Genomic DNA, 56174 nt, shown 5'->3' on the forward strand with positions numbered 1-56174 from the left:
AACGCCTGCGTGGACGAGTTCAAGGAGAACGAGGACCTGCCGAACACCACCAACCCGGACGACTGGGCCCGGATCTCCGGCAAGAAGGGCGAGCGTATCGTCTTCATCCGGACCCTGGTCACCGGGAAGCAGGGTGCCGAGTCCGGCCGCTCGATCGACACTGTCGCCAACACCGGGCAGTACCTGTAACCGATCCGGTCCGGACCGTCGGCGGTCCCGGAACCCGCGCCCCGTCCGGCTGTGGTGCCTCGTGGCCCCGCAGCCGGACGGCGCGTCTCGGGGCCCGCCGGTCGGTGCCGCGTTCTAGGCTCGACCCACCGTTCGCAGGCAGACGGCCGGCGCCGGTGTTGCACAGCGGTACGTCAGCGTGTTCCGCCCGTCGGGGGCGGTACACCGGGCAAGGAGGGCCGCATGACCGTACGGCGCGTGATGGGCATCGAGACCGAGTACGGGATCTCCGTGCCGGGGCACCCCAACGCCAACGCCATGCTCACCTCGTCCCAGATCGTCAACGCGTACGCGGCGGCGATGCACCGGGCACGGCGGGCCCGCTGGGACTTCGAGGAGGAGAATCCGCTGCGCGACGCCAGGGGCTTCGACCTCGCACGGGACGTCGCGGACGCCAGCCAGCTGACCGACGAGGACATCGGCCTCGCCAACATCATCCTCACCAACGGCGCGCGGTTCTACGTGGACCACGCGCACCCCGAGTTCAGCTCGCCCGAGGTGACCAACCCGCGCGACGCCGTGCTCTGGGACAAGGCCGGCGAGCGGATCATGGCAGCCGCCGCACAGCGCGCCCTGGAACTGCCCAACGGGCAGAACATCCACCTGTACAAGAACAACACCGACAACAAGGGCGCCTCCTACGGCACCCACGAGAACTACCTGATGAAGCGGGCGACGCCGTTCGCCGACATCGTCCGCCACCTCACCCCGTTCTTCGTCTCCCGCCAGGTGGTCACCGGCGCCGGCCGGGTGGGGATCGGGCAGGACGGCTCGGCCAACGGCTTCCAGATCAGTCAGCGGGCCGACTACTTCGAGGTCGAGGTCGGCCTGGAGACCACCCTCAAGCGCCCGATCATCAACACCCGCGACGAGCCGCACGCCGATGCCGAGAAGTACCGCCGGCTGCACGTGATCATCGGGGACGCCAACCTCTCCGAGATCTCCACCTACCTCAAGCTCGGCACCACCTCCCTGGTCCTGGCGATGATCGAGGACGCCTTCATCGCCTCCGACCTGGCCGTCGACCAGCCGGTCCGCACCCTGCACCGGGTCTCCCACGACCCCACGCTCAAACACCTGATCACGCTGCGCAGCGGGCGCCGGCTCACCGCCGTCCAGCTCCAGCTGGAGTACTTCGAGCTGGCCCGCAAGTACGTCGAGGACCGTTTCGGCACCGACGCCGACGAGCAGACCGTGGACGTGCTGGCGCGCTGGGAGGACGTGCTGGGGAGGCTGGAGCGCGATCCGATGTCGCTCTCCCGCCAGCTGGACTGGATCGCCAAGCGGGAGATCCTGGAGGGCTACCGCAGCCGGGACGCCCTGGAGTGGGACAGTCCGCGGCTCCAGCTGGTCGACCTCCAGTACAGCGACGTGCGCCCCGAGAAGGGCCTCTACAACCGTCTGGTGGCCCGCGGGCGGTTCGACCGGCTGGTCACCGAGGACGAGGTCACGCGGGCCGTCACCAAGCCGCCGGAGGACACCCGGGCGTACTTCCGCGGGCGGTGCCTCGACCAGTACGCGGAGCACGTCGCGGCCGCCTCCTGGGACTCGGTGATCTTCGACCTGCCGGGGCGGGACTCGCTCCAGCGGGTTCCCACCCTGGAGCCGCTGCGCGGCACCCGGAACCACGTCAAGGAGCTGCTGGACCGCTGCCGCACCGCGGAGGACCTGCTCCGGGTGCTCTCCGGCGGGTAGTTTTCCGATCACCACGGGTGAACTCCCGGCGAATGGGAATCATCCGGGGTGGCAGCGGGTGTTGGACAGGATGCGCCCCGGCAAACCGGAAGCGGGTAGTCGCACCTTGTGTATAGGGTCGGTGCAGCAAGCAACGACCAAACCGTGCCAGACGATCGAGCGGGGTGAGGGAAATGGCGAGCAAGGACACCGACGGCGGCCAGCAGCGGGCGAACCGCTCCTCCGAGGAGGTCGAGGAGCAGGCCGCGGAAACGCAGAATTCCGACGAGCTCAAGGAACGCCAGGAAAAGCTGAGCGACGACGTCGACGCCGTTCTGGACGAAATCGACGAGGTCCTGGAGTCGAACGCCGAGGATTTCGTGCGGCAGTTCGTGCAAAAGGGCGGGCAGTAAGCCCGGCACCCCTCCGCGGGTATTCCGGAATTTCGCGGTTGCGACCGAGAACGGCGGGCGGGCGGCGTGAGCCGTCCGTCCGCCCCGGTCCGGCCCTCCGCCGCACTGGACAGTGATCGTCCGGCGGGTAGGGTGCGGGCAGCGCGCGCTTCAAGCTACCTGGAAGGAATCGTGTGGAAGCCAACACTCGTGGCACCGGGCGTCTACCGGCTGCCTTCCTGACCCCGGGGTCCTCGTCGTTCCTCGACTTCCTCGCCGACCACCAGCCGGAGCTGATCCCGGGCCGGCGCGGCCTGCCCGAAGGCATCGTCCAGGCCCCGCACGGGACGACCATCGTCGCGGCGGTGTTCGACGGCGGCGTGGTCCTCGCGGGTGACCGCCGGGCCACCATGGGCAACGTGATCGCCCAGCGGGACATCGAGAAGGTCTTCCCGGCCGACGAGTACAGCGCGGTCGGCATCGCCGGCACCGCCGGCCTCGCGGTGGAGATGGTCCGGCTGTTCCAGCTGGAGCTGGAGCACTACGAGAAGATCGAGGGCACCGTGCTCTCGCTGGAGGGCAAGGCCAACCGGCTCACCACCATGATCCGGGGCAACCTGGGCATGGCGATGCAGGGTCTGGCCGTCGTCCCGCTCTTCGCCGGCTACGACCTCGACCTCGGCCGCGGCCGGATCTTCAACTACGACGTCACCGGCGGCCGCTCCGAGGAGCGCGGCTTCGCCGCCACCGGTTCCGGCTCGGTCTTCGCCCGCGGTTCGCTGAAGAAGCTCTACCGCGACGACCTCACGGCCGAGCAGGCCTCCACCGCCGTCGTCCAGGCCCTGTACGACGCGGCCGACGACGACTCCGCCACCGGCGGCCCGGACCTCGCCCGCAGGATCTTCCCGATCGTGTCGCTGATCACCGAGGACGGCTTCCGCCGGCTCACCGACGCCGAGGTCTCCGACATCGTCGTCTCCATCACCGACCACCGCCTGGGCCGCCCCAACGGCCCGCAGGCCCCGCTGCTCTAGCCGCGCCACACCTACCAAGGAAGGGACGACCGCCGGTGTCGACACCGTTCTACGTCTCGCCCCAGCAGGCCATGGCGGACCGCGCCGAGTACGCCCGCAAGGGCATCGCGCGCGGTCGCAGCGTGGTCGTGCTCACCTACGCCGACGGCATCGTCTTCGTCGCCGAGAACACCTCCCGGGCGCTCCACAAGGTCTCCGAGATCTACGACAAGATCGCCTTCGCCGCGGTCGGCCGCTACAACGAGTTCGAGAACCTGCGCATCGGCGGCGTCCGCTACGCCGACCTGCGCGGTTACTCCTACGACCGGGCCGACGTCACCGCGCGGGGTCTGGCCAACGTCTACGCCCAGACGCTCGGCACCATCTTCTCCTCGGTCGGCGAGAAGCCCTACGAGGTGGAGCTCATCGTGGCCGAGGTCGGCCGCACCACCGACGAGGACCAGATCTACCGGCTCACCCCGGACGGCTCGGTCGTCGACGAGCAGAACTACGTGGTGGTCGGCGGCAACGCCGACTCCATCGGCAACTACCTGGGCCAGCGCCACCGCACCGGGCTCTCGCTCACCGACGCGGTGAAGGTGGCCGTGGACTCGCTCGCCCGCGACCCCAACGGCGGCAGCCCGCGCACCCTCACCCCCGAGCAGCTGGAGGTGGCGGTGCTGGACCGCCAGCGCTTCCAGCAGCGCAAGTTCAAGCGGATCCTGGGCGGCCAGCTCGCCCGGCTCCTCGACGGCGACGAGTCCGCCGAGACCGACGACGAGGAGAAGCCGGCGGCCACCCCGCCGGCCGCCTCCGACCAGTAGTGCCTGCGGGGTCCCCGCGGCGGCCGGCGAACGACCGGCGCAGGGACCCCGGTGCCCCTGCGGCGGCCCGGACGGCGCCGCGGAGGCGGTTTCGGACAGCTCCCATCAGAGAATGGATGGCCCATGGACCGCCGAATTTTCGGGCTGGAGAACGAGTACGGCGTCACCTGTACGTTCCGCGGGCAGCGCAGGCTGTCCCCGGACGAGGTGGCCCGGTACCTCTTCCGCCGCGTAGTCTCCTGGGGCCGCAGCAGCAACGTGTTCCTGCGCAACGGTGCCCGCCTCTACCTCGACGTCGGATCCCACCCCGAGTACGCCACCCCCGAGTGCGACGACGTCGTCGAGCTGGTGACGCACGACAAGGCGGGCGAGCGCATCCTCGAAGGACTCCTGGTCGACGCCGAGCGGCGGCTGCACGAGGAGGGCATCGCGGGGGACGTCTACCTCTTCAAGAACAACACCGACTCGGCGGGCAACTCCTACGGCTGCCACGAGAACTACCTGGTGGCCCGGCACGGCGAGTTCTCCCGGCTGGCCGACGTGCTGATCCCGTTCCTGGTGACCCGGCAGCTGATCTGCGGCGCCGGCAAGGTGCTGCAGACCCCGCGCGGCGCGGTCTACTGCGTCAGCCAGCGGGCCGAGCACATCTGGGAGGGCGTCAGCTCGGCGACCACCCGCTCCCGTCCGATCATCAACACCCGCGACGAGCCGCACGCCGACGCCGAGCGGTACCGGCGCCTGCACGTCATCGTGGGCGACTCCAACATGTCCGAGACCACCACCCTGCTCAAGGTCGGCTCCACCGACCTGGTGCTCCGGCTGATCGAGGCCGGCGTGGTGATGCGCGACCTCACCCTGGAGAACCCGATCCGGGCGATCCGCGAGGTCAGCCACGACCTCACCGGGACCCACCAGGTCCGGCTGGCCAACGGCCGGGAGGCCAGCGCGCTGGACATCCAGGAGGAGTACTACACGAAGGCGCTGGAGTTCGCCGACCGCAAGGGCATCAACACCGGCACCATCGCGCGCGTCCTGGAGCTGTGGGGCCGCACCCTGGAGGCCGTGAAGACCGAGCGGCTGGACGACGTGGCCACCGAGATCGACTGGATCATGAAGTACAAGCTCATCGAGCGCTACCGCGAGAAGCACCAGATGAGCATGAGCAACCCGCGGGTCGCCCAGATCGACCTCGCCTACCACGACATCCACCGCCGGCGGGGCCTGTTCTACCTGCTCCAGGCCAAGAACCAGGCGCTCCGGGTGACCACCGACCTCAAGACCTTCGAGGCCAAGTCGATCCCGCCGCAGACCACCCGGGCCCGGCTGCGCGGGGACTTCATCCGCCGGGCGCAGGAGCAGCGCCGCGACTTCACCGTCGACTGGGTGCACCTGAAGCTGAACGACCAGGCGCAGCGGACGGTGCTGTGCAAGGACCCGTTCCGGTCGGTCGACGAGCGGGTGGAGAAGCTCATCGCGGGGATGTGAGCGCGGGGCGGTGAGGTGAACGGGGGCGCCGCCGGGGTGCGGCGTCCCCCGCCGGTGTGATCTTTGCGGCGCCCGGGCCCGGTGGTGTCTACCGGGGCCGGGCACCGTCGGGGAATACGCTGTCCGTCGAGTCCGGAGAGCCGACTTTGACCGACAGTTAGGAACACCGTGCGCCGCACCGCCGGGTTGCTTCTCACCCTGCCCCTGCTGCTGGCGGTGGCCTGCAGCAGCTCCACCCGACCCGCCAGCCCGGCCACGCCCACGGCGTCGCCCAGTGTCGCCCCCACCGTGCCGACCCCGGTGAACGAGGCTTCGCCGATGCCGACGCTGTCCGGCGGCGGGTTCGGGAGCAAGGCCACCATCACCCTCCCCGAGGGCCAGCCGAGCGGCCAGTTCGTGGTGAACACCGTCAGCGAGGGCGACCGGTCGACGGTCAACAAGGGCGACTGGGTCACGGTCAACTACACCGCGAAGGACTGGTCGTCCGGCAAGGACCTGCCCAGCTCGTACGACGCGGGCGGCAAGCCGCAGCTCTACCAGGCCGGCAGCGGGCAGCTGGTGCCCGCCTTCGACCAGAGCGTGATCGGCAAGAAGGTCGGCAGCCGGCTGCTCGTGGTGGCCCCGCCGGCCGCCGCCTTCGGCACCCAGGGCAGCACCCAGCTCGGGGTGGGACCGGGGGACACTGTGGTCTTCGTACTGGACATCATGGAGAGCCTGCCGCCGGACGCCACGCTCTCCGGCACCATGACGCCGCCGCCGGCGACCATGCCGCAGGTCAAGGACAACGGCAAGGCCGCGGTGACGATCACCGTGCCGCCGGGGCAGGCCCCGCCGACCGAGCTCCAGCAGGCGGTGCTGATCAAGGGCGAGGGCAAGCAGGTGAAGGAGGGACAGACCCTGGTGGTGCAGTACACCGGGGTGCTGTGGAGCAACGGCCAGCAGTTCGACTCCTCCTGGAGCCACGGGGGTGCCCAGGCGCTGCAGATCGGCACCGGCAGTGTGATCGAGGGCTGGGACAAGGGCCTGGTGGGCCAGACCGTCGGCAGCCGGGTCGAACTGGTGGTGCCGCCGGCCCTGGGCTACAAGGACCAGGCGCAGGGCGCGGTGCCGCCGAACTCGACGCTGGTCTTCGTGATCGACATCCTGGAGGCCGTGTAGCCTCCGCCGCGGCCTGGGAAAGGCCGCGGCGATTCCGTACGCTTGGGCGGGCGCTCGCACAGGGAAGCGCCCGCCCTCATCCTGACCTGTCATACTGCCCTCGCACTGTGGTAGGCGCCGCCGGCGTCCGGGGTCCGGGCGTGCAGTGCGACAGCACTCCGGCGCCCACCACGCCGGCCGTAGACCTCGAAGACCTCGTGGCGAGATGGATGGGGAGTCATGTCTGAGAAAGCGTCGAGCCCGGGCGGAGCCGGCACCGCGAACGGAAACTCCGCCGGTGACCCGGCAGACTCGCGGCCCGGCGGCCCGCTTCCGGGCGACGGCGAGTCGATCGTCGTACCGCCGTCGATCCTGAAGCAGCAGGCCGGCTGGGCCCAGCCCGGCGATGCCCCGCGGCCGACGGGCGCGACGAAGACCGACGAGACCCCGCAGATCTTCGCGTCGACCGTGCGCCGCCAGGACACCTCCGAGGCCGGGTACGACGAGAACCCGGGGAACGTCGGCAAGCTGGGCGTGATCCTCGGCACCGTGCTGTCCGTGCTGCTGATCGGCAGCGCCGTGACGCTGTACCTGGTGAACAAGGACGACGACTCGTCGGACAGCGCCGCCGCCAAGCCGGACGCCGCCAAGAGCGCCCCGGCCACGCCGACCGCCGACCCGGTCCCGCCGATCAAGGACACCGCCAAGGTGCTGCCGACGGTCACCGGCGATTTCGGCAAGAAGGCCACCATCGAGGTGCCCGCCGACCAGTCGGACGGCAACTTCGTGGTCAAGGTCCTCACCGAGGGCACCGGCCCCAAGGTCGAGAAGAACTCCTGGACCTCGGTCGACTACACCGGCAAGGACTGGAACACCGGCAAGGACATCCCCTCCTCGTACGACGAGAAGGGCAAGCCGCAGATCTTCCAGGCCGGCACCGACGCGCTGATCCCGGCGCTCGACCAGGCCGTGGTCGGCAAGAAGGCCGGCAGCCGGCTGCTGGTGGTGGCCCCGCCGGCCGCCGCCTTCGGGGCGCAGGGCAACCCGAGCATGTCGATCGGGGCGAAGGACAACCTGATCTTCGTCATCGACATCCGCAACAGCAACGCCCCGGACGCCGTGGTCAGCGGCACCGTGACCCCGCCGCCCGCGGACTTCCCGCAGGTCAAGGACAACGGCAAGAAGCCGGCCGACATCACGCCGGTGGCCGGCGCGGCCGACCCGACCGAGCTGAAGTCCCACGTCCTGATCAAGGGCGAGGGCCGCAAGGTCGAGAAGGGCGAGAAGATCCTCGTCCAGTACACCGGCGCGCTGTTCAAGGACGGCAAGGTCTTCGACTCCTCGCTCAGCAAGGGCCAGGCGTTCTCCTTCCCGCTCGGCGGCGGCCAGGTCATCGCCGGTTGGGACCAGGGCCTGGAGGGCCAGACCATCGGCAGCCGCGTCGAGCTGGTCATCCCGGCGTCGCTCGGCTACAAGGACCAGGCCCAGGGCGACATCCCGGCCAACTCCACGCTGGTCTTCGTCGTCGACATTCTCGACGCCGGTCAGGGCTGATCCACTTTCGGGTGACAATGGTGTGCGTGTGACCTTCGGGCCGGGCCGCGTGGCCCGTGCCCGGACGGGCGGCGGGCGCCCGTACCGTGGTCCGGGAACGGACCGGGGGTGCGGGCGCCCGCCGCTTGGTCATGGACCGAACCAACCGTGAGAAGAGGCACAGTGAGCAAGCCTGAGATCGACTTCCCGGTCGGCGACCCGCCGGCCGAGCTCAAGATCCGCGACATCGTCGTCGGCACCGGCGAGGAGGCCAAGCCCGGCCAGGTCGTCGAGGTCCACTACGTCGGCGTGACCTTCGCGACCGGCGAGGAGTTCGACGCCAGCTGGAACCGCGGCTCGACGTTCAAGTTCCCGCTCGGTGGCGGCCGCGTCATCAAGGGCTGGGACCAGGGCGTCGCCGGCATGAAGGTCGGCGGCCGTCGCGAGCTGGTCATCCCGCCGCACCTGGGCTACGGCAACCAGTCGCCGACCCCGGCCATTCCGGCGGGCTCGACCCTGATCTTCGTGGTCGACCTGATCGGCGTCTGAAACCGGTCGTGACGCAGGGCCGCACCCCGGGAACGGGGTGCGGCCCCACGCGTTTCCGGACTCGGCTTTTGCACTGCGTACCGCTACCGGTACGGTCGGTCCCGCCGGGTCCCACGACGGCCCGGCGGGCACACCCCGCGCGCGGCGCGGCACACCGGAAGGGTCAGCGATGGCGATCGCCAAGGCAGAGCGGCTGATGAATCTCGCCCTGTGCCTGATGAACACCAGACGTCCGCTCTCCAAGAAGGAGCTGCGGGAATCCATCGAGGCGTATCGCGAGGCCTGGCAGAACAGCAGCGAGGAAGCCTTCAACCGGATGTTCGAGCGGGACAAGGACGACCTGCGCGAGCTCGGACTGGTCATCGACGTCGACGAGAACGCCCTCGACGGCGAGCTCGGCTACCTCGCCCGCGCCGACCGCAACCGGCTGCCGGAGATCGCCCTCGACGCCGAGGAGGCCGCCGCGCTCACCCTCGCGGCACGCGTCTGGCAGCAGGCCAAGATGTCCGGCGCCGCCAGCGGCGCGCTGCAGAAGCTCCGCGCGGCCGGCGTCCCGTTCACCGAGACCGAGGGCCGGCCGGCCCTGGAGCCGCGGATCCCGGCCCGGGAGGCCGCGTTCGAGCCGCTGCTCACCGCCGCCCGCGACCGCCGCCCGGTCACCTTCGAGTACCGCAAGGCCGGGGCCGCCGCCGCCGAGCAGCGCAGCGTCGAGCCGTGGGCCCTGGAGTGCTGGCGCGGCCACTGGTACCTGGCGGGCTGGGACCGCGACCGCGAGGACGCCCGGGTCTTCCGGCTCAGCCGGATCACCGGCAAGATCCGCGCCCGCTCCGGCGCCTTCCTGGGCACCGTGCCCGAGCACGTGGACGTCCGGGCCACCGTCGCCAAGTTCGCCGGCGAAGGGGCCACGGCCACGGCCGTGGTGAGGATCCGCCGCGGCGCCGGGTTCCCGCTGCGCACCAAGGCGCTCTCCACCCGGCGGTCCGACGAGGGCTGGGACGAGCTGGAGATCCCGTACGGCAACGGGCTCGGCGCCGACCTGGCGGAGTTCGGGCCGGACGTCCTGGTGGTCGGGCCGGAGGAGCTGCGGGCCGACGTGATCGACCGGCTGCGCGCGGTGGCCGGCACTGTGGTGGAGGGTGTGCGGGCATGAGCAACGCGATCGACCAGACCCGGCGGATGCTCTCGCTGGTCACCTACCTGCGCGAGCGCCCCGGCGCGGAGGTGGCCGAGGTCGCCCGTGCGTTCGGCATCACCGAGCGCGAGCTGATCGGCGACCTCAACGTGCTCCCGATGTGCGGCACCAGCTTCCGCGGCGGCGACCTGCTCGACATCGACACCGACGGCGAGCGGATCTGGTGGCACAACGTCGACGACGTCGCGCAGCCGCTGCGGCTGGCCGCCGACGAGGCGACCGCCCTGCTGGTCGCCGCCCGCGCGGTGGCCGGGCTGCCCGGCCTGCGGGCCGGTGACCGGGAGGCGCTCACCCGGGCCGTCGCCAAGATCGAGAACGCGGCCGGGGAGAACGCCGAGGGCAGCGCCCGGGTCGGCGTCACCTTCGAGGCCGAGAGCCACGTCTTCGCCGACATCGACCGCGCGCTCAGCGAGGGCCGACGGCTCTGGCTGCGCTACTACTCGCACGGGCGCGGTGGCATGACCGAGCGCGAGGTCGACCCGATCCGGCTGCTCACCGAGGGCCACACCTACCTGGAGGCCTGGTGCCGGACCTCCGAGGACCACCGGATGTTCCGGCTCGACCGGGTCGCCGAGATCCGGGTGCTGGACGTCCCCGCCGATCCGCCCAAGCGGGAGCCGCGCGACCTCTCCGGGGGGCTGGTCAACCCCTCGGCCGACGACCCCGAGGTGGTGGTCGAGGTGTCCTCCGGCGGTCGCTGGGTCGCCGAGTACTACACCCACGACCGGGCCGAGGAGCTGCCCGACGGCGGGCTGCGGATCACCCTGCGCAGCGCCGACCCCTCGCAGCTGCGCCCGCTGGCGCTGCGGCTGGGCCGGGACGGGCGGATCGTCTCCCCGCCGGAGCTCGCCGGGCAGGCACGGGCGGCGGCGCTGGAGGCCTTGGCCCACTACGGGGAGGGGCTGGTCTGAGCCGTGGAGCCCGCCGGTACCAGATTCAAGGTCTACTGCTCGGAGTGCCGGGAGAAGGTCGAGCTGCCCGCCGAGCAGTTCCGCCTCACGTTCGGCCGGACCCCGGCCCAGGCGCACTACAGCTTCGGCTGCCCGCTCTGCGGGGCGGCCGTGCGCAAGCCCGCGGGGGAGAAGATCGTCGCGGCGCTGACCGTGGCCGGGGTGCGCACCATGCGGCTGATGCCGGCCGAGGGCTGAGCGGGCGGCGGGGCGGGGCCGAGCGGGGGAGGCGCGGCCCGCGGCGGCGGATAGGGTGGGGCCATGTCCTGGATGCTCGTCGCCGCCGTCCTCGTCGCCACCGCCGGCCTGCTGGTGCTCGGCGTCCTCGCGGTCCGGCTCTGGCTGGACGTGCGGGCGCTGGCCGAGGGAGTGGACACCGCCTCCCGGGCGCTCGCCGAGGCGGCCGGCGACCTCGCGGCCTCGGCGCCGGGACGTTCCTGACCCCGCGCCGTCGCGGATCGGCCCCGGCGCCCTCCCGGCGGCGGTGCCGGCTCCCGTCCGGTCCGTCCGCTCCGCTCCGCGCCGTCCGCCCGGCCCCGCCCGCGGTCGTCCGACCTCTTCCGGACCGGGCCGACCTGCCGGGATCGGCGGTCGGGGGTGCCGGGGGGCTGCTGTACGGGGGTACCGGCGCGTTACGCTCTCAGCAGGCTCCTGAGTGCGAGGGGGCCGCTGTCCTGTTCGGGCGGCCGTCGTCACGGTGTCATCCGCAGCGGTTACCATCCCCGCAGCGGGCGGCCCGCCGGTGCCGCCGAGACTGAAGGTGGTCGAGCATGCGGATCTCGCCGATCGCGATTCTGGTGGTCGTGGTCCTTGCCATTCTCCTCTTCGGGGCCAAGCGCCTGCCCGACCTGGCGCGTTCGCTCGGCAAGTCGATGCGGATCCTGAAGAGCGAGACCCAGGCGATGCGTTCGGAGGGGGCGGCGGACGCCTCGGCCCCGCCCGCGCCGGCGGTGGCCGACGACGTCGCCGCGAAGACCATCCAGTCCGCGCCGGGGGCGTCCGCGACCTCCCGGCCGGTGAGCGAGCAGCCCTCGGGACGGTCCGCCGGTGCTGCCGCGTCCGACGGCGGCCGGGCGCACTGAACACGTCCCGCCGTGAAGACGCGCACGCGAGGCACGCGACGCACGCGACCACTGGAGGCCCGCCGACCGGCGGGCCTCGACGCACGAGTTGAGGACCGGGGTTGAGCAAGCTCACCAAGGCGCAGAAGGCGCCCAAGGATCCCGAGGGGCGGATGGCCCTCGCCGACCACCTGCGGGAACTGCGGAACCGCGTGGTCAAGTCGGTCCTGGCGATCGTGGTGTTCACGATCGTCGCGCTGATCTACCACAAGCAGATCGAGTCGTTCCTGCTCAAGCCCCTGCCGCAGTGCACCCCCGAGGTCATCCTCGAATCCGAGGGCCGTTGCGCACAGGTCTCCACCATCGGCCTGACCGCGGGCTTCAACTGGATGCTGAAGGTCGCCCTGACGGCGGGTGTGGTCGCCACCGTGCCGGTCTGGCTGTACCAGCTCTGGGCGTTCGTGGCGCCCGGCCTGCACAAGCACGAGCGCAAGTACACGGTCATCTTCATGGTGTGCGGTGCGCCGCTGTTCCTGGCGGGTGTCGGGCTGGCGATCCTGCTGCTGCCGATGACCGTCGAGGTGCTGATCTCGTTCACCCCGAACGACACCACGCCGATCCTGCCGCCCGCGGACTACTTCGACATCGCGACCAGGCTGGTGCTGGTATTCGGCCTGGCCTTCGAGTTCCCGCTGCTGCTGGTGATGCTCAACCTGGTGGGCGTCGTCACCGGTAAGCGGCTGCTCGGCTGGTGGCGCGGCATGGTGATGGGCATCACCGTCTTCGCGGCCTTCGCCACCCCGAGTGCGGACCCGCTGAGCATGCTGGCGCTGGCCGCGCCGATCTGGGCGCTGTACTTCGTCGCGGTGGGTATCGCGATGATCAACGACCGTCGCCGGGCCCGCCGCAACCCGGACCTGGAGCTGAGCGACGAGGAGGCGTCCCACGTCGACCTCACGGTGGCGCCGGTCTCCGGGGCCGAGGCGATCGAGGCCTCCGGCACGCCGACCGCCTCCGCGTCGGTGCCCGCGGCCCGGCAGGAGCAGATGGACGACATCACCTGATCCGACCGGGCCGAGCGTCCCGGAAGCCCCGACCTGCCGCATCGCGGCGGGTCGGGGCTTTTTCGCGGGCGGTCCGCTCCCGGCGCGGCGGGGCGGGCGGTCTTGGCACGATGCATGGCATGTGACATATTACTGCCGTGCCCCACTCCCAGAGACTCCTCCCCGACGTCGTGGTGGTCGGCGCCGGTGTCGTCGGCGCCGCCTGCGCGTACTACGCCGCGTCCGCCGGCCTCGCGGTCGCCGTCGTCGACCGCGGCCCGGTCGCGGGCGGAACCACCGGCGCCGGCGAGGGCAACCTGCTGGTCTCCGACAAGGAGCCCGGTCCCGAGCTCGACCTCGCCCTGTACTCCACCCGGCTCTGGCGCGAGATCGCCGAGGAGCTCGGCACCGCCGTCGAGTACGAGCCCAAGGGCGGGCTCGTGGTCGCCTCCACGCCGGCCCGGCAGGACGCGCTGCGCGCCTTCGCCGCCGAGCAGACCGCCGTGGGCGTCACCTCCGAGGAGATCCCCGGCGAGCGGCTGCGGGAGCTGGAACCGCACCTCGCGCCCGGACTGGCCGGCGGGTTCCTGTACCCGCAGGACGCCCAGGTCCAGCCCGCGCTGGCCGCCGCCCACCTGCTGCGGGCCGCCCGGGCGGCCGGCGCCCGGCTGTACACCGGCGAGACCGTCCGGGCGGTGCGTCTGGCGGCCGACGGCACCGTGCGCGGCGTCGAGACCGACCGGCGGCGACTGGACGCGCCCGCGGTGGTCAACGCCGCCGGCACCTGGGGCGGCGAGCTGGCCTCGCTGGCCGGCGTCCACCTCCCGGTGCTGCCCCGGCGCGGCTTCGTGCTGGTGACCGAGCCGCTGCCGCGGATCGTCCGGCGCAAGGTGTACGCCGCCGACTACGTCGCCGACGTGGCCAGCGGATCGGCCGCGCTGCAGACCTCGGCCGTGGTCGAGGGGACCCCGGGCGGGCCGGTGCTGATCGGCGCCAGCCGGGAGCGGGTCGGCTTCGACCGGACGCTCTCGGTGGAGGTGCTCCACCGGCTGGCCGTGCAGGCGGCGGCGCTCTTCCCGGTGCTGGCCGGAGTGAGCGTGATGCGCGCCTACCGGGGGTTCCGTCCGTACCTGCCGGACCACCTGCCCGCGATCGGCGCCGATCCGCGGGTGCCCGGGCTCTACCACGCCTGCGGCCACGAGGGCGCGGGCATCGGGCTGGCCCCGGCCACCGGGCTGCTGATCGCCCAGCAGCTCGTCGGCAAGGGACCCGAACTGGACCTCACGCCGTTCCGCGCCGACCGCTTCCCGGTCGACGGCGGCCCCTCGTGACCTGCGCGGAGCGCTGACCGCAATCCGCACGGTGCCCGCACGCACCGGGACGACGGCGCTCGCGCGCCCCAGGATGAGCTGAACGGAGAACCCCACCCATGCGCCGTACCCCCGCCGACCTGGTCCGGGCCGAACCCGGGCCCGCGCACACCATCGAGTTCGACGGCCGGTCCGTGCCCGCACTGCCCGGGCAGACGATCGCCGCCGCGCTCTGGGCCGACGGCGTGCTCGCCTGGCGCACCACCCGGGTCGGCGGGAAGCCGCGCGGGGCGTTCTGCGGGATCGGCGTCTGCTACGACTGCCTGGCCACCGTCGACGGGCAGCCCAACCGGCGCACCTGCCTGCTGCCGGCCGAGCCCGGCACCACCGTCACCACCCAGGAGGGCCACGGCCGTGCCGACCTCGCCGTCTGAGTCCGCCGGAGCCGCGGGATCCCCCGCGGGCACCGGACCCGCCGAAGCCGCGCGGGCGCCGTACGACCTCGCGGTGATCGGGGCCGGGCCGGCCGGCCTGGCCGCCGCCGTGACCGCCGCTGACCTCGGGCTGCGCTGCGCCCTGCTCGACGCGGGAGAGCGCACCGGTGGCCAGTACTACCGCCACCCCGCGCCCGGCCTCGGCGCCGCCCGGCCGGACCGGCTGCACCACGGCTGGTCCGTCTACACCGGCCTCGCCGACCGGCTCGACGCCCACCGGGCGGCCGGGCGGGTCGAGCTGCTGGCCGGCCACCAGGTCTGGGCGCTGGAGCGGGCGGGGGACCGGGACTGGCGGCTGCACGCCACCACCGGACCCGCCGCCGACGACCGGGCCACCGTCCGGTCCGCGGCCGTGCTGCTCGCGACCGGCGCCTACGAGCGGCAGCTCCCCTTCCCGGGCTGGACGCTGCCCGGAGTGGTCACCGCCGGTGGTGCGCAGGCCATGCTCAAGGCCGGTCTGGTCCTGCCCGGCCGGCGGATCGTGGTGGCCGGCAGCGGTCCGCTGCTGCTCGCCGCGGCGTCCTCGCTCGTCACCGCCGGGGCCGAGGTGCCCGCGGTGGTCGAGGCCACGAACTACCTCGGCTACGCCCGGCGCCCCGGTGTGCTGGCCGCCGTCCCGGCCAAGCTGGTCGAGGGCGCCGGGCACGGTTCCGCACTGCTGCGGCACGGCGTTCGGCTGCGCCGCAGCAGCGCGGTGGTCGAGGCGCACGGCACCGACCGGGTCACCGCCGTCACGGTGGCCCGGCTGGATGCCGAGTGGCGGCCGGTGCCCGGCACGGAGCGGCGGATCGCGTGCGACGCGCTCGCCGTCGGCCACGGGCTGCTGCCGCAGATCGAGCTGGCCACCGAACTGGGGGCGGCGACCCGGACCACCCCCGACGGGACCGCCGCGCTCACGGTCGACGCCCGGCTGCGGACCACCGTGCCCGGCCTCTGGGCGGCCGGCGAGGCCTGCGGCGTCGGCGGCGCCGACCTCGCGATCGCGGAGGGCGAGCTGGCCGCGCACGCGGTGGCGGACCGTCCGGTGCGCACCGCGCTGCTGCGGCGGCGGACCCGGCTGCGGGCCTTCGCCGAGCTGATGGCCGCCTCCCACCGGCCCGGCCCGGGCTGGACCGGCTGGCTGCGGCCGGACACCGACGTCTGCCGCTGCGAGGAGGTGCCGGCCGGTGTCATCCGGGAGGCGGTGGAGGAGCTGGGCGCGGGAGACGCCCGCACCGTGAAGCTGCTGACCAGGGCCGGGATGGGCTGGTGCCAGGGCCGGATGTGCGGTCCGGCGGTGGCCTGCCTCGCCGGTGCCGGTGGTGGCGCCGGTGCCGGTGCCGGTATCGGCGAGGAGGAGGTGCGGCCGGACAGCCGCCCGTTCTCCTGCCCGGTCCCGCTCGGGCAGCTCGCGGCCGAACCGCACGGGGACGGGCCGCAGGGCTCGGACCTGGACTGAACTCGCCGGTCGGGGACTCTTGTCTCCACCGCGCGATCTCTAATAAAATGTCACACCTCACCAAGGAGAAGCTGTGTCCCACACCCCGCACGACACCACCCGGCCCTGGCGCGGCATCATGGTCGCCACCACGATCCCGCTGCGCGAGGACCTCTCCGTCGACTACGACGCCTACGCCGACCACGTCCGCTGGCTGATCGAGTCGGGCTGCGACGGCGTCGTCCCCAACGGCTCGCTCGGCGAGTACCAGACCCTGACCGCCGAGGAGCGCGCCCGGGTCGTCGAGGTCGCCGTCGAGGCCGCCGGTGACGGCTCCCGCGTCATGCCCGGTGTGGCCGCCTACGGCAGCGCCGAGTCCCGCCGCTGGGCCGAGCAGGCCGCCGAGGCCGGCGCCGGCTCCGTCCTCCTGCTGCCGCCCAACGCCTACCGGGCCGACCACGACGCCGTCCGGGCGCACTACGCCGAGGTGGCCAAGGCCGGCGTCCCGATCGTGGCCTACAACAACCCGATCGACACCAAGGTCGACCTCGTCCCCGCGCTGCTCGCGCAGCTGCACGGCGAGGGCTCGATCGTCGCGGTCAAGGAGTTCAGCGGCGACGTCCGCCGGGCCTACGAGATCGCCGAGCTGGCCCCGGGCCTCGACCTCCTGATCGGCGCCGACGACGTGCTGCTGGAGCTGGCCCTCGCGGGTGCGGTCGGCTGGATCGCCGGCTACCCGAACGCGCTGCCCGCGGCGAGCGTCGCGCTCTACCGGGCCGCCGTCGCACGCGACCTGGACACCGCGCTGCCGCTCTACACCTCGCTCCACTCGCTGCTGCGCTGGGACTCCAAGACCGAGTTCGTCCAGGCCATCAAGCTCTCCATGGACATCGCCGGCCGCCCCGGCGGTCCGGTCCGCGCCCCCCGCGGGCCGCTGACCCCGGAGGTCGAGGCGGCCGTCCGTGCGGCCACCGAGAAGGCCCTGGCCGAGGGCCACGCGTAACCGCCGCTCCGAACGTCCGGTGTCCGGGACGGCCGGCTGCGGGGGCAGCCGGCCTCCGGCCCCACCATTCACCCCCACCCCCACGGAGCTCCGCCAGATGCGCACCCGCCACGTCTTCCACGCCGTCGACTCGCACACCGAGGGCATGCCCACCCGGGTCGTCACCGGCGGGTTCGGCGTCATCCCCGGTGCCACCATGGCCGAACGCCGGGTCCACTTCCAGCAGCACCTCGACCACTTCCGCACCCTGCTGATGTACGAGCCGCGCGGCCACGCCGCGATGAGCGGCGCCGTCCTCCAGCCGCCGACCCGGCCCGACGCCGACTTCGGGGTGCTCTACATCGAGGTCTCCGGCCTGCTGCCGATGTGCGGGCACGGCACCATCGGCGTCGCCACCGTGCTGGTCGAGACCGGGATGGTGCCGGTGGTCGAGCCGGTCACGACCGTCCGGCTGGACACCCCGGCCGGCCTGGTGATCGCCGACGTCGCGGTCGAGGACGGCGCGGCCACCTCGGTCACCATCCGCAACGTGGCGTCCTACTCCGTGGCGCTGGACCGCACGATCGAGGTGCCCGGGTACGGCACCGTCGGCTACGACCTCGCGTACGGGGGCAACTTCTACGCCATCCTGCCGCTCGCCGAGTTCGGGATCCCCTTCGAACGCGAGCGCAAGCAGGACATCCTGGACGCCGGCCTGGCGCTGATGGAGGCGATCAACGGGAGCCCGGACCGGCCGGTGCACCCGGAGGACCCGTCCATCCACAGCTGCCACCACGTCCAGCTGCTCGCCCCCGGCTCCACCGCCGAGCACTCCCGGCACGCCATGGCCATCCACCCCGGCTGGTTCGACCGCTCGCCCTGCGGCACCGGCACCTCGGCCCGGATGGCGCAGCTGCACGCGCGCGGAGAGCTGCCGCTCGGCCGGGACTTCCGCAACGACTCCTTCATCGGGACGACCTTCACCGGGCGCCTGGTCGAGGAGACCGAGGTGGCCGGACGGCCCGCGGTCGTCCCCACCGTCACCGGGCGGGCCTGGATCACCGGCACCGCCCAGTACTTCCTCGACCCCAGCGACCCGTTCCCGGCCGGCTTCCTGCTCTGAAGCCCGCCGCCTCATCCGCCGACCCCCCTGAAGGGCTTGTTGCCGTGACGATCCGTTCGTACAACCCCGCCGACCCCGCGGACCTCGTCGCCGAGGCGCCCGCCCCCGGTGCCGAGGCCGTCGAGGCCACCGTCGCCCGCGCCCGTGCCGCGCAGCCCGGTTGGGTCGCGGCCGGCGCCGGCGGTCGCTCGGCCGCGCTCACCCGGATCGCCGAGGTGGTCGAGGCGCACGCCGAGGAGCTGGCCGCGCTGATCGTGCGCGAGGTCGGCAAGCCGGCGGCCGAGGCACGTGGCGAGGTGGCCCGCACCGCCGCGATCTGGCGGTACTACGCGCAGGCGCCGTACGCGGCGTCCGGCGCCGTGCACGAGACCGCCGCCGGGCCCGGGCTGCTGCTCACCCGCCGCCGCCCGTACGGCGTGGCCGGGCTGATCACGCCGTGGAACTTCCCGCTGGCGATCCCCACCTGGAAGGCCGCACCGGCGCTGGCCGTCGGCAACACCGTGGTGCTCAAGCCGTCCTCGGAGGCGATCGGCTGCGCGAAGCGCCTCGCCGAGCTGGTCGCCGAGGCCGGGCTGCCGGACGACGTCTTCACCGTGCTGCCCGGCGGCGGGGCCGAGGGCGGGACGCTGGTCGGCGCCGCGGACGTGGTCTCGTTCACCGGCTCCACCGGGGTCGGCAAGCAGGTCGTCCGGACCGCCACCGAGCGGGGCACCCCGGTCCAGGCCGAGCTCGGCGGGCTGAACGCCGCGCTGGTCCTGCCGGACGCCGACTTCGAGCAGGCCGCCGCCCACCTGGCCGCGGCGATCGCCGGGTACGCCGGGCAGAAGTGCACCGCCACCAGCCGGGTGATCGCCGTCGGCGAAGCCTACGAGCCGCTGCGCGCCGCGCTGGTCAAGGCGCTGGCGCAGGTCGACGAGACGGCCTGCGGGCCGGTCATCAACGCCGCCTCGCGCGACCAGATCACCGAGGCCCTCGCCTCCGCCCGGGAGGCCGGCGCCGAGGTGCTGGCCGGCGGCGGCGTCCCGGACCGGGCCGGCTGGTACCTGGACCCGACCCTGGTCGCCGGGGTGCCGGACGGGCACCCGCTGCGGCGCGAGGAGTTCTTCGGCCCGATCGCCGTGCTGCACGCCGCGGCCGACCTGGACGAGGCGGTCGCGCTCGCCAACGACACCCCGTACACGCTGGCCGCCTCGGTGCACACCCGCAGCCTGGACGTCGCGCTCGCCGTCGCCGACCGGCTGGACGCGGGCATGATCCGGGTCAACGCGCCGTCCAGCGGCGTCGACTTCCACCTGCCGTTCGGCGGCGCCAAGGGCGCCAGCCACGGTGCGCGGGAGCAGGGCGAGGCCGCACTCGACTTCTACACCCAGGGCCGCACGGTCACCCTGCTGCCGGCGGGCGGTGCCTGATGCGGGTCGATCACGTCGACACGGTCGACTACCACACGGCCGGCGAGCCGTTCCGGATCGTGGTCGGTGGCGCCCCGGTCGTCCCCGGGGACACCGTCGCCGAGCGGCGGGCGATCGCGATCGGCGCGGGCGGCACCGCCACCTCGCCCCGGCCCGGCCCGCTGGACGAGGTGCGCCGGTTGCTCACCCGCGAACCGCGCGGGCACGCCGGGATGTACGGCGGGTTCCTGGTGCCGCCGGACGACGACGAGGCCGACCTCGGCGTGCTCTTCTGGCACAAGGACGGCTACTCGACCGCCTGCGGTCACGGCACCATCGCGCTCGGCGCCTGGGCGGTGGACTCCGGGCTCGTCCCGGCGCCGGAGTTCGGCGTCGCCCGGGTGCGGATCGACGTCCCGTCCGGCCGCGTCACCGCGCTGGTCCACCGGAGCGGCGGGCGCACCACCGGGGTGACCTTCCGCAACGTCCCGGCCTGGGTCGGCGACCTCAAGGTCCCGGTCGCGACCTCGCGCGGGACCGTCGAGGTGGCCGTCGCGCACGCCGGGGCCTGCTACGCCTCGGTGCCGGCCGCCGCCCTGGGGCTCTCGGTCAGCCTCGACCGGCTGCCCGAGCTCACCGCGGCCGGGCGGGAGATCCAGGCCGCGCTGGCCGACGAACCCGCGGTCCAGCACCCGGTGGACCGCCGGCTGTCGGGCGTCTACGGCGTCATCCTGTACGACGAACTCCCCTCCGCCGACGGCGGGTTGAACCAGCGGAACGTCACCGTCTTCGCGGACGGGCAGATCGACCGCTCGCCGTGCGGCTCCGGCACCTCGGCCCGGCTCGCCGTGCTCGCCGCCGAAGGCAGGCTCCTGCCCGGGCAGGAGCTGCGGCACGAGTCGATCGTCGGAACGGTCTTCGGCGGCCGGGTCCTGGCCGGCGGCGACCCGTGGGGCGACGGGGTGGTCACCGAGGTGACGGGCCACGCCTACCGCACGGGGGAGCACCGGTTCCTGCTCGACCCCCGGGACGAGCTCGGCGTGGGGTTCCTGCTGTGACGGGCGAGCTCCGGGGCGGCCTCGGGCCGGTCGGCGCGGACGCCCCGCCGCCGCCCGCCGCGCCGGTCGGTGAGGTCGGTCAGGTCGGTGAGGTCGGGCAGGGCGCCGTCGGGCTGACCCCGGCCGAGGCCGTCGCCGCGATCGAGCAGGTGCTCCTCGACGGGCTGGACCCGGAGGCCGGGCCCGCCCGCTCGGCGATGCCGGTGCCGGCCGGCGAACTGCTGCTGATGCCGGCCGCCTCCGCCGCGTACACCGGGGTCAAGATCGCGGGAGTCGCGCCCGCCAACCCGGCGGCCGGGCTGCCCCGGATCACCGGCAGCTACCTGCTGCTCGACGGTCCCACCCTGCAGCCCGTCGCCCTGCTCGACGGCGCCGCGCTCACCGCGCTGCGCACGCCGGCCGTCACCGCGGCCGCGCTGCGCCGGCTGGCCGCGCCGGACGCCGCGCACCTGGTCCTCTTCGGGGCCGGCCCGCAGGCGTACGGGCACCTGGACGCGCTGCTCGGCGTCCTGCCGCTGACCCGGGTGACGGTGGTCGCCCGCAGCGAGCGGCCGGCCGAGGCGCTGGCCCGGTACGCCCGGGCGCGCGGCCTGGCCGCGGCCCTCGGCACACCGGCCGACGTGGCCGACGCCGACGTGGTGGTCTGTTGCACCACGGCGCGCACGCCGCTGTTCGACGGCTCGCTGGTGCCGGCCCGCGCGGCGGTGGCGGCGGTCGGCTCGCACGAGGTGGACGCCCGCGAGGTGGACGAGCTCCTGGTCGGCCGGTCCGCGCTGTACGTGGAGGCACGGTCCGCCGCGCTCCGGGAGGCCGGCGACCTGCTGATGGCGGGCGTCACGGCCGCCGACGAGCTGTGGAACCTGGCCGAGCTGGTGCGCGGCGAGGCGCCGGTGCCGGCGGACCGCCCGCGCTTCTTCAAGAGCGTGGGGATGGCCTGGCAGGACCTTGCCGTGGCGGCGGAGGTGCATCGGCGCGGTCTGCGCTGATCTTCCGCCGGGGTGCCCGGGCCGACGGCCCGGGGCCCGGAGGTCCGGCACGTCGAGTGCGCCCGGTGCGGCCGGCGCGCTCGGCGTGCCGGGCGTCAAGTCCGTTTCCTCGGACACTGGTTGGTCGTTGGAGGAGTGGGCCGGAGCTGCGGCCGACGCACCGGGAGGGATCCCCGGTCGCGTCGGCCGCTTTCGTGTGTCCGGCCGGTCGGCGGTGGGGTGCCCGGGCGGTGCGGTGCCCGGGCGGTGCGGTGCGTGGCCGGCGGGGTGCCCGGGTGTCGGGGGGCCGGGGGCGTCCTACCGGTAGGTGGCGATCAGGCGGGCCAGGTGGCGGCCGGTGAGGTGGAGCGGTTCCTCGCTGCGGGCCACCTGGGCGGCCAGCTCCGCACCCTCCAGGGTGTTGATGACGGTGGCGGCGAGTTCACGGGCGTCGGCGAGGCCGATCCCGGAGGTGTGCAGCTTCTCCTCGACGATCGCGCGCCAGTGCGCGAACGCCTCGACGACGGCCTCCTCGATGACCGGGGCCCGGCCGACCGTCTCCAGGGCGGTGGTGGTGATGGGGCAGCCGTCCTGCCACCCGGAGTCGCGCAGCGCGTCGGCGAGCAGGCGCGTGCACGCGATGACCGCCTCGGCAGGGTCGGCCGCGCTGTCCAGTCCGGTGCGGAGCAGCCCGGCGAACTCCTGGTCGCCGTGGCGGATCGCCTCGGCGGCCAGCTCCTGCTTGCCGCCGGGGAAGAAGTGGTAGACGGAGCCGAGGGTGGCCTCCGCCTCGCGGGAGATCTGTTTGATGCCGGTGCCCTCGTACCCCTGGCGCTGGAGCAGCCGGGAGGTGGCCCGGACGATCCGCTCGCGGGTGCCGGTGGTGGTCGTCTTCACGACGGCGAGTCTAGCCGGTCGAATAGATAGAGCGTTCGTTCCAGGGCCGTGCTAGCTTCCTCCTGGATAGAGCGTTCGTTCTAGCGAACCCTTCGGAGGGGATTCCCATGTCTGCCGCCCAGCCCGCCCGATACGCCCAGTACGCCGAGGGGGCGGCGAGGTCCGTCACCCTGATCGGTCTCGGCCCGATGGGCCGCGCGATGGCCGCCGCCTACCTGGACGCCGGATACGCCGTCACCGTGTGGAACCGGACCGCGGGCCGGGCCGGGGAGCTGGTCGCCCGGGGCGCCGTCCTCGCGCCGGGGGCGGCCGAGGCGGTGGCCGCCAACGACCTGGTGGTCCTGAGCCTCACCGACTACGACGCGGTGTTCGACGTGTTGACCGCCGCCGAGTCGGAGCTGCGCGGCAAGGTCGTCGTCAACCTCAGCTCGGACACCCCCGAGCGCGCCCGGGAGGCCGCCCGCTGGCTCGCCGAACGCGGCGCCGCCCACTTGACCGGTGGCGTCCGGGTGCCGCCGTCCGGCATCGGCCGGCCGGAGTCGGACACGTTCTACAGCGGGCCGGTCGAGCCCTTCCGGGAGCACCGGCCCGCCCTGGAGGTGCTCACCGGCGCCGACTACCGGGGCGACGACCCCGGGCTGGCCCAGCTGTACTACCAGATCCAGATGGACCTCTTCTGGACCTCGCTGGCCGGCTACCTGCACGCCACCGCCGTCGCGGAGGCCAACGGCATCTCGGCCGAGGAGTTCCTCCCCTACGCCGCCTCGACGGCCGCCTCGATGCCCGGATTCCTGTCCTTCTACGCGCCCCGGATCACCGCCGGGCACCACGGGGGTGACGTCGACCGGCTCGTCATGGCCGCCGCCAGCCTCGATCACGTCCTGCACACCGTGGAGGCGTCGGGGGTGGACGGCGCGCTGCCCCGGCTGCTGGCGGACACCTTCCGGCGCGGCGTCGAGGCCGGGCACGGCGGGTCCAGTGCGACCAGCCTGATCGGGCTGTTCAGGGGGGAGGGCGCGACGGAGGCGGGGGGAGGGGCGGCCGGGGAGTGACGCGGGTCCGGGGCCGCCGACCGTTGCCACCGGTCGGCGGCCCTGCCACGATGGGGTCCGGCGCAAGATCCGACCGCTGACGGGATCTCCGAATCGCGGACTGTTGCACACTCAACGTAACGTGACATTGTACGCTGGTGTTCTGCACCCACCCGGAGGAACACCATGGCCGACCTCAAACCCCGCACCCTGATCTCCGTCCAGGAGCGGCTGCGCGACCAGGTCGCCCACGCGCTCCGCGCCGCCCTGATCTCCGGTGAACTGCGCCCCGGCGTGGTCTACTCCGCGCCCGCGCTCGCCGCCGACTTCGGCGTCTCCGCCACCCCCGTCCGCGAGGCCATGCTGGACCTCGCCCGCGAGGGCCTGGTCGAGGCCGTCCGCAACAAGGGCTTCCGGGTCACCGAGCTGACCGAGCGCGACCTCGACGACTTCACCGAGATCCGCGCCCTGATCGAGGTCCCGACGGTCGGCCGGGTCACCCGCTCCGCCACCGCCGAACAGTTGGAGGCGCTGCGCCCGCAGGCCGAGGCCATCGTCGTCGCGGCCGGCAAGCACGACCTGATCGGCTACCTGGAGGCCGACCGCCAGTTCCACCTCGACCTGCTCGGGCTGGCCGGCAACGCCCGCCTGGTGGAGGTCGTCGGCGACCTGCGCAAGCGATCCCGCCTCTACGGCCTCAACCGGCTCGCCGAGCGCGGCGAGCTGGTCTCCTCGGCGGAGGAGCACCTGGCGCTGCTCGACCTGATGATCTCCGGTGACGCCGACGCCGCCGAGGCCTGCATGTCCCGTCACCTCAGCCACGTCCGCTCGCTGTGGGCGGAGGGCCAGGAGGAGGCCGCGGAGGAGGCCCGCCCGGCGCTGCGCCTCCGCGCGCGGTAGGGCGCGGTAGGGCACGGTAGGGCGGAGTCACCCGGACGGGTGCGTTCCGGCGATCGGGCCGGGGAACGGGCCGGGGAACGGGCCCGGGTCCTACGATGATGTTCCCGACATCGGCAGCGCATGTACGACCCGGCGGTGTTCCGCCTCGTCCTGGAGGTCACGTCGTCGAACCTGAGTGACGACCTGAAGAAGAAGCCCTCCGCGTACGCGCCCGCCGGGGTGCCCGTCAGGGCGGCGACCACCGCGTGCACGCCGTCCACCGCCCCGGGCAGTCGTTCACCCTGCCCGAGTCGATCGGGGCCCCGGTGACGCTGTCGGTGGACGACGTGCTGGTGGCGAAGACGTAGGACCCGTCAGGGGGGTCAGACCGCCGCGGGGACGGTGAGGCGTCCGTCGTGGACCTCGGCGACCTGGTCGACCGCCGTCAGGTGGGTCCGGTCGTGGGTGACCAGGACGGTGGCCGTGGCACGCCGGTGGGTGAGCGCGGTCAGCAGGTCGAGGACGGCGGCCCCGCGTTCGTGGTCCAGGGCGCTGGTCGGTTCGTCCACCAGCAGCACGGTCGGATCGTTCATCAGCGCGCGGGCGATGTTGACGCGCTGGCGCTGACCGCCGGACAGCTGGTGCGGGCGGCGGGTCGCCTGCCCGCGCAGGCCGACCGCGTCCAGCAGGTCCAGCGCCCGGGGGAGCGCGGCACGCGGGGAGCGGCCGTCCAGGTGGGCCATCACCTGGAGCTGTTCGGCCGCGGTGAGCGAGGGCAGCAGGTTGGGCTGCTGGAAGACGATCCCGATCCGGTCCCGGCGCAGCGCGGTGAGCGCGGCGCGGCCCAGCCCGGCGGTCTCGGTGCCGTCCACCACCACCCGGCCGGAGTCCGGGGCGATCAGCGTCGCGGCGACCGCCAGCAGGCTGGACTTGCCGGAGCCGGACGGACCCACCACCGCCGTGACCGTGCCCTTCGGGACGGTCAGCGAGACCTCGTCCAGGGCGGTCAGCCGGCCGTCGCCGTCGGGGTAGGTGAGGGTGATGCGGTCGAGGTGCAGGCTCATCGGACGCTCCCCAGAGCGGTCAGCGGGTCGACGGAGGTGATCCGGCGGACGGACAGGGCCGCGCCGACCGCGCCGAGCGTGATCATCACGGCGGCCGGGACGAGCACGGTCGGCGCGTCCAGGACGAACGGCACGGCCGAGCCGATCAGCGCGCCGGCGCCGGCCGCGATCGCGGTGCCGGCGGCGGTGCCCAGGAGGAGCAGCACCACCGCCTGGCCGAGGGCGTCCCGCAGCAGGTAGCGGGTGGAGGCGCCGAGCGCCTTCAGGACGGCGATGTCGCCGCTGCGCTGGATCGTCCACACGGTGAAGAACGCGCCGATCACCAGGGCCGAGATGGCGAACAGGAAGCCGCGCATCAGCTGGAGCGAGCCGTTCTCCGAGGTGTAGGAGCCGATCGCGGCGAGCGAGTCCGCCCGGCTGCGGGTCTCGGTGCCGAGGCGGGCGTCGGCGGCGGCCAGATCGGCGCCGGAGGCGGTGGTGAGCGCGACCACGGTGGCGTGACCCGCGCCGCCCGGCGCGGTCTGCTGCCAGTCGGGGAGGCTCGCCCAGACGACCGGGGTGTGGCTGAACGAGGCGTCGCCCGCCACCGCCGCGACCCGGAGCGGCCGACCGGCCAGCGTGAACGCGTCGCCGGGACGCAGACCGCCGAGGTCCTGTGCGGCGGTCTGCGACAGCACCGCCCGGCCGGGGCCGAGCAGCGCACCCTGCGGGGCCAGCGACGAGCCGTCCGGCACCCCGAAGACGGAGAGCGCGGCGCTGCGCGGACCGGCCGCCGCCCTGGTGGTCGTGATGCCGAGCGGCTGCGCGGAGGTGACGCCCGGGACCCGCGCCCACTCCTGCCACTGCTCGGGAGTCAGCCGGGAGTCGGTGAAGGAGAGCTTCTGCCCGTCGGCCGGTCTGGCGAAGGCCAGGTGGTCGGCGGGCAGCCCGGTGACCGCCGAGACGTTCTGCCGGCCCAGCCCGGCGGTCAGACCGGACAACAGGCCGACCAGCACGGTGATCAGTACGATGACGGTTCCCATCAGGGCGAACCGCCCCTTGGCGAACCTCAGATCCCTCCAGGCGACGAACACCTTCGGCCCTTCTTCCCGACGCGTTTTTCCGACACTGACGAGACTGGTCGGGGAGGGCGCCTCCGGGCATCGCACCGGGGATGGGAACCTCCGCATCGAAGGGCCGGGGCGGAGCTCAACCCTTTGATTGATGCCGGATGCGGCCGAGGACCCTACGCTGGACGGATGGCGACCGAACGACCACGAACCACCCCCGTCGCCCGCATGCTCCAGGTCTGCCTGCACCTGTCGGTGGCGGGCCTGCTGGCGCTGGCCGTCGCGCGGGCCGCGGTCGGCCGGGGCGGTGACCTCGCGGCCGTCACCTCCGCCGCCACCGCGATGGCCGCCGTCTACGCGGCCGGACCGCTGATCGGCGCCGTCCGCCGCTCCCGCCGGGCCTCCGTGCTCTGGCTGGCCCTGCTCGGCGTCACCTGGGCGGGTGTCCTCGTCGCCACCCCGGACGGGGTCTGGGTGGCCTTTCCGCTGTACTTCCTGGAACTGCACCTGCTCGGACGCCGGGCCGGACCGGCCGCGGTGCTGCTCACCGCGGTCGCCGCCATCACCGCGTACTCGGCGCACGAGCACACCGTCAGCGTCGCCGCCGCGATCGGGCCTTTGCTGGGGGCCGCCGTCGCCGTCGCCACCGTCCTCGGCTACCAGGCGCTCTACCGGGAGAGCGAGGAACGCCGCCGGCTCATCGACGAGCTCACCGCCGCCCGCGCCGACCTCGCCGCCGCCCACCACGCGGCCGGCGTCCTCGCCGAACGCGAGCGGCTCGCCCGGGAGATCCACGACACCCTCGCGCAGAGCCTCACCAGCATCCAGTTGCTGCTCCGGGCCGCGCAGCGGGCGCTGCCGGAGCGGACCGGGGCCGTCGCCGAGTACGTGGAGCAGGCCCGGCAGGCCGCCCAGGACAACCTCGCCGAGGCGCGCCGCTTCGTCCGCGCGCTCACCCCGCCCGACCTGGAGAGCGGCTCGCTGCCCGACGCGCTGGAGCGGCTCTGCGCCACGACGTCGGTGCGCAGCGGACTTCCCGTGCGGCTGCACGTCTCCGGGGAACGGGTCCGGCTGCCCGTGCCGCACGAGGTGGCGCTGCTGCGGATCGCGCAGTCGGCGCTCGGCAACACGGTGCGGCACGCCGGGGCGACCCATGCGGAGATGACGCTCGGCTTCACGCCGGGAGAGGTCGCGCTGGACGTGGTGGACGACGGGGCGGGGTTCGACCCGGAGGCCCTGGCCGAGGCCGGCCCGGGCGACGGCGACCGCGGGTTCGGGCTGCCGTCCATGCGGGCCCGGGCCCGGTCGCTCGGCGGGACCTTCGCGGTGGAGTCGGCGCCGGGCGAGGGCACGGCGCTCGCCGTACTGTTGCCGGTGCCCGCTGCCACCCCGGAGGAGTCCGCATGACCGACGGCACGATCGGCCTGCTGATCGCCGACGACCACCCGGTGGTCCGGGCCGGCCTGCGGGCCGTCCTGGAGAGCGAACCGGGCTTCGTGATCGTCGCGGAGGCGGCCACCGCCGAGCGGGCCGTCGAACTGGCGGCGGACCCGGGTGTCGACGTGGTGCTGATGGACCTGCAGTTCGGGGCCGGCTCGGCGATGAACGGGGCCCAGGCCACCGCGGCGATCACCGCCCGGGGCGCGGGGGCGCCGCGGGTCCTGGTCGTCACCACGTACGACACCGATGCGGACACCCTGCCGGCGCTGGAGGCCGGGGCCACCGGCTACCTGCTGAAGGACGCGCCGCCGGAGGAGCTGGCCCGGGCGGTCCGGTCCGCGGCGGCCGGGCGGTCGGCGCTGGCGGCCACGGTGGCGGACCGGCTGCTGGAACGGATGCGGACGCCGGCGGCGGCGCTGAGCGTCCGCGAGACGGAGGTGCTGGGGCTGGTCGCGGACGGGCTGACCAACCAGCAGATCAGCCGGGAGCTGCACCTCAGCCAGGCCACGGTGAAGTCGCACCTGGTGCACGTCTACACCAAGTTGGGGGTCGAGTCGCGCACGGCCGCGGTACGGGCGGCGCGGGCCGGGGGACTGATCCGCCGGGGGGCGTAGACCGCCGGGGCGTAGGGTGGTGGCTGTTCGAACCGCTCTGTTACACCTCGGTGGAGGACCTCCGGATGGCCGTCCGACTCGACGCACTCGACCGACTCGCCGTGCCCGTGATCGCCGCGCCGATGGCGGGCGGGGCGTCCACGCCGGAGCTGGTCGCCGCGGTGAACGGCGCCGGCGGGCTCGGCTTCCTGGCCGCCGGGTACCGGAGCGCCGCCGCGATGCTCGAACAGATCCACCGGGTACGGGAGACGACGGACCGGCCGTTCGGCGTCAACCTCTTCGTGCCCGCGGAGCCGGGAGACCCGGCGGCCGTCGCGGCCTACCGGGACCGGCTCCGGCCGGAGGCCGAACGGCACGGCGTGACGCTGCCGGAGACGATCGCGCCCGACCGGGACGACTGGGACGCCAAGATCGCCGCGCTGCTCGCCGGGCCCGCCCCCGTCCCGGTGGTCTCCTACACCTTCGGGCTGCCCTCCGCCGAGGAGGCGCGGGCGCTGCGGGCCGCGGGGAGCTTCCAGGTCGGCACGGTGACCACCCCCGAGGAGGCCCGGCGGGCCGAGGCGGTCGGGATGGACGCGCTCTGCGTCCAGGGTCCGGAGGCCGGCGGGCACCGGGCGACCCACCGGGTGGCGGACCGCCCGGGTGACCAGCCGCTGCTCGAACTGCTGGCCGGCGTCCGGGCGGTGACCGGACTGCCGCTGATCGCCGCCGGCGGGCTGGCCGACGGCCCGGCCGTCGCGGGCGCGCTGCGGGCCGGCGCGGTGGCCGTCCAGCTCGGGACGGCGCTGCTGTGCGCGGACGAGTCCGGGGCGTCGGCGGCGCACCGGTCGGCGCTGGCGGAGTTCGAGGAAACGGTGGTGACCCGGTCGTTCACCGGGCGCCCGGCACGCGGCCTGCGCAACGCGTTCATCGACCGGTACGAGCCGTACGCGCCGGCCGCCTACCCGGAGGTGCACCACCTGACGCAGCCGCTGCGCGTGGCGGCGACCCGCCGGGGGGACACCGCGGCGATGCACCTGTGGGCCGGGACGGGCCACCGGGCGGCGCGCGGCGGGCCGGCGGCGGAGCTCGTCAAGGAGCTGTGGGAGCGGGCTCGGGCCGCGGGTCGGTGAGCACCGCGCGGTAGTGGCCGATCTTGGCCCGGATGCGGCCCTGCTGCCGTCGCAGATGGGCGATCTGCTCCTCGACCCGGGCGTCGTGCTCCTCCAGCACGGCGAGCCGCTCGGCGACCGTGAGGTCCCCGCTGCGTGCGAGTTCGGTGAAGCGGAGCATGCCGGCGATGGGCATGCCGGTGTCCCTCAGGCACCGCAGCATGCCGAGCCAGGCGAGGTCGTGCTCGCTGAACAGCCGCCGCCCGGTGCGGTCGCGCTGTACGGCGTCCAGCAGCCCGATCTTCTCGTAGTACCGCAGCGTGTCGAGGCTGAACCCCGACCGCGCCACCGCCTCCGCGGGCGACAGCATCTCCGTACCGGCTCCACTCATGCGGCCGATCATCCCACCGGACATGAGCGCGCCACCGGGGCGTGCGGCAGCGGAGGTCGAGGTCACGGTGCGGCAGGGGGATCGGACGATCAAGGTCGCCTGAGGCCCCCTGCCGCGGGGCGGGCCGGTCGGCCCGCCCGGGATCAGGCGAGGAGGTCGGCCATCCAGGACTCGATGCCGGCGACGGAGCGCGGCAGGGCGCCGGACATCAGGCGGGCGCCGTCGGCGGTGATGACGAGGTCGTCCTCGATCCGGATGCCGAGACCGCGCAGCTCCAGGGGGAGGGTCTCGTCGTCGGGCTGGAGGTAGAGGCCGGGCTCGACGGTGAGGACGTGGCCCTCCTCCAGGACGCCGTCGAGGTAGGTCTCGGCCCGGGCCTTCGCGCAGTCGTGGACGTCGAGGCCGAGCATGTGGCCGGTGCCGCAGAGGGTGTAGCGGCGGTAGAGGCCGCTGTCCTCGGCGAGGGCCTCCTCGGCGGAGACGCGCAGCACGCCCCAGTCGGCGAGGCCTTCGGCGATGACCCGCATGGCGGCGTGGTGGAAGTCGCGGAACCGGGCGCCGGGGCGCAGCGCGGCGATGCCGGCGCTCTGGGCGGCGAGGACGAGCTCGTAGGCCTGGCGCTGGACCGGGCTGAAGGTGCCGTTGAGCGGGAGGGTGCGGGTGATGTCGGCGGTGTAGAGGGTGTCGGTCTCCACGCCGGCGTCGAGGAGCAGCAGCGCGTTCGGGTCGATGGCGCCGTCGTTGCGGATCCAGTGCAGGACGCAGGCGTGCGCCCCGGTGGCGGCGATGGTGTCGTAGCCGATGCCGTTGCCCTCGGCGCGAGCGCGCAGGTTGAAGACGCCCTCGATCCAGCGCTCGCCGCGGTGGTGGCGCAGTGCGTCGGGCAGTGCGCGGACGACGTCCTGGAAGCCGAGCACGGTGTGGTCGACGGAGAGCTGGAGCTGCTCGACCTCCCAGGCGTCCTTGACCAGGCGCAGCTCGGAGAGGACGGCGGCCAGGGTGGCGTCGTTCTCGGCCCGGGCGGCGGCGCCGGGGCGGCCGGCGGCGGTGTCGAGTTCGCTGTCGATGCCGGCGAGCACGCGGGTGGCGGGCTGGGGGCCGGCGAGGAGCTTGTCGAGGTCGTCGAGGTGTTCGGCGCGGATGCCGGTGAGCCGGGCGGCCTCGTCGAGGTCGGGGCGGCGGCCGACCCAGAACTCGCCGTAGCGGCGGTCGCGGTAGAACTCGGCGCCGCGGACCGGGTCGCCGCCGCGGGGGGAGCGGGGGCGCAGGTAGAGGACGGGCTCGTGGCCGTCGGGACCGGTCGGTTCGAGGACGAGGACGTGGCCGACCTGGTCCTCGCCGGCGAGGCCGGTGAGCCAGGCGTAGGCGCTGTGCGGGCGGAACCGGTAGTCGACGTCGTTGCTGCGGACCTTGAGCCGGCCGGCCGGAACGATCAGCCGCTCGCCGGGGAAGGCGGCGGAGAGCCGGGCGTGGCGGCCCGGCAGCGCGGCGTGGGCGGGGACCCGGTTCGCGGCGGGGAGCGGGGTGGGGGCCCAGGAGGTGCCCATGAAGGCGTCGAGGGCGGGGGAGACGGGGAGGTCGTGGCTGCCGGTGTTGAGGCCGGTCTGACGGAGGGTCACCGGGGGTACTCCTAAGCGGGCTTCCTGGAACGGGATTTCCCTGATCAAGGCCCTTGCGGGTCGGGCGTCGGGCGATCGGGGCGCGGGGGCGGCACGGACACAGCTCGGTAACGGGTCGCGTCACCTCTTGTGCAGTGCAATTTCACATTACTATGTTACGGGTCACACCGAGGAGCGGCTAGACCCCTTGAGGTCGCCCTCCCGGCAGGACCCCGGATCACCCCGGGGCGGACGACGGGCCGGTCACGGTTGGCCCCCCACAGCGGAGTTGCACATGACCAGGCGTACCCAGGCTGCCCTCGCGGCGGCCATCGCGGCGACAATGACCCTCGGCCTCGGGGCCTGTGCCAAGGACAAGAGCGACACCGGCGGTGACGCCGCGCCGAGCTCCACCAAGGGTCCGGGCGCCGAGTCCGGCACGATCATCGGCGGCTCGCCGGTCAAGGGCGGCACCCTCACGGTGCTGACCAACCAGGACTTCGCCCACCTCGACCCGGCCCGCAACTGGGTGCTGCCGCACATGGACTTCGGCACCCGCCTGATCTACCGCACCCTGGTCACCTTCAAGGCCGAGCCGGGTGCCGCCGGCAACGAGATCGTCCCGGACCTCGCCACGGACACCGGCCGCCCCTCCGACGGCGGCAAGACCTGGACCTTCACCCTGAAGGACGGCCTCAAGTACGAGGACGGCACCCCGATCAAGTCCGCCGACATCAAGTACAACGTCGAGCGCTCGTTCTCCCCCGACCTCACCGGCGGCCCCGACTACGCCGTCCAGTACCTCGCCGGCGGCGAGAACTACAAGGGCCCGCTGACCGGCGAGCACCTGCCGAGCATCGAGACGCCGGACGACAAGACCATCGTCTTCCACCTCAAGCGTTCGGTCGCCGAGTTCGCCTACACCGCGACCCTGCCGACCTTCTCCCCGGTGCCGCAGGCCCAGGAGAAGGGCACCCAGTACGACATCCGCCCGTTCTCCTCCGGCCCGTACAAGATCGAGAGCTACGACCGCGGCAAGCAGCTGGTGCTGGTCCGCAACACCAACTGGGACGCCGCCAGCGACACGGTCCGCAAGGCCTATCCGGACAAGATCGTGGTGACCCAGGGCCTCAAGGGCGGCCAGGCCGACGACCGGATCATCGCCAGCGACGGCGCCGACGCCTCCGCCATCGAGATGCCGTGGATGCGCCCCGAGTCCGTGCCGAAGGTGCTGCCCAAGGCGGACGTCAAGGCCCGCATGGTGGCCGAGCGCACGGGTTGTACCGACAGCCTCTACCTGAACACCTCCAAGGCGCCCTTCGACGACCCGAAGGTCCGCGAGGCGATGATGTACGCCGTCGACCGGGAGAGCCAGGTCACCGCGTTCGGCGGCCCCGCGATGGCCGACGTCGCCACCTCCTTCCTGCCGCCGTCGCTGAACGGCGGCACCAAGGCCGACCCGCTGAAGATCCCGGCCACCGGAGACCCGGAGAAGGCCAAGGAGCTGCTGAAGGCGGCCGGCAAGACCGACCTCAAGCTCTCGCTCACCGTCTCGCTCGGTGACAAGACCCGCGGCGAGGCCCTCCAGCAGTCGCTGACCAAGTCCGGCATCCAGGTCACCGTCAACACCGTCGACCCGTCGGCCTTCGCCGACACGGTCGGCGACATCAAGAACGCCCCCGACCTGCTGATCCAGGGCTGGTGCCCGGACTACCCGTCCGCCGCGACCTTCTTCCCGTTCCTCTTCGACGGCCGGACCATCAAGGAGAAGGGCAACCAGGGCAACTACAGCCAGTTCCGTGACCAGGCCACGATGGACCGGATGGACCAGATCGCGGCCATGACGGACGTCAACGAGGCCAACAAGGCCTGGTCGCAGCTGGACGAGGACCTGATGAAGAAGGCCCCGGCCATCCCGCTGATGTGGCAGCGCCGCCCCCTGCTGGTCGGCACCAACGTGGCCGGCGCGTTCGGCAACTCCGGCTACGCAGGCATGATCGACATGGCCGTGATCGGCCTCAAGGACCCCGCGAAGAGCCAGGGCTGAGGGACCGTTCGCGATGAGTAGTACTTCCACTGAGCCCGCTGCCGCGCCCGTCGCGGCGGCGGGCCCCGCGAAGGCCGGGCGCGGGCCCTGGCGGCTGGTCTGGGACCAGCTCTGGGCCCGCGGCGCGGCCCGGTTCGGCCTGATCACGGTCGGGGTCCTGCTGCTGCTGGCAGCCCTGGCCAGTCCACTGAGTGCCCTCGGCGGCTGGTCCCCCGAGGAGTTCGACAAGCGGGCCATCGACCCGTACATGGGCGGCGTGCCCATCGGCGACTTCGGTGGCATCGGCGCCCGGCACTGGTTCGGCGTCGAACCGGTCACCGGCCGCGACCTGTTCGCGCGCGTCCTGCACGGCGGCCAGGTCTCGCTGCTGATCGCCTTCACCGCCACCGCCCTGGTCGTGGTCGCCGGCACCCTCGCCGGCATCGCGGCCGGCTACTTCGGCGGCCGCGTCGACACGGTGCTGTCCCGGTTGATGGACCTCACGATGTCGTTCCCGTCGCTGATCTTCATGATCGCGATGATGTCGGTGGCCAAGGACGTCAACCGGATCCTGCTGATGACCGTGGTGATCGGCATGTTCGGCTGGCCCGGCATCGCCCGGGTGGTCCGCGGCCAGACCCTCTCGCTCAAGCACCGCGAGTACGTCGAGGCCGCCAAGGTCGGCGGCGCCCGCTCCTGGCGCATCCTGACCCGGGAGATCCTGCCGAACGTCTCCGGCCCGATCATCGCGTACACCACGCTGCTGATCCCCGGCATGATCGCCACCGAGGCCGCGCTCTCCTACCTCGGCGTCGGCGTCCGCCCGCCCACGGCCTCCTGGGGCCAGATGATCGCCGAGTCCATCGTCCACTACGAGATCGACCCGACGTACTTCCTGATCCCGACGGCCTTCCTCTTCACCGCCGTGCTCGCCTTCACCCTGCTCGGCGACGCGCTGCGGGACATCCTCGACCCCCGGGGAGGCCGGTCGTGATCCTCTACTTCGGCCGGCGGTTGATCGGCGTGGCCGGCATCCTGCTGACCATCTGCGCCATCACCTTCACCATCTTCTACCTGCTGCCCAACGACCCGGCCGCGGCCGCCTGCGGCAAGACCTGCAGCCCCGAGCGGCTCGCCGAGGTCAAGGCCGCGATGGGCCTCGACGCCCCGATCTGGGAACAGTTCGGCTCCTACCTCTCCGGCATCGTGGCCGGCCGCGACTACGGCAGCGGCCCGAGCGCCGTCCACTGCGGATTCCCGTGCCTCGGCTACTCCTACGAGTACTCGCTGCCGGTCTGGGACCTGCTCGTCGACCGCCTGCCGGTCTCCGTCTCGCTCGCCCTCGGCGCGTCCGTGCTCTGGCTGGCCCTCGGCCTCGGCGCCGGTGTCACCTCGGCGCTGCGCAAGGGCAGCCTCGCCGACCGCGCCCTGATGGTGCTCTCGGTCGGAACCGCCTCGCTGCCGGTCTACTTCACGTCGATCATGCTGATCTGGGGCGTCGTCCGGACCGCCGGCCTGCTGCCCTACCCGGCGTACCACCAGTTCACCGACGGCCCGCTCGACTGGGCCTCCAACCTGCTGCTGCCGTGGATCGCCCTGGCCCTGCTCAACGCGGCCATGTACGCCCGGCAGAGCCGCAACTCGATGATCGAGACCATGGCCGAGCCGTACATCCGCACGGCCCGCGCCAAGGGCCTGCCGGCCCGGACCGTCACCGTCAAGCACGGGCTGCGCTCCGGCATGACGCCGATCCTCACCATCTTCGGCATGGACCTCGGCGGCCTGCTGGCCGGAGCCGTCATCACCGAGTCCATCTTCGGCCTGCCCGGCGTCGGACGGCTCTTCTACGACGGCCTGCTCCGCTCCGACCAGCCCATCATCCTCGGCGTCACCCTGCTCGCGGCCTTCTTCATCGTGGTCGCGAACCTGCTGGTCGACGTGCTCTACGCGTACGTCGACCCGAGAGTGAGGTACTGATGACCGGTCTTCTGGAGGTTGACGACCTCAGGGTCGCGTTCAACACCCCGCGCGGCATCGTCCGGGCCGTCGACGGCATCAGCTTCGCCGTCGAGGCGGGGAGGACCCTCGGCCTGGTCGGCGAGTCCGGCAGCGGCAAGTCCGTCACCTCGCTCGCCGTCATGGGCCTGCACCGCGGCGCCAGCGTCACCGGCTCGATCCGGCTGAACGGCCAGGAGCTCAACGGCCTCGGCGAGAAGGAATTCGGCACCGTCCGGGGCCGGCGGATCGCCATGATCTTCCAGGACCCGCTCTCCAGCCTTCACCCCTTCTACACGGTCGGCGAGCAGATCGCCGAGCACTACCGGGTGCACTTCAAGGCCTCCCGCAAGGCCGGCCGGCAGCGCGCGATCGAGATGCTCACCGAGGTCGGCATCCCCGAACCGGCCCGCCGGGTCGACGAGTACCCGCACCAGTTCTCCGGTGGCATGCGCCAGCGCGTGATGATCGCCATGGCGCTCGCCTGCGAACCGGAGCTGCTGATCGCCGACGAGCCCACCACGGCCCTCGACGTCACCGTCCAGGCCCAGATCCTCGACCTGATCGCCCGGATCCAGCAGGAACGCGGCCTCGGCGTCGTGATGATCACCCACGACCTCGGCGTGGTCGCCCGGGTCGCCCACGAGGTCATGGTCATGTACGGCGGCCGGGCCGCCGAACAGGCCCCCGTGGACCGGCTGTTCGGCACCCCCGCGCACCCGTACACCCGAGGGCTGCTCGACTCGCTGCCCCGCCTCGACGACACCGACGACGCACCGCTGCGGGCGATCCCCGGCAGCCCGCCGTCGCTGATCGCCCCCGCCCCCGGCTGCTCCTTCGCCCCGCGCTGCGCCCGCACCGCCGCCGCCACCGCCGAGGAACACGCCCGCTGCCTGTCCGAGCGCCCGGAGTTCGGGCCGCTCGCCACCGGCCACCAGGCCGCCTGCCATCTGCCGCTGGTGCCGGAAGGAGTCCTCGGATGACCGAGCCCCTGCTGTCCGTCCGGGATCTCGTCAAGACCTTCCCGGGCCGGCGTACCCGTACCGGCCGGCCCGGTGCGCCGATCCGCGCCGTGGACGGGGTCAGCTTCGACGTCGGCGCGGGCGAGACCCTCGGCCTGGTCGGTGAGTCCGGGTGCGGCAAGTCCACCACCGGGCGCATGATCGTCCGGCTGGCCGATCCGACCTCCGGCACCGTGACCTTCGACGGCACCGAGATCGGCGCCCTGAGCCAGGCCCAGCTCCGCCCGCACCGGCGGGAGCTGCAGATGGTGTTCCAGGACCCGTACTCCTCGCTCAACCCCCGGCAGACGGTGGCCCGGATCATCTCCGAGCCGCTGCTGGTGCAGGGCACCGGCGCGGCCGACGCGCGCAAGCGGGCCGGCGAGCTGATGGAACTGGTCGGGCTCATCCCCGAGCACCTGGACCGCTACCCGCACGAGTTCTCCGGCGGCCAGGCCCAGCGGATCGGCATCGCCCGCTCGCTGGCCACCTCGCCCCGCCTGGTGGTCGCCGACGAGCCGGTCTCCGCGCTGGACGTCTCCATCCAGGCCCAGGTGGTCAACCTGATGGAGCGGCTCCAGAAGGAGCTGGGGCTGGCGTACATCTTCATCGCGCACGACCTCTCGGTGGTCAAGCGCGTCTGCGACCGGGTCGCGGTGATGTACCTCGGCCGGATCGTCGAGATCGGCGACAAGCAGCAGGTCTACGGCAACCCGGCGCACCCGTACACCAAGGCGCTGCTCTCCGCCGTCCCGCTGCCGGATCCGGCAGCGGAGCGGGCGCGCGAGCGGATCGTGCTGCTCGGCGACCCGCCGAGCCCGGCCGACCCGCCGCCCGGGTGCAGCTTCCACCCGCGCTGCCCGAAGGCCCAGGAGATCTGCCGGACCGAACGTCCGCTGCTGCAGATCGCCGGAACCGGCGGACGCGAGGCGGCCTGCCACTTCCCGGAGAACTGAGCCGGCCTCCGGGGCCGGGCCGGAGGCGCCGCCGTGCGCCGTCCGGCCGATCGAAGCCGCCGTACCGTCCGACCCCCACGGAGGACGGTACGGCACCACTTGCGCGAGGGTTCCGCCCTCGCGCGTCATGCCCCCGGTCGGGCGCGGCGGGGAACCTCACGAGGGCCGCGCCCGGCCGGGTCCACGCCGGTCACCGCTCGTCGGGACCGGTACCGGCGCCCTCGGGCCCGACGGGATCGGCGGATCCGTCGGGCCCGTCGGCGTCGTCCGGCAGGCTCGCGCCGCAGGGATCGCCCGAGCCTGCGAGGCCGAACGCGGGGCCGTCGGGGCCGTCGGGGCCCGCGAGGTCGCCGATGCCGTCGGGATCATCGGGATCGTCCGGGTCATCCGGGTCGTCCGGGTCGAACTCGTCGTCGAGCAGGCGTCGCGGGCCCGGTCCGTCGGTGCCGAGCGAGTCCTGCGGGTTGAGCACCCGGCAGCGGCGCAGCGAGAGGCAGCCGCATCCGATGCAGCCCGTCAGCTCCTGCTCCAGCCGCTCGATCTCCCGCCGCCGCGCCGTGAGCAGGGCCGCCCAGCGCCGGGAGATCCGCTCCCAGTCGCGCTTGTCGGGCATCCGGTCGGCCGGCAGGCCCTCGAAGACCTCGGCCACCTCGGCCAGCGGGATGCCGAGCCGCTTGGCGACCAGGATCAGCGAGAGCCGGCGCAGCACGTGCCGGTGGTAGCGGCGCTGGTTGCCGGCGGACCGTTCGGAGGCGATCAGCCCCTGGTCCTCGTAGAACCGCACGGCCGAGGGTGCCACGCCGGCCCGACGGGCCACCTCGCCCACGCTCAGCAGGTCGCCCGGCCGCCGGGTCGTGCCGGCCGCGGGGGCCGGGCCGGTCTCCGCGGCCGCGGGGGCTGCGGAAGCTGCGCGGGTCGTGGGGATCACGGGGAGCTTTCGGCGGTGCTGCGCATATCGCGTCCTTGACTTCAAGTTCTCTTGAACTACTAGCGTACCGAAGCGTGACCGACTCCTCGCATGCACCGACCGCCTCCGCCCCCTCCGACCAGGGCGATTACTCGCCGGAGGCAGGGCCGCCGGATTCCTCCGGCGGGTGGGGTGAACTGTTCTCCCGGCGATTCGCCGCCTCGGCGTCGATCCTCGCAGGCGGCGTCGCCCTGTACGCGATGAACCTCTACTTCACGGCCGCCCTGCTGCCCTCGATCGTCGAGGACATCGGGGGCGCCAAGTACTACGCCTGGGTCGCCACGGGCTTCCTGATGGCCGCCGTGATCGCCGCGATGCTGGTCAGCCGGCTGCTGGCGCGGCTGGGCGCCTCCCGCGCCTACCTGGCCGGGTTCCTGGTCTTCGGGGCCGGTGCGGCGCTGACCGCGGCGAGCCCCTCGATGGAGACGCTGATCGTCGGGCGAGTGGTCCAGGGCTTCGGCGGCGGGCTGGTGGCCGGTCTCGGCTACGCGGTGATCCGCACCGCGCTGCCCGAGCGGCTCTGGACCCGTGCGGCCGGCCTGGTCTCGGCCATGTGGGGTGTGGGCACGCTGGTGGGGCCCTCGCTCGGGGGGCTCTTCGCGGAGCTGGGGATCTGGCGCGGGGCGTACCTGCTGCTGCTGGTCGCCGCGCTGGTCCTGGCGGTCCTGGCCCGCCGCTCGCTGCCGGGGCCGTCCGGTACGGGCCAGCACACCGAGCCGCTACCGCTGCCCTCGCTGGTGCTGCTGACCCTGTCGGCGGCCACGTTCAGCATCAGTTCGACGGTGCCGCGCGGCTGGGCGACGGCGCTCTGCATCGGCGCCGGCCTGGTGCTGCTGGCCGGCTTCGTGCTGGTCGAGCGCGGCGGTTCGGCGACCGTCCTGCCCAAGCTGACCTACCGGCGGGGCAACCACCTGAAGTGGATCTACCTGACCGTCGCGGTGTACTGCGCCGGCGTGATGACCGAGACCTTCATCCCGCTGTTCGGGCAGGAGTTGGGCGGGCTGAGCCCGCTGGCGGCCGGGTTCCTCGGGGCGACGGTGTCGGCCGGCTGGACGTCCGCCCAGCTGTTCAGCGTGAACATGGATTCGGCCCGGGCCCGCGAGCTGGCGATCCGGATCGGCCCGGCGGTGCTCACGGCCGGGCTGCTGGCGTACGGGCTGCTCCAGACCGATTCGGCGTCGACCGGCCGGATCCTGCTCTGGGCCGCCGTGCTGATCGTCGGCGGTACGGGCATCGGCATCGCCTTCCCGCACCTGAGCGTCTCGGCGATGCGCAGCACCGACGACGAGGTGGAGGGCTCCAAGGCCGCCGCGGGCCTCAACACCACCCAGCTGATCGCCTACTCGGTGAGCTCGGCCCTGGCCGGCACGCTGGTGAGCGTCGGCGGTGACTCGCGGCTGGACGCGGCCCGGTACATGGTCTTCGGTCTCGGCGGGCTGACCGTGTTCGGTGTGCTCACCGCCGCAATGAGCCTTCGGAAGGCGCGGTAGGTCACGCGCGGAGCCGCCCCGGTCCTCCGTGTGGGGGAGGGCCGGGGCGGCCTACCTGCTACCTGTCCTTCGCGGGGGCCGGCGTCAGAGCGCCGGGGTCAGGACGCCGGGCTCACCCGGACGGTGGTGATCTTCCCGCCCTGGGACTCGCGGACCACCTCGATCTTGGTGTTGGTGTCCGGGACCTTCACCCCGAGCTGCGGGGTGGCCGGGTCGCTGTAGACGCCGGTCCGGTCGTTGAACGCCGGGACGGCCGGCTTGGAGCCGATCCGGACCGGGACGCCGGCCTTGTGCAGCGTGAACGCGGTGGTCGGCTTGAGCGAGAAGGTCGCGTCGTAGGTCTGGGCGCGGCCGTTGACCAGGGTGCCGTCGGCGAAGCGGATCGGCGTCGGGTGGGCGTCGATCGGCAGGATCAGGCCGCCGCCCGGGTGGTCCTTGGTGTTGTTGTCGCCGTACCCGGTGTCCCAGAGCCAGATGAGCACGCCCTCCTGGTAGGGGTAGGTGTCGACGATGTCCTTCTTGCCCTCGACGCCGGTGTAGCCGAAGTTGTACGGGCCGGTCTTGAGGAAGGCGCCGTAGCCGGTGTACCGGCGGTTCTCGACGAGGTAGGCCCGCGGGTGCTGCTTGACGGCGGTGCGGCCGGTGACCACCTCGAAGCCGGTGGCGGTCCAGCCGTTGAGGCCGTTCTCGGCGCCGTCGGCGAACAGTTCGGTGCCGCCGGCGGTGATCTTCACCGCGTCGACCAGCACGCCCTTGCCGTGCGTGTTGCCGTCCGAGGTGACGTGGAAGCGCAGCCGGACGTTCTGCCCGGCGTAGCCGTCGAGCGGGATGTGCAGCTGCCGGAACGCGCCGGACGTGCCGCTCAGGCCCGGGGTGTTGGCGGTGGTGTTGCCGATCGGGGCGCCGTCCACGGTGCCGCCGAGGGGCTTCCAGCTCTTGCCGCCGTCGGTGGAGGCCTCGACCGAGAGGAAGTCGTAGTCCTGCTCGACGTCGTACCAGACCGCCGCGTCGAGGGCGGCCGGGCCGGTCACCGCGCGCAGGTCGACCTCGCGGGCCAGCGCGTTGTCCAGGTTGTCGCCGGTGTCGCTCCACCACTGCTTGGAGCCCTCGCGCGGGTCGGCGAGGTCCGTGCTGGTGGTGCCGTCCGGCAGGTGGACCAGGACGGCCTGGGCCTGGTCGGTGTTGTAGCCGCTGACGCCGAGCGCGTGGCTGGAGCGGGTGGCGGCCTGCGCCTCGTCGTAGTTGAGCCAGCCGAACTGCAGCTTGCTCCAGGCGTCGAGGTCACCGGGGTAGCCGCCGGTGGTGTTCTTGCCCTTGCCCAGGTACGAGCCGGAGGACATCAGCGACCAGAAGTTGACGCTGTTGTCGCCGCCGGAGGTGCTGTACAGGTCGGGCAGGCCGAGGTTGTGGCCGAACTCGTGGGCGAACAGGCCCACTCCGCTGTTCTCGCCGGCCTGGACGTAGTCGTAGACGAACAGGCCGCTGTCGCCGACCGGGGCGCCGCCGATCTTGTTGCCCACCGGGCCGACCTGGCCGGCCGGGTCCGGGAAGGTCCAACTGCGGTGCGCCCAGAGCGCGTCGGCGCCCTGCGTGCCGCCGCCCCAGGTCTCGTCGACGCCGGCGTGGACGACGATCACGTTGTCGAGGTAGCCGTCGGGCTGGCTGAACTCGCCGTTCTTGTCGTGGTCGTAGCGGTCGTAGACGTCGTACTGGGCCAGTTCGGCCTTGATGGCTGCGGCCGGCCTGCCCTTGGCGATCTGGCCGTCGTACCAGGCCTTGACCGCGTCCCGGATGAACTCCTGGCCCTGGGTCCAGGCACCGGAGCCCTGCGGGCCCTTGTTGCTGCCGTACCGGGCCTCGTTGTACGGGAGGGTGACCCAGTTGCTGACGGTGCCCTCGATGTCGTACCGGCCGGAGGACTGGGTGCGGTAGTAGTTGCGCATCGAGACCGCGCCGGGCGAGTCGTCGAAGAACATCTTCTGGTAGTAGTCGCGGCTGAAGTCCTCGGTCCAGAGCGTGTGGTTGTCGCTCTTGCCGGGCTTCGGGATGGTGTTGTGCCGCGGGCCGGGGGTGCCGCCGTAGCGGGGCTGGCCGTTGTGCTGGGTGGTGGTGTCGACCTCGTCGCCGAACTGGGCGAGGATCACGAAGACCTTGTCCTTGCGCTGCTGCGCGAGCTGGACGTAGTCGTTGCCGATCCGGACCTTGGCGGGGGCCCGCCGGTCCGAGGTCTTCGCCGCGACGCCCTTGTTGACCTGCTCCAGGGCCTTGGTGCGGAGCGACTGGCGCTCGCGCTCCTGGGGTGCGAGCGGGCCGGACGGGGCCTCGGCGCCGCCGGCCTCGGCGCTGTCGGCCTCGGCGGCGATGGTGAGGGAGGGGGCGGGGGGAGCGGCCTGGGCTGGGGAGCCGAGGAGCGTGGCCGCTATCGCGCTCGTGGTGAGCGCGGCCGCGAGTACCGCGGACAGTCTGCGCAACTGACCGGTCCTTTCCGGACGGTGGGTGATCTGGTGAAGCGCAGGTAATATTTCACATGTCATGGGTCACACGGAAGATGTCGGCAGGGCCGTCCGGCGGAGCGGGCGGGTCGGTAGCATCTGCCGCATGGGTGAGCGGGCGGAGTGGCTGGACGAGCGCGAGGACGAGGTCTGGAACGGCTTCTTCGAGACCCAGGTGCTCTTCTGGCGCCGCCTCGCCCAGCAGTTGCAGCAGGAGACCGGCCTCTCCGAACCGGACCTCGCCATCCTCCAGGCGCTGCTGGCCGCCCCGGACGGCCGGCTGCGGCAGTACCGGCTCGGTGGCGTCACCCAGTTCGAGAAGAGCAGGCTGCACCACCACCTGAACAGGATGGCCGGCCGTGACCTGGTCGCCCGCGAGTCCTGTCCGGACGGTGAGCGTGGCGCCGTCATCGCGCTCACCGAGCACGGCCGGGCCGCCGTCACCGCCGCACTGCCGCGCCGGGCGGCGCACATCCGCCGCTGGCTGACCGATCCCCTGACCGGGCGTCAGCAGGAAGCGCTGGTCGGGATATCCGCCGTACTGCTGGCCCGGCTGAAGGGCGAGAACCCGGCCGGCTGAACCCCCGGGAGCGGGTTGACGCGTCAACCCGGTGCGCCCATGCTGGGTTGACACATCAACCCGATGGCACCCCGGGGGGACCGCCATGCGCTTCCTGCTCCTGCCCCACGTCCCCGACCAGTCCACGTCGGACCGTGAACAGCTCCGCGAGCTCGTCGACTACGCCGTCTTCGCCGAGGAGGTGGGGTTCGACGCCTACGGCATCGGCGAGCGCCACGACCGCCCCGCCGTCTCCAGCGCGCCGCCCGTCCTGCTCTCCCACATCGCCGCCGTGACCTCGCGGATCCGGCTCTTCACCGCCGTCACCACGCTCGGCATGCTCGACCCGCTGCGCGCCTACGAGGACTACGCCACCCTGGACAACCTCGCCGAGGGGCGGCTCGACCTGATCGTGGCCAAGGGCGCCTACCCGCGATCCTCCCGGCTGTTCGGCGTGACCAAGGAGAACCAGTGGGAGCTCCTCCAGGAGAACTACCGGCTGTTCCGCACCCTCTGGCGTGAGGAGAAGGTGACCTGGGAGGGCCGGCTCGGCCGCTCGCTGGAGGACGCCGAGCCGCTGCCCCGCCCGTACCAGCCCGAGATCCGGATCTGGCACGGAGCCGGGCACAACCCGGATTCCGCCGACTTCGCGGCCCGCCACGGGGACCCGGTCTTCTCGCCCAACGGCGCGGGCCCGATCGGCCCGTACGCCGAGATCGTGCGGCACTACCGGGAGCGCTGGGCGGCGTACGGGCACGATCCGGCCCGCGCCCTGGTCGGCGCGGGAACGGCCGGCTACTTCGGGGCCCGCACCTCGCAGGAGGCCGTCGCGCGCTACCGCCCGGTCTTCGAGGCCCGGTTGAAGGTCAACCGGGCCTTCGACGGCAGCTCGCTCCGGTTCGACGAGGTCGAGGACCTGATCGAGCACGGCTCGGTGCTGGTCGGCAGCCCGCAGCAGATCATCGAGAAGGTGCTGGGTCAGCACGCGCACTTCGGCCACGAGTTGCTGCACCTGCACGTGGACGGCGAGGTGCTCGACCGCGCCGACTACCTCGGCACCCTGGAGCTCTTCTTCTCCGAGATCGCCCCGGTGCTCCGCCGCGAGCTGCCGAGCCGCCCGTTGGACGCGCCTGCGGAGGCACCGTTGGCCGCCCCGTTGGCCGCCCCGGGGGGCGACGGGCGGCCGCGGACGGCGCCGGCGGTGTGACGCGGGGAAGGCCCGGTCGCGCACGCCGCTGCCGCCGCGGATCCCGTGGTGGACCTCGGCGCCGTGCCTACTGAAGCCCCAGTGCCTGCTGCAGGAAGGCGAGTTCGGCTTGGGACAGCTGCTCGTTGACCCCGCCCGGGGTCATGTGGGTGATGCCCGGGAGGGCGAGCAGGTTGTGCGGTCGGCCCGCCCGGGTGAGGGCCTGGGAGAGCAGCAGGGTGTGCGAGGGGTGCACGTTGTCGTCGGCCAGGCCGTGGATCAGCAGCAGGGGGCGGCTGAGCCCGGGCGCGTCGTCCACCAGGCAGTCCGCCGCGTAGCCGTCCGGGTTCTCCCGGGGCAGACCGAGGTAGCGCTCGGTGTACGCGGTGTCGTAGTGGCGGAAGTCGGTGGGCGGCGCGCCCGCACAGGCGGCGTGGAAGACGTCCGGGCGGCGCAGCACGGCCAGCGCCGCGAAGTAGCCGCCGTACGACCAGCCGCGGACGCCGACCCGGGCGAGGTCGAGGTCGGGGTGGAGCTCGGCGAGTGCGTGCAGCGCGTCCACCTGGTCGTCCAGGGCCACCTGGGAGAAGCGGCGGAAGATCGTCCGGGAGAAGTCGGGGGAGACGAACGGGGTGCCGCCGTTGTCGGTGGTGACGACCGCGAAGCCCTGGTCGGCCCACCACTGCTTGAGCTGCCAGCGGCGCGGTTCGTTGGCCACCGCCTGGTAGCCGGGCCCGCCGTAGACGTCGAGCAGCACCGGCAGCCGCCGGCCGGGGACGTGGTCGCGCGGGTACACCACGGCGCTGGGCAGCCGGCGTTCGGTGACCCGGGCGAGCTGCGGTTCGACGCGGAACGGCAGCGCGGCGCAGCGGTCGTCGAGGGTGAGCCCGCCGCCGGGGCCGAGGGTGCGGCGGCGGATGCCGTCCGGCCCGGCCGTGGTGAGCAGGACGGTCTCGCCGGCGGCCAGTGCGGAGTGCGTGCCCGGGCCGTCGGAGAGCCGCTCGGGCGCCCCGCCGTCCGGGTCGACCAGGTGGACGTGCTGGTCGTACGGGTCGCCCTCGCCGGTCTCGCAGAGCAGCCGGCCGCCCAGCCGGCCGACCACCCGGCGGATCTGCAGGCCGGTGGTGTCCAGCGGCTTGCCGTCGAGCGCGAGGCCGCGGGCCCCGGGGGTGTCGTGCACGGTGAGCAGCCGGCCGTCGGCCAGCCGGGCGGGTGTGCCGGGCAGGTCGTCGACCCAGAACTCGTCGCTGGTGCGGGAGAGTTCGCGGGTGGTGCCGGTGGCCGGGTCGGCGCTCAGCAGCAGGACGTGCTGCTGGAGCCGGTCGGCGACGGTGAGCAGCAGCTCGTCCTCGCCGTCCCACCCGGCGGCGCAGACGTACGGGAAGGCCTCGGCGTCCCAGTCCAGGCGGGTGCGGGCGCCGTCGAGGCCGAGCACCCAGAGCTGGACGTCGGCGTTGGGGCCGCCCGCCTGCGGGTAGGCGAACTGCTCGGGCTCGCGGGTCGGCCGGGCCGGGTCGGCGAAGTGGACCGCGGGCAGGGCGGACTCGTCCACCCGGGCGGCGAGGACGGCGCCGCCGTCGGGGCGCCACCAGTGGCCGCGGGCGCGGCCCAGCTCCTCGGCGGCGGCGAACTCGGCGACGCCCCAGCGGGCGCCGTCGGCCGGGCTGAGCCGGAGCGGTGCGGGCGGCTGCCCGGGCGCGGCGGTGACGTAGAGCGCGTCGTCGGCGACGTAGGCGACGCGTTCGCCGGTGCGGGGCTCGGGGCGGGGATCGAAGGCGGGCCCGGCGGTGGGGAGTTCGACCGTCAGGCCGGTGGCGGTGTCGGTGCGGAAAAGTCGGCCGTCCAGGGCGAAGGCGGCGACGGCCAGGTCGGCGGTGGCCGCGTAGGTGCCGATGCCGGCGGCGACGAGCCGGGTCCGTTCGCGCAGCCGGCGTTCGACGGCCGGGAGGTCGTCCCGGTCGCCGGTGCGGTCGGGGGCGAGCGCGGTGGGGTCGGCGACCTCGCGCTCCTCGCCGGTGGTCAGGTCGAGGAGGTGGAGCCGGTCGACCGGGTCCTCGGGACCGCTGGAGCGGAGCAGCAGGAGCCGGGTACCGTCCTGGTTGAGCGAGATCGCTCGCGGGGCACCGAAGCCGAAGCGGCCGGTCCGGGCGCTGAGGGAGAGGTAGGGGTCGGTGATGGTCACCGCCCGATGGTCGCCGTGCGGCGGCCTCGCAGGCCAGTAGGGCGACATGTGAAATGTCACACACCACATTAATGCGTATATCAGGAGGAGACGCAGTGACCGATCATTCGCGGACCGTCGGACCCCCCGAGCCGCTGGCCGGAACGGACGAGCTGTTCTCACTGGACCGGGCGGTGCTCCACCTCAACCACGGCTCCTTCGGCTCCGTGCCCGTCCCGGTCCAGCGGATCCAGCGGCGGTTCCACGAGGAGCAGGAGGCCGACCCGGACGGCTTCTACGCCGACCTGCCCGAGCGGGTCGCCGCCGCCCGCACCCGGATCGCCGCCGCCCTGGGCACCGACGCGGACCGGCTCGCCCTCGTCCCCAACGCGACCGACGCGATCGCCGTCACCCTCGCGTGCGTGCCGCTCGCCCCCGGGGACCAGATCCTGGTCACCGACCACGGCTACGGCACGGTCACCCAGGCCGTCCGGCGGCGCGCCGAGGAGACCGGCGCGGAGCTGCGCACCGTCACCCTGCCGCTGGACACCCCGGACGGCGTCGCCGTCAGGGAGACGGTCCTGGCCGAGGTCACCGACCGCACGGTGCTCGCCGTGCTCGACGGCATCACCTCGCCCACCGCCCGCCGGATCGCCACCCCGGACCTGCTCGCCGCCCTGCGCGGGCACGGCGTGACCACCGTCGTGGACGCCGCGCACGAGCCCGGCATGCTGCCCGGCCCGGTCCCCGCCGGAGCCGACTTCTGGTTCGGCAACCTGCACAAGTGGGCCTTCGCCCCGCGCGCCACCGGCGCCCTGGTGGTCGGCCCCGAGTGGACCGGCAAGGTCCGCTCGCTCGCCCTCTCCTGGGAGGACTACCGGGGCTTCCCGCACAACGTCGAGTGGCGCGGCACCTACGACTACACGCCGTACCTGGCCGCCCCGGCCGGCCTCGACCTGCTGCACGAACTCGGGGCCGACCGGGTCCGCCGGCACAACGAGCAGCTCGCCGCGTACGGTGCCGCCCTGCTCGCCGAGCGCGCCGGGCTGACCCCGCTGCCGGTCTCGGCCGGTCTGTCGATGCGCGCGCTGCGGCTGCCGCCCGGAGTGGCCGAGACGCTCCCGGAGGCGCAGGAGCTGATGGCCGGGATGTGGCGGCGGCACGCCGTCCGCACGGTGGCGCGCCCGTGGCCGGGCGGCGGGGTGATGCGGGTCAGTGCGCAGGTGTACAACCGGGCGCACGAGTACGAGGTCCTGGCGGCGGGGGTGGCGGAGCTGCTGGGCTGACCGGCCCGTCCGGCGCCGTGGGCGTCGTGGGCTCGGCGGGCGCGGCTCGTGGATTGAGGGCGGTGGGCTCGGCGGACTCGGCCGGTGGTGGCGTTGTCGCCGGGTCCGCCGCCGCCCGGTCCGCTGCCGCTTCGCCGGCCGTCCGGTCCGCCGCCGCGGGCTCCGCCGCCCGGTCCGTGGGCGGGTCCGCGGTGGCGCGGAGTTCGGCGAGCAGCACGCTCTGGTCCGAGATCAGACCCGTGAGGATCCGGCGCGCCGCCCGGAGCAGGTCGGCGACGTCGCCGCCGGCCAGCGCGTACACCACCGTGCTGCCCTCGCGGGTGGCCGTGACGATGCCGGACCGGCGCAGTACCGCGAGCTGCTGGGAGAGGCTGGACGGTTCGACCGCCAGCTCGGCGAGCAGGTCGCGGACGGGCGTCGGTCCGGCCTGCAGCAGCTCCAGTACCCGGATCCGGACGGGATGGCCGAGCATCCGGAAGAACTCGGCCTTGGCCTGGTACAGCGCGACCGCCACAGCGATCCCTCCCTGGTGCCGTCCGTTCCGGTCCCTCAGATCTCCAGCGAGATCTCGATCCGCTTCAGCTGGTGGCGGGCCATCGCCAGGTTGGCGCGGTTGCGGTTGAGCGCGAGGAAGAGGAAGAGCCCCCGGCCGGTCTGCGTGGTGAGCGGGCGGACCAGGTGGTACTGGCTGGTGAGGCTGACCAGGATGTCCTCGATCTCGTTGTCGTGCAGGTTGAGCAGCTCCATCGCCCGCATCTTGGCCCGGACCACGTCGGTGTTCCCGGCCGCGGCGACGTTGAGGTCCAGCTCGCCGCCGTCGCCGAGGGTGCCGAGCGCCATGCCGCTGCCGTAGTCGACCAGGGCGACGCCGATCGCGCCCTCGATCGCCATGGCCTCCTTGAGCGACGTCTCCAGGTTCGCCATCGTCTGTTCCTCCCGTGCGTCCGGTGGATGCGGACGGTGGGTGCCGGCCGCGGCACCGAATGTAGGCAGGCCGGAGGGCCTGCCGCCCGGGATGACCGGAGACGTTCGCAGTCGGTGACTTTCCGATCACTTGAAGACATTTGCAACTATGGATGTGAGAGAGATCTGATCCGACGGCCGGGAAAAACGGTGCTATCGATGTCAGTCCTGCCGGGTAACCTCTCGCTGAGATGCGAGATCACACCAACGACCCCCGGACGGCGATGAACACCCCTGAGCCCGAGCCCTCCGACGACCGGGACCTCAGCCCCGCCGAGGCGTACGCGGCCTTCCGGCAGCGGGCCAAGGAACAGGCCACCGCCCTGTACGGCTTCCAGCAGCTCTACGACTTCCCGCTGGACGACTTCCAGCTGGAGGCCTGCCGCACCCTGGAGGCGGGCGAGGGCGTCCTGGTCGCCGCTCCCACCGGCTCCGGCAAGACCATCGTCGGCGAGTTCGCCGTTCACCTCGCCCTCCAGGGCGGGCGCAAGTGCTTCTACACCACGCCGATCAAGGCCCTGTCGAACCAGAAGTTCGGCGACCTGGTCAAGCGCTACGGCGCCGCCAAGGTCGGCCTGCTCACCGGTGACAACACCGTCAACGGCGACGCCCCGGTCGTGGTGATGACCACCGAGGTGCTCCGCAACATGCTCTACGCGGGCTCCAGCACCCTCGACGGCCTCGGCTACGTGGTGATGGACGAGGTCCACTACCTCGCCGACCGCTTCCGCGGAGCCGTCTGGGAGGAGGTCATCATCCACCTCCCCGAGTCGGTGACCCTGGTCTCCCTCTCCGCCACCGTCTCCAACGCCGAGGAGTTCGGCGACTGGCTCGACACCGTGCGCGGCGGCACCAAGGTGATCGTCTCCGAGACCCGCCCCGTGCCGCTCTGGCAGCACGTGATGGCCGGGAACCGGATGTACGACCTGTTCGCCAACCCGGACCGCGACGGCCGCCCCAAGGACGCGCCGCGCAACCCGGCCAAGGCCGTCAACCCCGAGCTGGTCCGGCTCGCCCGTTCGGAGCTGGACCGCAACCCCCGCGACAAGTTCGGCCGGGGCCGCGGGCGGTCCATGCCCAACGGCCGCCCCGGCAAGATCTGGACCCCTGGCCGGGTCGACGTCATCGACCGGCTCGACGCCGAGGGCCTGCTGCCCGCCATCACCTTCATCTTCAGCCGGGCCGGCTGCGAGGCCGCCGTCCAGCAGTGCCTCTCCTCCGGCCTGCGGCTCAACAAGGAGGGCGACCGCGGCCGGGTCCGCGCCATCGTCGAGGAACGCTGCGCCGACATCCCGGACGAGGACCTGCACGTCCTCGGCTACTTCGAGTGGCTGGACGGGCTGGAGCGCGGCATCGCCGCCCACCACGCCGGGATGCTGCCCCGGTTCAAGGAGGTCGTCGAGGAGCTCTTCGTGAAGGGCCTGGTCAAGGCCGTCTTCGCGACCGAGACCCTGGCGCTCGGCATCAACATGCCCGCCCGCTCGGTGGTCATGGAGAAGCTGGTCAAGTGGAACGGCGAGACCCACGCCGACATCACCCCCGGCGAGTACACCCAGCTCACCGGCCGGGCCGGCCGTCGCGGCATCGACATCGAGGGCCACGCCGTGGTGCTCTGGCAGCGCGGCCTCGACCCGGAGGCGCTCGCCGGCCTGGCCGGCACCCGCACCTACCCGCTGAAGTCCTCGTTCCGGCCGTCCTACAACATGGCCGTCAACCTGGTCTCGCAGTTCGGCCGGCACCGCTCCCGAGAGCTGCTGGAGACGTCCTTCGCGCAGTTCCAGGCCGACCGCTCGGTGGTCGGCATCGCCCGCCAGGTCCAGCGCAACGAGGAGGGCCTGGACGGCTACCGCGAGTCCATGACCTGCCATCTCGGCGACTTCGACGAGTACATGGCGCTGCGCCGCCAGCTCAAGGACCGGGAGAACGAGCTCGCCCGCGAGGGCAGCAGCCAGCGCCGCGCGGCGGCCGTCGAGTCGATCGAGCAGCTCAAGCCGGGCGACGTCATCCACGTCCCCACCGGCAAGTTCGCCGGCCTGGCGCTCGTCCTCGACCCGGGCCTGCCGCCGGTCGTCCGCTCGCCGCGGGGCGGCCCCCGCCACCCCGACTTCCAGGACGGCCCGCGCCCGGTGGTCCTCACCGCCGAGCGGCAGGTCAAGCGGCTCGCCATGATCGACTTCCCGCACCCGGTCGTCGCCATGGACCGGGTGCGCATCCCCAAGTCCTTCAACCCCCGCAGCCCGCAGTCCCGCCGGGACCTCGCCTCCGCGCTGCGCACCAAGGCCGGCCACCTGGAGCCCGAGCGGTTCCGCAAGGGCCGCGCGGCCGCCGCCGACGACCCGGAGATCACCCGGCTCCGCACCGTCCTGCGCCAGCACCCGTGCCACGGCTGCGACCAGCGCGAGGACCACGCCCGCTGGTCCGAGCGCTACCACCGGCTGCACCGGGACACCGAGCTGCTGGAGCGCAAGATGCGCTCCCGCACCCACACCATCGCCCGCACCTTCGACCGGGTCTGCGGGCTGCTCACCGACCTCGGCTACCTCAGCGGGGACACCGTCACCGACGACGGCCGGCGGCTCGGCCGGCTCTACGGCGAACTCGACCTGCTCGCCTCCGAGTGCATCCGCGAGGGCGTCTGGAACGGCCTGGCCGCCGCCGAACTGGCCGCCTGCGCCTCGGCGCTGGTCTACGAGTCCCGCCAGTCCGACGACGCCACCGCCCCCCGGGTGCCCGAGGGCGGGGCCAAGGAGGCGCTCGGCCAGATGGTCCGGATCTGGGGCCACCTCGACGCCCTGGAGGAGCAGCACCGGATCAACACGGCCGAAGGCGTCGGCCAGCGCGAGCCGGACCTCGGCTTCGCCTGGGCCGCCTACCGCTGGGCACTCGGCCACTCGCTCGACCAGGTGCTGCGCGACGCCGACATGCCGGCCGGTGACTTCGTCCGCTGGACCAAGCAACTGATCGACGTGCTCGGCCAGATCCAGGACGCGGCGGGCGAGGACGTCGAGCTGCGCAAGACCGCCCGCAAGGCCGTCGACGGCCTGCGCCGGGGCATCATCGCCTACTCCTCGGTGAGCTGAGCCCGACTCCGCTGCCGTGATGCCGGCCTTCGAGACTCCTCTCGAAGGCCGGCATCGTCCTGTTCCGGGCCCGCACCACCGCGCGCACAGGAAGTCGGCCGGTCCGACTTCCCACTCCACAGCCGCAGGCTGCCGTCACCCAAGGACGCTCGGCCTGGCGGGCAGTGCTCGCGGCGGCCCCCGCACGACCCGAGCGAGGAGCGCCAACCACGACGTCTTCGTCCCGTCACCGCGCGGGGACGGCCGCGTGCCTCGTCGGGTCGATCCGACGAGGCACGCGGTCAACGGCTATTGGGATATGCGGTGGCGGCCACGGCTCCGCCGGTCGGGGGCCGGGTTGGTCTCGGGGCTGAAGTGGTCGGCCTGGCGGGCGATCCAGGCGTACTCGGTGCTGCCGTCGGGAAGGCGGCGCAGTTCCCAGCGGCCGTGGCGGGTGATGGGCGGCGGGGGCGGGGTGTCCTCGATGCGCAAGCTCGTGACCACGCCGACGACGACGGTCGTGATGGCGAGCGCGAGGAGGACGGCCAAGGCGGTGCCGACGAGGAAGCTGCTCATTGGGAGCGGGCGTGCCTCTCGGTGTCGCGGAGGAGGTTCAGGAGGTTCAGGAGGGTCGAGACGGGCGCGTTGCCGAAGTCGACGAGGAGGCGGCCCTCGACGGTGGTGCCGTTGGTGGCGGCCGATCCCCACTGGATGCCGAACGGGCGGCCCGCTTCGTGGAGTTCGCGGAGGAGCGCGGCGACCTCGGACTCGGTGTAGGTGCGGAGGACGGGGTCGTGGGGCGTGAGCGGGGCGGGGTGGTGGTCGTCTCTCACGCGGCGGCGTCCAGTTCGTACCAGACGACCTTGCCGTTCTTGGTGGGGTCGGCGCCGAAGCGGTGGGTGAGGGAGCGGACGAGGTGCAGGCCCCGCCCGGATACCTCGTACGGGTCGGAGGAGATGTGGGGTTCGGGGAGGGTGGGGTTGTCGTCGCAGACGCACACGCGGAGGGTGCGGGAGAGGAGGGTGACGATGACCAGTGGGGCCTGGCATCCGGCGTGTCGCCAGGCGTTGAAGTAGAGCTCGTGGAGTGCGAGTTCGGCGTCGTGAATGGTGTCCGGGTGCCAGCCGGAGGAGGTGAGGGCGCGACGCAGTTCTTTACGGGCGGCGGACCAGTCGGGCGGGTTGAAGGCACGCATAGGAGACCTCCGTGGAGAGAGGCAGGGGACGGGAGGGGGAGAGAGGTCGACGGAGTCGCCGCAGGGCGCGAGGCCGGACCGGGATCCGTGGCTTTTTGAGGCGAATGGACAGCAGTCGCCTACTGTCCAGGCAACAGGCGCTACTGACGATCCATCATGTGATCGACGCAACACTGACAGTAAGCCATTAGGTTCCACGCGTGCAACACGATCTAAGAAGATGGGGTGGCGCAGTCGAGCAGCCTCGCCCTGGCGTGTGGCATCCCGGGCACGCGCAGCGGGAGACTGCTCCGATACGGAAGGACACCCCTTGGCACTCAGGACTCACATCAGCGAGCGGCAACGGCGATTCGGCGCTGAGCTGAGGCGTCTTCGCGAGGGAGCCGGACTGGCGGTCAAAGATGCCGGCGCCCTCGTTGGCATGGGCGGCCCGCAGCTCAGCCACATCGAGGCCGGTCGCACGGGGCTCGATCCAGGCCGGGTCGTCGCGCTACTGGATGCCTATGGTCACACGGATGAGACCTATAGGGCGGTTCTCCAGGAGATGGGGCTGAGTAGCGGGAAGGGCTGGTGGACCGCCTTCAAAGGGTTCGTCCATACCTCGGCGCTCGACCTTGCCGAGTCCGAGTCGACCGCCGCAGCACTGTCCAGCTACGAGACCCTACTGATCCCCGGACTCCTCCAGGTCGCACGCTATAGCGAGATCATCCTCAGCGGAGACCAGAAGAAGGTCGAGTTTCGCCGCACCCGTCAGCAGGCGATAAGCATCGACGGGGCGCTCCCGCTTCATGCCGTCATCCATGAAGCTGCCCTGCGCTCGCGATTCGGCGGCCCCTCGGTCATGCGGGAGCAGCTGGACTATCTGGTCGAGGCGAGCGAACTCCCCCACGTCACCATCCAGATTCTGCCCTTCCGTTGCGCCGAGTACGTGTCCACGGACACGTCTTTCATGATTGTGCATGGTCGGCACCATGACCTGGATACGGTGCTGATGGAGCATCCTGGCGGCTCGTCGTACCTGAGCGATCCGGAACCCGTCATCGCCTATCGTTCGAAGTTCGAGCGCCTCAAGTCCCTCGCTCTCCCGGAACTGGACACGTCCCGCACTCTACGATCCAGAGTCGATCACGACTCCTGGGGACTGATCCAGCACATCCGTTACACGCTCTAAGGAAGGCGCACATGTCACAGCTCGATTGGCAGAAGTCCAGCTTCAGCGGAGATCAGGCCAACTGTGTCGAGGTCCGTGGAGGGGCTGGGCTGGTCGAACTCCGTGAGTCCGACGACGGTGAGGTCATCATCCGCACCACTCCCGATGCCTTCGCCGATCTCCTGCGCGCGATCAAGGCCGGTGAACTCGACCACCACGCGTGACCTTTGCGGCGCCTCGCTCTCCCGGAGCGAGGCGCCGCATGCCCTCCCTGCTGAACCCCCGGGCGAAGGTGAGGCGCGCGCAGGAAGTCGACCGGGTCGACTTCCTGCGCGGGGACATCCGGCGGCGAGGGAGGAATCTCGACTCGGACGGCCGGGACTACGGCTTGACTGAGAGCACGTAGACCTTGACCGATCCGGGGCCCCGGGTAGGTGACCATAATTGACTGGCTGGGACTCTTCATGTCGTCCTCCTTTGCCGGAGCCACCACTCCCTTGACGGGCTGCGAGAACAGATCAGCGGACCATCCGGTCAGTTTGAGGTCGCTGTCGGTGAACTCCTGACCCCGGAGTTCAGCTGGGACTCGCTGACTCCCATCCCGGACAGGAACGCACCTCCCACGAGACAGGCGACGGTCAGTTTGAGTACGGCTCTCATTGGGGCACTCCTTACATCATGGCCGATCCCTCGAGCCTGCCGCAGTCTTCATTGAGCGGGCTTGTCCGGAGAAGCGCCCAGCTCGACCTCCTACGGAGTGGAGCGGTTCCACGTGGGGGCGGAACGCGGAGTCGAGCGTGCCCCGAACCGATATCCCGGGCGGGGCGAGCTCCACGCAGAACCAGGTTCGTCGGCTCGTCGCCGCCGTCGGGCTACTGCCGGACGAAGGGTTCTTGACCAGCCTTGGTGACGGTCAGTTGCAGTCGCTCCGGGCCGTCGTCCTTGTAGTAGACGAAGAACCTCTTGCATGTCAGATCTCCGGCGGTGGAGGTCAAGTCGACCGCTGCGCCGGGGCCGGCGTCACTCAACGTCTCGTGACGCCAGGTTCCAGTGAACGGCACCGCTACGGCGGATTCCTTCCCCTGGCACACGGCTGGGAGCAGGCTCACGTCCCTGAGCGTACCGTCGCCCAGAAACTGAATCGTGCCGATTCTCGACTTCCACGATCCGACGACGGGCGCCTCAGTTTCGCCCCTTGCCTGTGCGCACGAAGCCGCAAACGGCAGCGTGCACACCAGAGAGGCCGCCGCAAGACGAAGCCTGCCGGGGGTGAGCACCTGCCCCGGCCTGAAGGATTTGATCACCTGGACTTCCTTTCGAAGTTGCGCTATTTGAAGTCACTGGGGCGGGCGTAGTCTCCGGTCGCCAGGTACTTCCGTGCCTCGTCGACGATCGTGCTCCTGAGCTGCGCGTCTGAGGCTCCGGGGTTCGCCGAAGCGATCTTCTCACCCAGCTTTCGGCCGTATTCATTGTTCACCAGGTCGGATATGTGGTCGGCATAGTCGTGACCCGCCCTGGCGCCGAAGGCTTCATGGGCGTCTGCCGCCATCTCTGCGTTCTGGCGCCCGTACTTGACCGTGATCATGGCTTGCCAGGTGAAATGGCGAAAGGCATTTGCCTCTTCGGTCTCTTCGCGACCGTACTCCTGCAGTTGGGCCCCTGCGGACCACCCCGTGATCTGCTTTACGTCGTAGCAGTCGAGCGCACCCATGTGGGCGCAGACCATGAGTTCGGACTTCTTGGCCTTACCAGTTGCGATCTCGTCGTATGGCTGTGCGCCCGCGATCTCCTTCTGTCCGGGTTTCGTCTCGTACTT

At 72.7% G+C, this 56174-nt stretch carries 53 protein-coding genes and 3 pseudogenes; 41 read left to right on the plus strand and 15 right to left on the minus strand.

The genetic code is table 11. The features are described from left to right. From ACFWIC_RS16875 to ACFWIC_RS16990, 24 genes and pseudogenes are all read left to right on the plus strand, one after another. Positions 1–189: pseudogene (locus ACFWIC_RS16875) on the plus strand (proteasome ATPase); the annotation flags it as partial. A 222-nt stretch (positions 190–411) separates the two neighbouring features. Further along, complete coding sequence (gene dop / locus ACFWIC_RS16880; protein ID WP_329949752.1) at positions 412–1923, plus strand: depupylase/deamidase Dop; 1512 nt, start codon at positions 412–414, stop codon at positions 1921–1923. Positions 1924–2096: 173 nt separating this feature from the next. Next, a complete protein-coding gene (locus tag ACFWIC_RS16885; protein WP_329874959.1) occupies positions 2097–2315 on the plus strand; it encodes a ubiquitin-like protein Pup in 219 nt (72 codons plus the stop codon). 144 nt (positions 2316–2459) lie between these two features. Then, positions 2460–2537, plus strand: a pseudogene (locus ACFWIC_RS16890) (recombination endonuclease VII); the annotation flags it as partial. Continuing rightward, entirely contained in the window at positions 2534–3328 is a 795-nt protein-coding gene (gene prcB, locus ACFWIC_RS16895; protein ID WP_329875040.1) for a proteasome subunit beta, read from the plus strand. The pseudogene ACFWIC_RS16890 and the gene prcB, both read left to right, overlap by 4 nt. Positions 3329–3363: 35 nt before the next feature. Then, the gene (gene prcA, locus ACFWIC_RS16900; RefSeq protein WP_329874961.1) at positions 3364–4131 is read left to right on the plus strand and encodes a proteasome subunit alpha; all 768 of its coding nucleotides are present in this window, start codon (positions 3364–3366) and stop codon (positions 4129–4131) included. 123 nt (positions 4132–4254) lie between these two features. Next, positions 4255–5616: a Pup--protein ligase gene (pafA, locus tag ACFWIC_RS16905; RefSeq protein WP_329874963.1), complete on the plus strand. Its 1362-nt coding sequence runs from the start codon at positions 4255–4257 to the stop codon at positions 5614–5616. A gap of 168 nt (positions 5617–5784) precedes the next feature. Continuing rightward, positions 5785–6774 carry an FKBP-type peptidyl-prolyl cis-trans isomerase gene (locus ACFWIC_RS16910; protein WP_329874965.1) on the plus strand — a complete coding sequence of 330 codons (990 nt, stop codon included), beginning with the start codon at positions 5785–5787 and terminating at the stop codon, positions 6772–6774. A 219-nt stretch (positions 6775–6993) separates the two neighbouring features. Further along, positions 6994–8307, plus strand: coding sequence for an FKBP-type peptidyl-prolyl cis-trans isomerase (locus ACFWIC_RS16915; protein ID WP_329874967.1), 1314 nt, complete (start codon positions 6994–6996; stop codon positions 8305–8307). A gap of 147 nt (positions 8308–8454) precedes the next feature. Then, positions 8455–8835 (plus strand): FKBP-type peptidyl-prolyl cis-trans isomerase, encoded by a 381-nt coding sequence (locus ACFWIC_RS16920; RefSeq protein WP_329874968.1) that lies wholly within the window; start codon positions 8455–8457, stop codon positions 8833–8835. A 169-nt stretch (positions 8836–9004) separates the two neighbouring features. Continuing rightward, on the plus strand, positions 9005–9985 hold the full coding sequence (locus ACFWIC_RS16925; RefSeq protein ID WP_329949753.1) for a WYL domain-containing protein: 981 nt from the start codon (positions 9005–9007) through the stop codon (positions 9983–9985). Next, on the plus strand, positions 9982–10938 hold the full coding sequence (locus tag ACFWIC_RS16930) for a WYL domain-containing protein (RefSeq protein ID WP_329949754.1): 957 nt from the start codon (positions 9982–9984) through the stop codon (positions 10936–10938). The genes ACFWIC_RS16925 and ACFWIC_RS16930 overlap by 4 nt, the downstream gene beginning before the upstream one ends. A gap of 3 nt (positions 10939–10941) precedes the next feature. Continuing rightward, entirely contained in the window at positions 10942–11175 is a 234-nt protein-coding gene (locus tag ACFWIC_RS16935; RefSeq protein WP_329874972.1) for a hypothetical protein, read from the plus strand. Positions 11176–11238: 63 nt separating this feature from the next. Beyond that, on the plus strand, positions 11239–11418 hold the full coding sequence (locus tag ACFWIC_RS16940) for a hypothetical protein (RefSeq protein ID WP_329874975.1): 180 nt from the start codon (positions 11239–11241) through the stop codon (positions 11416–11418). Between the two features lie 329 nt (positions 11419–11747). Then, positions 11748–12059, plus strand: a complete 312-nt coding sequence (tatA, locus tag ACFWIC_RS16945; RefSeq protein ID WP_329874977.1) for a Sec-independent protein translocase subunit TatA — start codon at positions 11748–11750, stop codon at positions 12057–12059. A gap of 152 nt (positions 12060–12211) precedes the next feature. Continuing rightward, on the plus strand, positions 12212–13102 hold the full coding sequence (tatC, locus tag ACFWIC_RS16950; protein WP_380358810.1) for a twin-arginine translocase subunit TatC: 891 nt from the start codon (positions 12212–12214) through the stop codon (positions 13100–13102). A gap of 137 nt (positions 13103–13239) precedes the next feature. Further along, positions 13240–14412 (plus strand): NAD(P)/FAD-dependent oxidoreductase, encoded by a 1173-nt coding sequence (locus tag ACFWIC_RS16955; RefSeq protein WP_380519181.1) that lies wholly within the window; start codon positions 13240–13242, stop codon positions 14410–14412. Positions 14413–14510: 98 nt separating this feature from the next. Further along, positions 14511–14825, plus strand: coding sequence for a (2Fe-2S)-binding protein (locus ACFWIC_RS16960; protein WP_329874983.1), 315 nt, complete (start codon positions 14511–14513; stop codon positions 14823–14825). After that, positions 14806–16323 carry an NAD(P)/FAD-dependent oxidoreductase gene (locus ACFWIC_RS16965; RefSeq protein ID WP_380358794.1) on the plus strand — a complete coding sequence of 506 codons (1518 nt, stop codon included), beginning with the start codon at positions 14806–14808 and terminating at the stop codon, positions 16321–16323. Before ACFWIC_RS16960 ends, ACFWIC_RS16965 begins: the two co-directional genes overlap by 20 nt. A 118-nt stretch (positions 16324–16441) precedes the next feature. Next, positions 16442–17305: a dihydrodipicolinate synthase family protein gene (locus ACFWIC_RS16970; protein WP_380358807.1), complete on the plus strand. Its 864-nt coding sequence runs from the start codon at positions 16442–16444 to the stop codon at positions 17303–17305. 97 nt (positions 17306–17402) lie between these two features. Then, positions 17403–18407: a proline racemase family protein gene (locus ACFWIC_RS16975; RefSeq protein WP_329874987.1), complete on the plus strand. Its 1005-nt coding sequence runs from the start codon at positions 17403–17405 to the stop codon at positions 18405–18407. A gap of 44 nt (positions 18408–18451) precedes the next feature. Next, positions 18452–19816 carry an aldehyde dehydrogenase family protein gene (locus tag ACFWIC_RS16980; protein ID WP_329949757.1) on the plus strand — a complete coding sequence of 455 codons (1365 nt, stop codon included), beginning with the start codon at positions 18452–18454 and terminating at the stop codon, positions 19814–19816. Then, positions 19816–20853 carry a proline racemase family protein gene (locus ACFWIC_RS16985; RefSeq protein ID WP_329949758.1) on the plus strand — a complete coding sequence of 346 codons (1038 nt, stop codon included), beginning with the start codon at positions 19816–19818 and terminating at the stop codon, positions 20851–20853. The genes ACFWIC_RS16980 and ACFWIC_RS16985 overlap by 1 nt, the downstream gene beginning before the upstream one ends. After that, positions 20850–21839, plus strand: coding sequence for an ornithine cyclodeaminase family protein (locus tag ACFWIC_RS16990; RefSeq protein ID WP_380519183.1), 990 nt, complete (start codon positions 20850–20852; stop codon positions 21837–21839). Before ACFWIC_RS16985 ends, ACFWIC_RS16990 begins: the two co-directional genes overlap by 4 nt. Before the next feature lie 297 nt (positions 21840–22136). Here ACFWIC_RS16990 and ACFWIC_RS16995 read toward each other — a convergent pair whose 3' ends face one another. Next, the gene (locus ACFWIC_RS16995) at positions 22137–22715 is read right to left on the minus strand and encodes a TetR/AcrR family transcriptional regulator (RefSeq protein ID WP_380519185.1); all 579 of its coding nucleotides are present in this window, start codon (positions 22713–22715) and stop codon (positions 22137–22139) included. Between the two features lie 107 nt (positions 22716–22822). On the opposite strand from ACFWIC_RS16995, the gene ACFWIC_RS17000 reads away from it, so the two are divergent. Together ACFWIC_RS17000 and ACFWIC_RS17005 are read left to right on the plus strand one after the other, a co-directional pair. Next, on the plus strand, positions 22823–23767 hold the full coding sequence (locus ACFWIC_RS17000; protein ID WP_380519186.1) for an NAD(P)-dependent oxidoreductase: 945 nt from the start codon (positions 22823–22825) through the stop codon (positions 23765–23767). 165 nt (positions 23768–23932) lie between these two features. Beyond that, a complete protein-coding gene (locus tag ACFWIC_RS17005; RefSeq protein ID WP_329874995.1) occupies positions 23933–24646 on the plus strand; it encodes a GntR family transcriptional regulator in 714 nt (237 codons plus the stop codon). Positions 24647–25008: 362 nt separating this feature from the next. Here the strand turns inward: ACFWIC_RS17005 and ACFWIC_RS17010 are convergent, their stop codons facing one another. Together ACFWIC_RS17010 and ACFWIC_RS17015 are read right to left on the minus strand one after the other, a co-directional pair. Next, a complete protein-coding gene (locus tag ACFWIC_RS17010; RefSeq protein WP_380358777.1) occupies positions 25009–25689 on the minus strand; it encodes an ABC transporter ATP-binding protein in 681 nt (226 codons plus the stop codon). Continuing rightward, on the minus strand, positions 25686–26762 hold the full coding sequence (locus tag ACFWIC_RS17015) for an ABC transporter permease (RefSeq protein WP_380519188.1): 1077 nt from the start codon (positions 26760–26762) through the stop codon (positions 25686–25688). The genes ACFWIC_RS17010 and ACFWIC_RS17015 overlap by 4 nt, the downstream gene beginning before the upstream one ends. Positions 26763–26927: 165 nt before the next feature. On the opposite strand from ACFWIC_RS17015, the gene ACFWIC_RS17020 reads away from it, so the two are divergent. The 3 genes from ACFWIC_RS17020 to ACFWIC_RS17030 all read left to right on the plus strand — a co-directional run bounded on the left by ACFWIC_RS17020 (position 26928) and on the right by ACFWIC_RS17030 (position 29904). Further along, the gene (locus ACFWIC_RS17020; protein WP_329874999.1) at positions 26928–28145 is read left to right on the plus strand and encodes a sensor histidine kinase; all 1218 of its coding nucleotides are present in this window, start codon (positions 26928–26930) and stop codon (positions 28143–28145) included. Beyond that, positions 28142–28792, plus strand: coding sequence for a response regulator transcription factor (locus ACFWIC_RS17025; RefSeq protein ID WP_329949763.1), 651 nt, complete (start codon positions 28142–28144; stop codon positions 28790–28792). Before ACFWIC_RS17020 ends, ACFWIC_RS17025 begins: the two co-directional genes overlap by 4 nt. 65 nt (positions 28793–28857) lie before the next feature. After that, a complete protein-coding gene (locus ACFWIC_RS17030; RefSeq protein ID WP_380519190.1) occupies positions 28858–29904 on the plus strand; it encodes a nitronate monooxygenase in 1047 nt (348 codons plus the stop codon). Here ACFWIC_RS17030 and ACFWIC_RS17035 read toward each other — a convergent pair. Both ACFWIC_RS17035 and ACFWIC_RS17040 read right to left on the minus strand, forming a co-directional pair. Beyond that, positions 29864–30274, minus strand: a complete 411-nt coding sequence (locus ACFWIC_RS17035) for a MerR family transcriptional regulator (RefSeq protein ID WP_329949765.1) — start codon at positions 30272–30274, stop codon at positions 29864–29866. The genes ACFWIC_RS17030 and ACFWIC_RS17035 overlap by 41 nt on opposite strands. Before the next feature lie 143 nt (positions 30275–30417). Beyond that, positions 30418–31893 carry an aminopeptidase P family protein gene (locus ACFWIC_RS17040; protein ID WP_329949766.1) on the minus strand — a complete coding sequence of 492 codons (1476 nt, stop codon included), beginning with the start codon at positions 31891–31893 and terminating at the stop codon, positions 30418–30420. Positions 31894–32167: 274 nt separating this feature from the next. Between ACFWIC_RS17040 and ACFWIC_RS17045 the strand changes: the two genes are divergently transcribed. Genes ACFWIC_RS17045 through ACFWIC_RS17065 form a run of 5 tightly spaced genes read left to right on the plus strand, consistent with a single transcriptional unit; the run spans position 32168 to position 37850 of the window. Continuing rightward, positions 32168–33919, plus strand: a complete 1752-nt coding sequence (locus ACFWIC_RS17045; RefSeq protein ID WP_329949767.1) for an ABC transporter substrate-binding protein — start codon at positions 32168–32170, stop codon at positions 33917–33919. Between the two features lie 13 nt (positions 33920–33932). Then, positions 33933–34892: an ABC transporter permease gene (locus ACFWIC_RS17050; protein ID WP_329875011.1), complete on the plus strand. Its 960-nt coding sequence runs from the start codon at positions 33933–33935 to the stop codon at positions 34890–34892. Continuing rightward, positions 34889–35875, plus strand: a complete 987-nt coding sequence (locus ACFWIC_RS17055) for an ABC transporter permease (protein WP_329875013.1) — start codon at positions 34889–34891, stop codon at positions 35873–35875. Before ACFWIC_RS17050 ends, ACFWIC_RS17055 begins: the two co-directional genes overlap by 4 nt. Continuing rightward, a complete protein-coding gene (locus ACFWIC_RS17060) occupies positions 35875–36876 on the plus strand; it encodes an ABC transporter ATP-binding protein (RefSeq protein WP_329949769.1) in 1002 nt (333 codons plus the stop codon). Before ACFWIC_RS17055 ends, ACFWIC_RS17060 begins: the two co-directional genes overlap by 1 nt. Beyond that, complete coding sequence (locus ACFWIC_RS17065; protein ID WP_329875017.1) at positions 36873–37850, plus strand: oligopeptide/dipeptide ABC transporter ATP-binding protein; 978 nt, start codon at positions 36873–36875, stop codon at positions 37848–37850. Before ACFWIC_RS17060 ends, ACFWIC_RS17065 begins: the two co-directional genes overlap by 4 nt. A gap of 190 nt (positions 37851–38040) precedes the next feature. On the opposite strand, the gene soxR is transcribed toward ACFWIC_RS17065, so the two are convergent. Next, a complete protein-coding gene (gene soxR / locus ACFWIC_RS17070; RefSeq protein WP_380362772.1) occupies positions 38041–38778 on the minus strand; it encodes a redox-sensitive transcriptional activator SoxR in 738 nt (245 codons plus the stop codon). Between the two features lie 74 nt (positions 38779–38852). On the opposite strand from soxR, the gene ACFWIC_RS17075 reads away from it, so the two are divergent. Next, positions 38853–40307 (plus strand): MFS transporter, encoded by a 1455-nt coding sequence (locus ACFWIC_RS17075; RefSeq protein WP_329949771.1) that lies wholly within the window; start codon positions 38853–38855, stop codon positions 40305–40307. A gap of 98 nt (positions 40308–40405) precedes the next feature. Here ACFWIC_RS17075 and ACFWIC_RS17080 read toward each other — a convergent pair whose 3' ends face one another. Further along, on the minus strand, positions 40406–42778 hold the full coding sequence (locus tag ACFWIC_RS17080) for an immune inhibitor A domain-containing protein (protein ID WP_380519194.1): 2373 nt from the start codon (positions 42776–42778) through the stop codon (positions 40406–40408). 127 nt (positions 42779–42905) lie between these two features. Between ACFWIC_RS17080 and ACFWIC_RS17085 the strand changes: the two genes are divergently transcribed. Further along, the gene (locus ACFWIC_RS17085) at positions 42906–43379 is read left to right on the plus strand and encodes a MarR family winged helix-turn-helix transcriptional regulator (protein WP_329949773.1); all 474 of its coding nucleotides are present in this window, start codon (positions 42906–42908) and stop codon (positions 43377–43379) included. 85 nt (positions 43380–43464) lie between these two features. Continuing rightward, positions 43465–44565 carry an LLM class flavin-dependent oxidoreductase gene (locus ACFWIC_RS17090; protein WP_329949774.1) on the plus strand — a complete coding sequence of 367 codons (1101 nt, stop codon included), beginning with the start codon at positions 43465–43467 and terminating at the stop codon, positions 44563–44565. Between the two features lie 67 nt (positions 44566–44632). On the opposite strand, the gene ACFWIC_RS17095 is transcribed toward ACFWIC_RS17090, so the two are convergent. Continuing rightward, positions 44633–46726 carry a prolyl oligopeptidase family serine peptidase gene (locus tag ACFWIC_RS17095; RefSeq protein ID WP_380519197.1) on the minus strand — a complete coding sequence of 698 codons (2094 nt, stop codon included), beginning with the start codon at positions 46724–46726 and terminating at the stop codon, positions 44633–44635. A gap of 95 nt (positions 46727–46821) precedes the next feature. Between ACFWIC_RS17095 and ACFWIC_RS17100 the strand changes: the two genes are divergently transcribed. Then, on the plus strand, positions 46822–47991 hold the full coding sequence (locus ACFWIC_RS17100; protein WP_329949776.1) for an aminotransferase class V-fold PLP-dependent enzyme: 1170 nt from the start codon (positions 46822–46824) through the stop codon (positions 47989–47991). 181 nt (positions 47992–48172) lie between these two features. Here ACFWIC_RS17100 and ACFWIC_RS17105 read toward each other — a convergent pair. Then, positions 48173–48505: pseudogene (locus ACFWIC_RS17105) on the minus strand (ArsR/SmtB family transcription factor); the annotation flags it as partial. Between the two features lie 35 nt (positions 48506–48540). After that, positions 48541–48915, minus strand: a complete 375-nt coding sequence (locus ACFWIC_RS17110) for a hypothetical protein (protein WP_329875033.1) — start codon at positions 48913–48915, stop codon at positions 48541–48543. A gap of 263 nt (positions 48916–49178) precedes the next feature. Between ACFWIC_RS17110 and ACFWIC_RS17115 the strand changes: the two genes are divergently transcribed. Further along, the gene (locus ACFWIC_RS17115) at positions 49179–52034 is read left to right on the plus strand and encodes a DEAD/DEAH box helicase (RefSeq protein WP_329949857.1); all 2856 of its coding nucleotides are present in this window, start codon (positions 49179–49181) and stop codon (positions 52032–52034) included. Between the two features lie 288 nt (positions 52035–52322). Here the strand turns inward: ACFWIC_RS17115 and ACFWIC_RS17120 are convergent, their stop codons facing one another. From ACFWIC_RS17120 to ACFWIC_RS17130, 3 genes are read right to left on the minus strand one after another with little or no spacing between them, the layout of a single operon-like run. Next, positions 52323–52589: a hypothetical protein gene (locus tag ACFWIC_RS17120; RefSeq protein ID WP_380519199.1), complete on the minus strand. Its 267-nt coding sequence runs from the start codon at positions 52587–52589 to the stop codon at positions 52323–52325. Then, positions 52586–52846: a hypothetical protein gene (locus ACFWIC_RS17125; RefSeq protein ID WP_380519201.1), complete on the minus strand. Its 261-nt coding sequence runs from the start codon at positions 52844–52846 to the stop codon at positions 52586–52588. The genes ACFWIC_RS17120 and ACFWIC_RS17125 overlap by 4 nt, the downstream gene beginning before the upstream one ends. Next, positions 52843–53208, minus strand: coding sequence for an ATP-binding protein (locus tag ACFWIC_RS17130; RefSeq protein WP_380519203.1), 366 nt, complete (start codon positions 53206–53208; stop codon positions 52843–52845). The genes ACFWIC_RS17125 and ACFWIC_RS17130 overlap by 4 nt, the downstream gene beginning before the upstream one ends. Positions 53209–53518: 310 nt before the next feature. Between ACFWIC_RS17130 and ACFWIC_RS17135 the strand changes: the two genes are divergently transcribed. Together ACFWIC_RS17135 and ACFWIC_RS17140 are read left to right on the plus strand one after the other, a co-directional pair. After that, on the plus strand, positions 53519–54379 hold the full coding sequence (locus ACFWIC_RS17135) for a helix-turn-helix domain-containing protein (RefSeq protein ID WP_380519205.1): 861 nt from the start codon (positions 53519–53521) through the stop codon (positions 54377–54379). Between the two features lie 11 nt (positions 54380–54390). Further along, on the plus strand, positions 54391–54582 hold the full coding sequence (locus ACFWIC_RS17140; RefSeq protein ID WP_380519207.1) for a DUF397 domain-containing protein: 192 nt from the start codon (positions 54391–54393) through the stop codon (positions 54580–54582). Positions 54583–55230: 648 nt separating this feature from the next. Here the strand turns inward: ACFWIC_RS17140 and ACFWIC_RS17145 are convergent. Further along, entirely contained in the window at positions 55231–55662 is a 432-nt protein-coding gene (locus ACFWIC_RS17145; protein WP_380519209.1) for a hypothetical protein, read from the minus strand. Between the two features lie 23 nt (positions 55663–55685). After that, complete coding sequence (locus tag ACFWIC_RS17150; RefSeq protein WP_380519211.1) at positions 55686–56069, minus strand: DUF6973 domain-containing protein; 384 nt, start codon at positions 56067–56069, stop codon at positions 55686–55688. Between the last annotated feature and the right edge of the window lie 105 nt (positions 56070–56174).

The organism is Kitasatospora sp. NPDC127035 (assembly GCF_042726075.1).
GTDB lineage: Bacteria > Actinomycetota > Actinomycetes > Streptomycetales > Streptomycetaceae > Kitasatospora.

Bases quoted from the DNA above. Each gene is read 5' to 3' on its own strand.
- dop (WP_329949752.1), top strand. From the start codon at position 412: ATGACCGTACGGCGCGTGATGGGCATCGAGACCGAGTACGGGATCTCC.
- ACFWIC_RS16885 (WP_329874959.1), top strand. From the start codon at position 2,097: ATGGCGAGCAAGGACACCGACGGCGGCCAGCAGCGGGCGAACCGCTCC.
- pafA (WP_329874963.1), top strand. From the start codon at position 4,255: ATGGACCGCCGAATTTTCGGGCTGGAGAACGAGTACGGCGTCACCTGT.
- ACFWIC_RS16915 (WP_329874967.1), top strand. From the start codon at position 6,994: ATGTCTGAGAAAGCGTCGAGCCCGGGCGGAGCCGGCACCGCGAACGGA.
- ACFWIC_RS16925 (WP_329949753.1), top strand. From the start codon at position 9,005: ATGGCGATCGCCAAGGCAGAGCGGCTGATGAATCTCGCCCTGTGCCTG.
- ACFWIC_RS16930 (WP_329949754.1), top strand. From the start codon at position 9,982: ATGAGCAACGCGATCGACCAGACCCGGCGGATGCTCTCGCTGGTCACC.
- ACFWIC_RS16940 (WP_329874975.1), top strand. From the start codon at position 11,239: ATGTCCTGGATGCTCGTCGCCGCCGTCCTCGTCGCCACCGCCGGCCTG.
- tatA (WP_329874977.1), top strand. From the start codon at position 11,748: ATGCGGATCTCGCCGATCGCGATTCTGGTGGTCGTGGTCCTTGCCATT.
- tatC (WP_380358810.1), top strand. From the start codon at position 12,212: ATGGCCCTCGCCGACCACCTGCGGGAACTGCGGAACCGCGTGGTCAAG.
- ACFWIC_RS16960 (WP_329874983.1), top strand. From the start codon at position 14,511: ATGCGCCGTACCCCCGCCGACCTGGTCCGGGCCGAACCCGGGCCCGCG.
- ACFWIC_RS16970 (WP_380358807.1), top strand. From the start codon at position 16,442: ATGGTCGCCACCACGATCCCGCTGCGCGAGGACCTCTCCGTCGACTAC.
- ACFWIC_RS16975 (WP_329874987.1), top strand. From the start codon at position 17,403: ATGCGCACCCGCCACGTCTTCCACGCCGTCGACTCGCACACCGAGGGC.
- ACFWIC_RS16985 (WP_329949758.1), top strand. From the start codon at position 19,816: ATGCGGGTCGATCACGTCGACACGGTCGACTACCACACGGCCGGCGAG.
- ACFWIC_RS17000 (WP_380519186.1), top strand. From the start codon at position 22,823: ATGTCTGCCGCCCAGCCCGCCCGATACGCCCAGTACGCCGAGGGGGCG.
- ACFWIC_RS17005 (WP_329874995.1), top strand. From the start codon at position 23,933: ATGGCCGACCTCAAACCCCGCACCCTGATCTCCGTCCAGGAGCGGCTG.
- ACFWIC_RS17010 (WP_380358777.1), bottom strand. From the start codon at position 25,689: ATGAGCCTGCACCTCGACCGCATCACCCTCACCTACCCCGACGGCGAC.
- ACFWIC_RS17020 (WP_329874999.1), top strand. From the start codon at position 26,928: ATGGCGACCGAACGACCACGAACCACCCCCGTCGCCCGCATGCTCCAG.
- ACFWIC_RS17025 (WP_329949763.1), top strand. From the start codon at position 28,142: ATGACCGACGGCACGATCGGCCTGCTGATCGCCGACGACCACCCGGTG.
- ACFWIC_RS17030 (WP_380519190.1), top strand. From the start codon at position 28,858: ATGGCCGTCCGACTCGACGCACTCGACCGACTCGCCGTGCCCGTGATC.
- ACFWIC_RS17035 (WP_329949765.1), bottom strand. From the start codon at position 30,274: ATGAGTGGAGCCGGTACGGAGATGCTGTCGCCCGCGGAGGCGGTGGCG.
- ACFWIC_RS17045 (WP_329949767.1), top strand. From the start codon at position 32,168: ATGACCAGGCGTACCCAGGCTGCCCTCGCGGCGGCCATCGCGGCGACA.
- ACFWIC_RS17050 (WP_329875011.1), top strand. From the start codon at position 33,933: ATGAGTAGTACTTCCACTGAGCCCGCTGCCGCGCCCGTCGCGGCGGCG.
- ACFWIC_RS17060 (WP_329949769.1), top strand. From the start codon at position 35,875: ATGACCGGTCTTCTGGAGGTTGACGACCTCAGGGTCGCGTTCAACACC.
- ACFWIC_RS17065 (WP_329875017.1), top strand. From the start codon at position 36,873: ATGACCGAGCCCCTGCTGTCCGTCCGGGATCTCGTCAAGACCTTCCCG.
- ACFWIC_RS17085 (WP_329949773.1), top strand. From the start codon at position 42,906: ATGGGTGAGCGGGCGGAGTGGCTGGACGAGCGCGAGGACGAGGTCTGG.
- ACFWIC_RS17090 (WP_329949774.1), top strand. From the start codon at position 43,465: ATGCGCTTCCTGCTCCTGCCCCACGTCCCCGACCAGTCCACGTCGGAC.
- ACFWIC_RS17110 (WP_329875033.1), bottom strand. From the start codon at position 48,915: ATGGCGAACCTGGAGACGTCGCTCAAGGAGGCCATGGCGATCGAGGGC.
- ACFWIC_RS17115 (WP_329949857.1), top strand. From the start codon at position 49,179: ATGAACACCCCTGAGCCCGAGCCCTCCGACGACCGGGACCTCAGCCCC.
- ACFWIC_RS17120 (WP_380519199.1), bottom strand. From the start codon at position 52,589: ATGAGCAGCTTCCTCGTCGGCACCGCCTTGGCCGTCCTCCTCGCGCTC.
- ACFWIC_RS17130 (WP_380519203.1), bottom strand. From the start codon at position 53,208: ATGCGTGCCTTCAACCCGCCCGACTGGTCCGCCGCCCGTAAAGAACTG.
- ACFWIC_RS17140 (WP_380519207.1), top strand. From the start codon at position 54,391: ATGTCACAGCTCGATTGGCAGAAGTCCAGCTTCAGCGGAGATCAGGCC.
- ACFWIC_RS17150 (WP_380519211.1), bottom strand. From the start codon at position 56,069: ATGGGTGCGCTCGACTGCTACGACGTAAAGCAGATCACGGGGTGGTCC.